Genomic DNA, 51,213 nt, shown 5'->3' on the forward strand with positions numbered 1-51,213 from the left:
GCTGTGCCGGTTGACAATTCCCTGCTGCCAGGCATACACGGCCACCTGGGTGCGGTCTGCCAGGTGTAATTTGCTGAGGATATTGCTTACATGGCCCTTCACTGTATTTTCACTGATGACAAGCTTCTCGGCGATCTGGCTGTTGGTAAGCCCGTTTGCGATCAGCTTTAATACATCAGTCTCACGGTCAGTCAACTCCGTAAAAAGCGGCTGCTCCTCGCTGTTCTCGTTGCGAATGTTTTGCAAAACACGAGCAGCCACTCGCGGATGCAGAGTCACTTCACCTTGTACGGCGCGGTGCAGCACATCCACCAGTTTTTCCATTTTCATATCTTTTAGAATATATGAAATTGCGCCTGCTTTCAGCGCGGGAAAAATATGTACATCCTCATGATAGGAGGTAAGCACCACCACCTGCGAACGCGGGCTGACTTGCTTTACACGGCGCGTGGTTTCGATGCCGTCCATGCCTGGCATGATCAAATCCAGCAAGACAATGTCTGGGATCAATTCAGCGACCAGGCTCAGAGTCTCCTCGCCTGATGATGCCTCCCCAACCACTTGAAAATCTGGGATCGTTTCGAGGTATGAACGTATCCCATTGCGAACTACTTCGTGATCATCTGCGATCAGTATGCTTGTACGATGATGCTTCATAATTTGATTCTCCTGCATTAACCTTTGAGGGGTATTTGTACGATCAAGCGCGTTCCCTGCCCGGGCGCGCTTTGTATTTGAACGGTTCCGCGAATACTGCTGATGCGCTCACGCATGGAGCGGAAGCCCATGCCTTTTGCTTTTTGATTTATGTCGAACCCGTGGCCGTCATCCGCGATCACGACCTGTAATGAATCAGTATTATAAGCCAGAGAGATGTCTACCCGTTTGGCCCGGCTGTGACGTGAGACATTGGCAAGCCCCTCTTGTATGAAACGATAAACAGCCTGCTCGATATCAAGCGGAAGTTTACGTTCTTTCTGGACCGTGAGGCTGACCGTTGCGTCGTTGCGATTTTCCCACTCGAAGATATATTCTCTCAGCGTGGTGGGCAGTCCTTTTTCCTGTAACGCAATTGGATATATCTCCTGGATCAGGAAGGTCAGCTCCTGTATAACTTCATATACGAGAGTCTCTGCTTCGGTGAGATGTGGTTTCACCTCTTCTGGTTTGGTTGAGATGATGCCGTTGGCTGTTCCCAACTGTGCCAGCGCCGCAAAAGCCTTTTGTTTGGCACTATCATGCAGGTCACGGGCGAGGCGGTTGCGTTCCTCCATCACGGCCAGATCCTTGGTCTGTTCAAAGAGTTCCATGTTTGCAATCGCCAGGGAAGCGCGGTTTACCAACGCGGTAAACAAGCGGATCGAATCTTCGTGGAGTGCATTGGGGCGGGTATAGGCCACATTGAAGATTGCAACTACTTTTCCATCCACCACAATCGGAAAGTGAGCATAAGATTGGATGCCTTCGTTGCGCATGACGGTTTGCAGGTCGCCGCGCAGAGTACCTAATTTTAAGTCAGAAATGATGACAGGTTCACCAGTTTTCATGGCGATGCCCACCATCCCCTCGCCATCCTCAAAATTAAGCGCATACAAAGTATCCTGCCGAAAGCCCTGGCTGACTCGCGGTAATATTTTTTTCTTTTCCTCATTCCATACAAAGACCACGCTTCGGTCCGCTTTGAGCATGGAGACGGAAACGTCCACCAGTGTTTGAAAGACCTGGATCAAGGTCACATTTCGTATGATCTGTTCATCTGCCTGATACAAGGCTTCGATATCGCGCGTGCGTTTTTCAAGGTCTGATGTGCGTCTTTGCACGAGATTTTCAAGCTGACGGTTACGGTGTTCAATACTTTTGACTCGCCAGCGATACCCAGCCGCGATGGCACTGCCAAGCAGGAATATCGAGAGCCCGCGGAACCACCAGGTTTGCCAGAGCGGCGGGACGACATTGATCTTTATCGCATGGCCTTTTTCATTCCACACACCATCACTGTTTGAGCCACGTAATTTCAACGTATAAGTACCGCCAGGCAGATTGGTATAACGACTGTTGTGTTTTGTACCAATATTGTTCCAACTGCTGTCAAAGTTTTCCAGCATGTACGCATATTGATTCTTGTTGGGCTGGCTGTAGGAAAGCGCGGCAAACTCGAATTCAAACGAATTATTCGGCCATTGCAGTGTCAGCTCTTCCAGAGCTTCCACCCGCACCCTGGTCGGTATTGGGTCGCCGTTCTGTGTCAGCGAGGTTAACACGATGGGAGGAATGTAGGTATCGGTTGAAATGGTGAGCGGATCGAATAAATTTATTCCATTGATGCCGCCAAAATACATTTCACCATAAGGTGTAACGGCGTTAGCATTGGAGTTAAATTCGTTACTTTGCAGGCCGTCACTGACGGTGTAGTTGCGGAATTCGTTTGTAAAAGGATTGAAGCGTGACAATCCATAATTGGTACTCAGCCATAAATTATTCTCGTGGTCTTCGAGAATGCCGTTTATAACATTATTAGGCAGGCCATCCTTCTCGGTGAAAGATGTAAACGAGTCGGTCATAAAGTCGTAGCGGCTTAAACCGCCGCCAGCCGTGCCGATCCATAAGGTGCCGCTCTTGCTTTCATAGATGGAAAGAATCGAATCGTTGCTGATGCTTTTTAGGTCGCCGCGGCGGTTTTGGTAGCGGGTGAAATTTTCAGCCTCAACCTCCAGGCGATTCAAGCCGCCATCCATGGTGCCGATCCACAAATCACCTTGCAGGTCTTCTTCAATCGCAACAACATGTGAGTCACTTAGACTATCGGGATTTATGGAGCTGGACTGATAATTGGTAAAGGTTTCTGTGGTTGTGTCAAATTTATCGAGTCCGCCGCTCGTTCCAAGCCAGAGATTTCCTTTACGGTCTTCGTAAATGGTGTAAACGGGCAACCCAGACAGGCTGGCGTTCTCTTCATTTGGGAAAAAATGTTTTGCGATGCCTGTGTCGGGGTCGAATAAATTCAAAGCATTTTCGGTGCCAACCCAAAGATTCCCATGACGGTCTACAAGAATGGAATAGATCTGGTCGCTGCTCAAGCTTTGAGGGTCCGATGGATCATGGTGGTATTGTTTGAATTCACCGGAGGATGGGGTGAAGCGATTTAATCCGCTATCCAAAGTGCCGATCCATACGGTGCTGTTTGGCTCCACAAAAATGGCTGAGATCAAATTTCCGCTTAAGCTGGTTGGGTTGGATGGGTCGCCGCGATAGTACGCAAATTCATCCTGCCTGCGGTTGTATTTGTTCAAGCCGCCGCCGTTCGTGCCGATCCACATCACATTGCCGCGATCTTCAAATATGGAAAGGATAAGATTATTGCTGACACTATTCGGGTTGGCAGCTTCATGGCGGTAGTGGATGAATTGGTCAAGCTCCGCGTTGTAAATATCCAATCCATTATTGGTGGCGATCCATAAGACGCCATTGTGGTCAATAAACAAGTGCGTAAGGTTGTTGCTTGAAATAGTTGTGGGATCACTGGCGATTTGCTTATACCGCGCAAAGGTTTGAGTATTGGCCTTGAAGCGGTTCAATCCATTTTGGGTGGCGATCCACAGGCTTCCGTTCAGGTCTTCCTTGATGGCTGTAATGTTGTTGTCACTCAGGCTGTTTGGGTTTTTGCTTGTAACAAACGCCTTGACCGAGTTGGTAGTTTCATTGAACTGATATAAGCCATTATCGCTGATTCCGAACCAGAGCAGGCCAGTTGAATCCTGATAGATGGCGGTGACAGGATTTTTCAACCCATCTTCGTTCCCAAGAAAATGGATAAAGGTTTCATTGGCAGGGTTATAGCGGTCCAGGTCTGAGTCTGTGCCAACCCATAGTGTTTTTGAACTATCGACAAAGAGCGTGTTGACGCGGTTATCGCTCAGGGAAGTTTCGTCGGTGGAATCATGCTTGAAAACAGTGAACAGGCCCGAGCGCGGATCGAAGCGATTGAGTCCGCCTTGACGAGTCCCAATCCATATATATCCTTCCCGATCTTCCACGATGGATGTGATCCAGCGGTTGCTGAGGCTGTTGTCGTTTTCCGCTTCAGGCTTGTAGACTTTGAAACTGTATCCGTCATATCGGTTTAATCCATCCTCTGTGCCGATCCATAGAAACCCTTTGCTGTCTTGAAAAATAACATTTACCACACTCTGCGAGAGACCCTGTTCGAGGCTGATATGTTCAAAGCGAATGGAGCGGTTGAAGTTGGGGGTGGAGACGGGTGCAATGGTGTCACTGGGCGCGGGAATTACAGGCGCGGCAGGCGTGTTTGGAGGTGTGCTGCCAGCACAAGCAGCGAGAAAATATGCTAACAGAATTAGGATTAAATTTCGAAACTGACGGTTCATGCCCGTTAAGTATAGTGCAAGTTAGCCAGGCTTTGCCAAATCTGTGCGAAAAATTTCCCCCTCTGCGGAGGGGTTTTTTATTCAAAAGAGGACGGTTGATTTTTGAGTTAATGGATGGCTGAGAACCATTCAATTAGATGGAGAAAGACAGCTTTGCAGACGCATGACACTTTTGCTTATGGTCTGTATGATGGTGCTACGAACATGCGGAATGAATTTCTCCTCCCAAGAATTAAGCCGCGTTTGTATGCTGAGGCGGAATGTCGGTCTCTTATGAACTGACTTTCCGCCTCCCCCTTTATCAATATCAATAATGGATCGCAAGGAGGTGCTTGATTATCAATGCCCAAATACGCTTCTTGATTTTATTTGATTTCAAAAGGAGATAAGAGAATGAAACAAAATAAACTTTACGCTGTACTAAGCCTGCTGGTCGTGCTGGGCATGATCTTGGCGGCTTGTGCGCCCGCCACGCCTGCGGCCACAGAAGAGCCTGCCCAGACCGAAGCCCCATCGGCCACTGAAGCTCCGGGGGCAACGGAAGAACCTGCTGCTTCCACTGAGCGCCACGGCGGCTGGCTGGATGAGATCGATGTCTCTGTCGTCGCCGCTGACTCTGCAATCTCGCAACTACAAGCTGGCACGATTGATTTCTTTTCGTTTAACCTGGCTTCGGATGTGTACCCCACCATCAAGGAATCAGGCCTTTCAAGCACCCAGTCTCTTGGTGGTTATTATGGCATCAGCCTCAACCCTGCCGTCTTCACGGATACGAGCGTTTTGAATCCGTTTTCGAACCGCAAGATTCGTGAAGCATTGAATTGGTTGATTGACCGCAACTATATTAATCAGGAGATTTTTGCAGGCGGCTCGCTGCCTAAACTGCTGCCTGTCACCACCCAACTGGTTGAGTATACCAACCTGATAGATACCGCCCGCGCGTTGGAATCCAAATATGCCTATGATCTCGAAAAGGCGAAGGAAGTCATCGATGCGGAAATGCCAGGCATGGGCGCAGAACTTGGCGCAGATGGCAAGTGGCAATTTAACGGCGCCCCCGTTTCCTTAACCTTCCTGATCCGCTCTGACGGTGATGGTACACGTCAGCCAATTGGCGACTATGTATCCAACCAATTGGAAAGCATTGGCTTCACGGTTGACCGTCAGTATAAGACCTCCTCTGAAGCCTTCCCGATCTGGTTGGGAACCACCGCCGCTGATGGGCAGTGGCATATGTACACTGCTGGATATATTTCTTCCGGTCTTGGTTCGTTGCGTGATGAGAGCGGAAATATTCAGCAAAGTTATTTGAACACAAGTATTCAAGCCGGTGAACCTTACATCTCGAATGTATCGGACCCTGAGTTCCAACAACTTGGCGATGACCTGGCGCAGGGGAATTACTCCTCCAGGGAAGAGCGCGATGCGATGATGGCAAGAGCGCTTGAACTTTCGCTCGAAGATTCTCTCTTTGTGTGGGTGATCGATCAGCAGGTGTACGCTCCGTACAACAATAATGTTCAGGTATCTTACGATCTTGCGACTGGGCCTGAATCCACGAATGTGGGCCCATATAACCTGCGCTTTGTGGGGCAGGAGGGCGGCACCATGAAGGTCGGCACGAACGATCTCTTCACCCAGCCGTGGAATAGCATTGGCGGAAGCAACTGGGTCTGGGACGCGGGAGTGATGCGCGCCACAACCATGGGCACTTCCAATCGCGGCGGTGGCGGCGGCTTGATGGCTGACCCGTATACAGGGCTGGCCTACCCCCAGCGTATTGCGAGCGCTGAATTAACTTATAAAGAAGGCTTGCCCATCGTTCAGAATCTGGATTGGCTGACCGTAAACGCAGTGCCGCAAATTGATGTCCCTGAAGATGCATGGGTTGATTGGGATGCAACGGAACAACGCTTCGTCACCGCTGCGGAAAAATACCCGGATGGTCTGACCGCTAATGTCAAGAGTGTTGTGATCTATCCCTCTGACTTGTACGAGACCGTTAAATGGCATGATGGCAGCCCCATATCGGCTGGTGATTTCGTCATGACCATGATTCAGGGCTTTGACCCCGGCAAACCAGAGAGCCCCATTTATGATGAATCTCTGGCCTTGAGCATCGACGCCGGCCTGGTAGCTTTCAAAGGGTACCGAATCACCTCCACCGATCCGCTGACCATTGAAGCCTATACAGATGCCTACGTTTCAGATGCAGAACTAAACATTACACCCTTATGGCCGCAATCTCCCTTCGGCCTCTCTGGTGAGAATGGTTGGCCGATCCTCGCGATTTCCAATTTAGCCGAAGCGGCTGGCGAACTCGCTTACACACAAGATAAGGCTGATAACGCTGAGATCGAAAACACCAGTTGGGTTGGCGGACCAAGCCTCGAGATCCTTGTTAAATATTTGGATCAAGCCGCGAGCGAATCTTATATCCCCTATGAGCCGACACTTGGTGAATTCATCACCCAGGAAGAAGTAGACCTGCGCTATGCTAACTTAAAGCAATGGTATGAAGATCATGGTCATTTCTGGGTGGGGACTGGGCCTTACTATCTCGATCAAGTTTTCACCACCGAGAAATCCCTGGTGCTGAAGAATAACGAGGACTTCGTTGACCTTGCTGACCGTTGGGCCGAATTCAGCGAACCAAAGATTGCGACCACAGTTCTCGATGGGCCCGGGCAGGTAAAGGCGGGTGATGAAGCGGTCTTTGATGTGACTGTATCCTTCAAGGATGAGCCTTATCTGCAATCCGATGTTCGAGCGGTGAAATACATCCTGTACGATGCCACAGGCGCTGTTGTAACTGTTGGTGACGCCACAACCATCGCCGATGGACAGTATGAGGTAACTCTCGACCCCAGCGTAACCTCAAAATTGCCAACAGGCTCGGCCAGAATTGAAGTTGCAGTTGTGCCTATCCCCGTGGCTATTCCATCGTTCACATCACTGGATTTCGTAGCCGTTCCATAAAGTAAGCTCGAGTAATAACAAGGCAGGGGTGGGTTTCTACTTCCTACCCCTGCCTCCAGAGTGTCTCCCTGAGCGGAGCGAAGGGTCTCTGCGACCGAAGTAGAGACTCTTCGCTCCCTCAGAGCGACACGGTATTTTAGATAACCGTAGATTGTGAGGAAGTCATGGCAGTAGTTACCAACACACTGACAGAGAATGTAGTTGTGAAAAAATCAATACACAACAGCACCTTTATGCGCGTATCGCGCTATGCTACCGTGCGGTTATTTACTTTATTTGTCACAGTTGTGATCGGTATTTATTTAACCATCATGATAGCCAACATGGGCGGGTTCGTAGACCAGATCATAAAAGGTGAGATCAGAGACCACGTTACACAATCTTTTATGGCGGATGCAGCCTACAGACAAATGGACCCTGAAGTGCGTAAAAATTTGATGCAGGAACAGATTGCCCAGGAAGAGGAACGGCGCGGCCTGAATACACCGATTGCCATCCGTAATTTCAAATATCTATCCAACGCGTTGACTTTGAATTTAGGCCGCGCGATCAACCTCACAAGCGATAGCGGCTCCAAACAGGTGCGCCTCATCATCCTTGAAAGGCTGCCCGCCACTTTGTTATTAATGGGCACGTCGCAGTTATTCCTTTTCTTTTCAAGCATATTCATTGCGCTTTCGCTTTCACGTTCCTATGGAAGTTTTTGGGATAAGCTGGTGATTGCGCTTTCCCCCACATCGGCTGTACCGCCCTGGTTCTATGGCATCTTCCTCATCCTGATCTTTGCGGCAGCATTAAAGATACTTCCCTTCGGTGGCATGGTGGATTCCCCTCCCCCCGCAAATACATTTGATTACGCGGTCAGCGTATTGACTCATTTGATCTTGCCGGGCGTTTCGCTTGTGCTGAGTTCATTTTTCATCAGCGTTTACAACTATCGCACTTTTTTCCTGATCTACTCGAGCGAAGATTATGTGGATATGGCCAAGGCAAAGGGCCTGCCGGCCAGCAGTATCGAGCGGACATACATTCTGCGCCCCACCCTGCCGAATATCATTACAAATTTTTCCCTGCTCATCATTGGCTTGTGGACAGGCGCTCTATTCACAGAAACAGTTTTTCTATGGCCCGGGCTGGGCAGAACGCTTTTCCAAGCCATCGGCCAATATGACATCCCCATCATCGTTGGCTCGACCATCATTTACGCATACCTGCTGGCCCTCACCGTCTTCCTGCTTGATTTTGTTTACGTGCTGGTTGACCCGAGAGTAAAAATAGGCAACTAAATCCATGAATACTTCGCGGAATTCATTTCAGAAACTACTTCAATATCCCTCGGCAATTGCGGGTTTGTTTGTGGTGCTTGTGCTGGTGACTGTTGCCGCATATACGATGATCACCATTCCCTATGCCGAAGCCATACGACTGTGGCGTGGTGGGGAGGATGTGTGGTATCAGAACCCCAGATTTGCCTCGCCCGCCTGGGTCAATTATTTTTCCAGCAAAAAGTACTCCGAATCTTTTGCAGTGAGCACGGTCGATGGAAAGATCGTAAAAAAAGTGACACCAGGCAACGGTGGCACTTCTACGGTTGAAATGACCTATCCATTTGATTTTTCCTATGATGAATATCCACAGGAGATGCTTTTTTATTTCACATCCACCTTTGATGAAAAGCAGCCCTTTGTTTCGATCGAGTTATTGACACCGGATGATAGAAAGATCAGGATTGCCAATTTTGCCATTGGAAAAGAATTCACGTACCGCTTCTCTCAGGACGAGAAACTGCGTGCCAAACTACGGGCAGAGGATGTCATCCCGGCCTTGTTCACCCTGCCCGATAGTAATGCTCCGTTAAAAGGTATCTATCAAATCTTAATCACCGGCGCCACCTTCGAACCCGATTCAGATATCAATATGGAATTTGTCCTTCATGGGCAGGTCTTTGGCCTGGCTGGCACAGATCATTCGCGCCGTGACCTGACACTGCCTTTATTATGGGGTGTACCCATAGCCCTGGCCTTTGGTTTAATCGCTTCCGTAGGCACATCCATCCTTACCATGATCATCGCTGCAATTGGAGCATGGTACGCAGGCTGGGTGGATGAATTGATTCAGCGTATTACAGAGATCAATCTCGTCCTGCCCTTCCTTGCCATCTTGATCATGATTGGCACGTTTTACTCCCGCAGCATCTGGGTGATTCTCGGTGCAACGATTCTGTTGAATATATTTACCGGGGCCATCAAAGGATATCGCGCTATTTTTATGCAGGTGAAAGAATCCATGTATATTGAGGCCGCGCGGGCCTACGGTGCAAGTAGTCCGCGCATTATCTTCCTTTACCTGATCCCACGCATGATCCCATTACTAATTCCAAGCCTGGTTCAGTCGATTCCAGCCTTCGTTTTCCTCGAGGCCTCGCTGGCTGTGATCGGTTTGGGTGACCCCGTCCTGCCCACCTGGGGCAAGATCATTCAGGATGCCAACTCCAACGGCGCGCTTTATAAAGGCTATTACTACTGGGTATTGGAACCCGCTGTCTTATTGATGATCACCGGGCTGGGCTTTGCAGTCCTTGGGTTTGCATTGGATCGCATCTTTAATCCGAGATTGAGGAACGTATGACGATACTATCGGAGAAACTGCTTAATATCGAAAATCTGGTTCTGCATTTCAAGACATCCAACGGCTCAGTGCAGGCAGTGGATGGCGTGGACTTTGAATTGGGAACAAACCGCGCTGTGGTGATTCTGGGCGAATCGGGTTGTGGAAAAACATCACTTTCAAAAGCCTTGCTGCGCCTGCTCCCACGCAACGTGGATAAATACTCAGGTAAGGTATTTCTGCAAGGCCGGGATGTGATGACTCTCAACGACGAGGAATATCGCCAGAATGTGCGCTGGGTTGGGATGTCGCTTGTACCGCAGGCTGCCATGAATGCTCTCAACCCCGTTCTCAAGGTAGGTGACCAGGTTGCCGAGCCTGCTATGATCCATTTGGGGTTGAGCAAAGTACAGGCCTTTGGCTTGGTCTATAAAATGTTCCAGCATGTGGGCGTCCCTGCTGATTTTGTGGAACGCTATCCGTTTGAGTTGAGCGGCGGGATGCGTCAACGTGTGGCGTTGGCAATGGCCCTCGTGACCTCGCCCAGCCTCATCGTCCTGGATGAACCGACCTCAGCTTTGGATCTGCTGACGCAGGCGAACATCATGAACGTGCTCAAACGCATCAAGCATGAACTGGGCACATCTTTCATCTTGATCACGCACGATATTGCCACCTCCAGCGAATTGGCGGACGAAGTTGCCATCATGTATGCGGGTCAAATCGTGGAGACGGGCGATGCAAAAGATTTCTTTCCCGCGCCTCTGCATCCGTATTCGCAAATGCTCATGTCAAGCGTGCCACGCCTGCGGAGCGAATCAGACCCGATGTTCATTACGGGCCAGCCGCCAAGTTTAATGAACCCGCCAAAAGGATGTCGTTTTGCGGCGCGTTGTCCCTTCCGTTTTGAGAAGTGCAGCGAAGAACCACCTGTATTCCAAAAAGGCAAACGCAAAGTCAAATGCTGGCTGCATCAATAAAAACACAAAAGGAATCACCATGCCCTCTGAAGCTCTCTACGATGTACTTTACCTTTTCAAGGATATTCACAAAGTTGTTCTCGAGTTTGCCGAGGGTCTTGATGAAGACCAACTGCACTGGAGGCCGCGAGGCTACAGCACCTCGATTGGATTTCATCTCTGGCACTTGGCGCGCGAATCTGATTTTCTAAAAGCTGTTATTTTGGAACGCACGCCTCAACTTGGTGAGGAGTTCGGTGAGCCGCAAGAGATTTGGGTGATGGAGGCCCTGGCGAAAAAGTGGGGCTTTCCCACCGAATTGAACGTTACGGTTGGCACAGGTTTGAGTGATGAAGTGGCTGCGACCCTACCCATTCCGCCGAAACACGAATTGATTAATTATCTGAAACGTTCTTATCTGGCACTGGAGACTTTTATCGAACTATTGGATGAGCGCTATTCCACCTATGCGGGGGTGGATGAAGATCTGGTAAAGAAGCTGCAGAATATTCGCCTGAACCTGCTTGTCTTTCTTTCACATGATTGCCGCCACCTCGGCATGATGGAATGTTTGAAGGGCCTGCAAACAGGCTTTGGCTCTGCAACCGAGCAAAGAAAGAATGGATGATTATGAACACAGATATGATCACAGAACTCAGAAAGGTAAATAACATGGCAGTTGAAATCGATGAACCCCGGGAGACCCTGCTGTCCATTCGTGATCTGCATGTGTGGTATGAGCTGCGCCGATTCGGTTTTGGGCACGCGGGGTATGTCAAAGCGGTGGATGGAATCAGCTTTGACTTAACAGAGGGGGAAACGGTGGCGGTTGTCGGTGAGAGTGGATGCGGCAAATCGAGCCTGATGAAAACCATTCTTGGGCTCAACATCCCGACCAGTGGTGATGTTGTCTTTGATGGGAAAAATCTTAAACATTTAAAACGTCATGAGTTGCGTGATTATCGTTTTGAAGTGGGGTACGTTCAACAAGACCCCTATGGCGCTTTGCCGCCGTTCATGACGATACAGCAGGTTCTGGAAGAACCGCTCATCATCAGTGGTGTGAAAAATAAGATTGAGCGGCTCGAACGGATCCGCAAAGCGATGGATGAAGTAAAGCTTCACCCTGCTGATGATTTCCTGCAAAAATTCCCGCACATGTTGAGCGGCGGCCAGCAGCAACGTGTGGTGATCGCGCGCGCCATGATCCTTGAACCAAAATTAATTGTTGCCGATGAGCCAGTTTCCATGCTGGATGCTTCTGTACGAGTTGAAATTCTTAAACTCCTGAAGGCGCTGCAGGAAAAACATCACCTTTCGGTGATCTATATTACGCACGATCTTTCCACAGTTAAATATTTTTCCGCTCGCATTTTCGTGATGTATGCAGGCAATCTGATCGAAAAGGCGGCAACCCGCAGGCTGCTTGAGAATCCATTGCACCCTTACACCCTTGCTTTGCTTTCTGCCACATCAGACCCCGATGCGCGTAACGCCGATACTTTCAAGGAAGTGCCGCCTGGCGAGCCGCCGAGTTTGGCGAACCCTCCAAAAGGATGTCGTTTTCATCCGCGATGCGCGAGGGCTATTGCTGGTTTGTGCGATGAAAAATTTCCGCCAGACTTTGAACCTGAGCCTGAACATTTCGTTGCCTGCTGGCTTTATCAACCAAAATGAAATCTCCACGCCTCCTCCTCACCCTTGGCCTGCTCATGATGCTGACAGGCATTGTCCTCCCCTTTTTAATGGTGATTAAAATTCTTGAATCCACGTTCTTCATGAACTTTTTTGCGTGGGGACTTTCCTCGCTGGGATTGGCGCTAGGAATGGTCGGCTTTGCGTTAACAAGATGGACGGGTAAATAAATAACAGCCTCAAATGCGAAGCTGTTATTTGTTTTGTAGGTCAGGCTTGCAGCCTGACTCTCTCTGGGCAGAAATTGGCAGGTTACAAACCTGCCCTATTAACACATATGCAAAATTTACTTCGCATCCAGCGCTCGGAAGCGGTGGATAAAATATAACGCCAACCCAAACAGGACGATGGCATTAGCCTGGTGGATCAATGCGATTGTGATGTTGACGTAAGATAGAATGGTCAACACGCCAAGTGTGATCTGCAGGGCAACTATGCCGATCAGCCATTTGAGTCCGTTTTGGATATCAGCGGGGTAGTTTTGCTTTTTGACAATGTAATACACCACAGGGACGAGAATGATCCCAAGCCAGCCAAACCAGCGGTGAATGAATACGATAGTCTGCGGAGATTTAAAGATGTTGACCCATGAAGCGAACAGGTTGGGAGGAATTAACTTTCCTAGCATCAGCGGCCATGTATCTGAAACGTGACCAGCTTTGAGACCCGCGGTGAAACCACCATAAGAGATTTGGATGATGAGAATAATGAATGCAGCAACAGATAGTTTGGAGGGCAGAGACCATTTTGCTTTTTTGGCTGGGTCGGGAAAGCCATATTTATGACCAAAGGCAACCCATAACGCCAGCCCAAACAGTGTGAGAGCCAGGAGCAAATGGATGGTCAGGTTGAAATGACTCACAGACGGGCGGTCTTCAAGGCCGCTGGCTACCATGATCCAGCCTGCGAAAGCCTGGGAGATAAACAGCATTCCCATCACAAAATAGATGCCGAACTCTCTGAACGGGATCGTTTTCTTGAATAGGAAATAGAACACAGGAATGGCGTAGAGCAGACCTGCAAGGCGGGCAACGATGCGATGGATCCATTCCATGTAGAAGATGAATTGATATTCTCCAAGCGTCATACCCGTGTTGATCTTAATGTATTCAGGTGTTTCCTGATATTTGGCAAATTCATCCTGCCAGGCTTGCTGACCAATAGGGGGCATCACACCGCTGATCGGATTCCATTCAACAATGGAAAGACCCGAGCGGGTCAGGCGGACAAATCCCCCGAAGATAACCAGGAAGGCTACTACAAAACTAAAAACGTATAACCATTTCATGACAGCATTGCTTTGGGTTCTTGGCACTTTGTTTCTCCAATATTGAAATCTCAACAAGCTCGGCTTGCAAATCGCTGAGATTATAGCACGCAGGATTTGTGCACCGTTAAAACTTTTGTCATAAGAATGGGTGGTAATTTGTCGTGAAGAAAATGCTATTCGGAACGGAATCAATTCCCAGATTAAGCGCGAAGCGTGGGAAATAAAATGCCCATCGTTGTGATGGGCATCCTGTTTTGTTTTTACATATCTCGCATTTGTTTGAGCAGTTGTCGGTAATCCTCTGCATTCGGAGGGTTCATCAATACGATCTGGTTGATCACATCCATGGCGCCCTGCTTGTCACCGCTTTGCATGAGGGTTTCGCCAAGCACATCGAGCAGGGTGATCGCTTCGTCCATGCGGCCTGAGCGGTGGAGTTGCGCGGCAAGCGTGCGCTTCAGCAGGGGCTGGTCGTCATGTTCTTTGACAAGTTCTTGTAGGAAGGTAATTGCCAATTCGTTCTTGTGCTGGCTCTCTAAGTGGTTGATGTAGTTTTCAAGCTCGCTCAGGGCTTTATCCGGTTGTGCCATGCGCAGGTTAAGTTCGATCAACTGCTTACGCGTCGAATCGTCGTCAGGGTCGAGGGTGCGGATTTGTTCATAGACGCGCAGGGCTTGTTTCCAATCCAGGCGCTGCAGGTCAATATCTGCCATGCGTCGCAAAATGTGTGTATTCCAATCGCGGCTGGCGTTGCCTTGTTGCACCATGCGCAATGCGGCAGTGTAAGTCTTGCGCGCCATATCCAATTCGGCCAGGCGATAGTAGATAGCGCCCAGTTCGAGGTATTCATGGATGGCATCATCTGTTTGCCCGCGCGCCACCAGTTGATCGATGAGCCGGGTGCGGGAGTTGAGATCCATGGGCGAGAGTTGGATGACTCGGCGCAATAATTTTGTGGCTTGTAACACTTCGCCGCGCGCGCTATAGGATTGTGCGACCACGCTGAATTTTGAGATCGCATCGGCGGTGCGGCCTTCCTGAGCAAGCAAATCGCCCATCAGTGTGTGGAGCGGCAGGTATGTTGGCGCGTGTTGTACAGCATCGTAGGCTTCGTCCATTGCGGAACGTAGACTTCCCATACGCGCCAGTTGATTGATGCGATTCATTGATTCGAGAACTGAACTGGATTGAGCCTGGAGGATGACATCTGCCAACGGGGCAAGCATGTTGCCATCCTGTTTCGGCATCTGATCGCGCGTCTTGTGGAGTTGTTCACGCCAGTCCGGGCGCATGAGCAGACCGTTGATGTTTTCACATACTTTACGCAATTCTGTTTCATCGTCCTTGCTTTGATATGCCTCGATCAACGGTTCATATTGCTGGCGGATATCATCGGATGATTCAGCGGGGACAGTTAATGAATCGGCAACTTTTAGTGCTTCGAGATACTCCAATGTGGCATCGTGGAAGTTGGATTTTTTCACCAGCAGTTGGCCCAGTAATAAGCGGGTTCCAAGTGCATAGTCGTTATGTTTGACAGCGTTTTGTAAAAAGCGTTGTGCGCTTTCCAACCGTTCGCCTTTGAAGCGTAAAAGGCCAAGGTTGAAATATAAAGATGGATGTTTGAAGCCCGCTTCCAGCGCGCCTTCCATTTCCTCCGCGGCCTGAGTTTCCTTTCCTTTGCTTTGCGCATCGATGGCCTGCCCAAGATGCAGGATCACCTTGGTCTGCTCGGATTGCTGCATGGAAAGGTTGCCTGTGCCCTTCATGATCGCAGAAAGTCCCTTTCGCTCTTGCGCGGTGGGGCTTTCGTCGGAGTATTCGAAGAGTAACTCTGCCAGTTGAGTCAAAGCTTTTTGGCGCGCTTCAGATATCGGGTCCAGGCCTGAGGCGGTTTTTTGCGGTTCCTGTAATTGTTTTACCTGCGCCATGCGGATCGGCCCCGTCCCGCCTTTGCCGCGCATCGGTCTGGGGAGAAGTTGTCCTGTTTTGAGCAGAGTCTGTGCTTGTTTCACAGCCGGGTTGTCTGGCATAAGCGCCTGGGCTTTTTCCACCATCTCTTTTGATTTTTCGGCGTTGCCTGCGCGTTGGATGATGCTCGCAATTGCCAGGTATTCGGTGACGGCTTGTTGGGTATGCCCCAGCCGTTCATGCACTTGCGCCAGGCGTGAATGTGCAATGGCATGTTCGGGATTCAAATTTGTAACGCGCACCCAATTCTCAAGCGCCTTATCAGGATCACGCTGCTTTAAAAATAGATCACCCGCATGAAGTGCGGCATCGATTGCATTCTTTAGATTGCCAAGTCTTTCAGAAAGCTGCGCAACTTTTTCCACCGGCACCGGGTCATCGGGTGAGATCTTTGCCACGTTCATATAGATCTGCAAAGATTCTTCGACATTGCCAAGCTGATAAAGCGCAAGGCCAAGGCTGTTGAGCGCTTTGGGATGGTCGGGGAATTCCTGCAAGGCGCGTCGATAGGCACTGACAGCCTTGTCCCATTCCTGGTCCCAGGCGGCGGAGTGGCCTTCGTTCATTGCTTTTTGAAAGATGTCTTCTCGTCCGGGCATAATTGATATTCTACTTTCGCATTGGCGAGGATTTTAGATCGATAATGGAATTATAACCTTGTCCGCGAGAGAGACCCTAAGAAATTGTCTGAAAAGTAGGGACACAGCGAGTCAATTCAAGATTTTGGCCGTAAATCGTTTCGCTGTGCCCCTACAAATCCATATCTAAAGTTGAGATTTCAGACAGTCTCTAAAGGTTTTTCCCTGAATTCAGGGATGAAAATTTTCAAGGAAACCTTTAGGGTCTGCTTATTTTAAAACCGACATCTCGCCCCAGTTCGCGCCCGCTCTTGCTTCTGTTTCGAGGGGGATGCTCATCGGGTAGGCATTTGCCATGGTTTCCTGAACGACCTGCGCGGTCTTTTGCATTTCACTTTTGGGGCATTCCAGCACAAGTTCATCATGCACTTGTAGCAGCATCTTGCCTTTCAAGCCAGCCGCTTTCAACGCGGGTGGAATCTTGATCATGGCGATCTTCATGATATCTGCGGCAGTGCCTTGAATGGGCGCGTTGATGGCTTCGCGTTCTTCACGGTTCTTTATCTGCACATTGACCTTGCCCTGCAATGCGGGGAAGTAACGCCTGCGTCCCAGTAATGTTTCCACGTAACCGACTTCGGCTGCCTGTCTTCTCATACCGTCCAGATATTTTTTTACGCCAGGGAATTTTTTGAAATAAGCCTTGACGAAATCCTCTGCCTCGGCCAATGTCAGATCGGTGGAGCGGGTGAGACCAAATGCCGACATGCCGTAAATTAGTCCGAAGTTAATCGCCTTGGAATGTCGTCGCATCTCTTTTGTTACCTGATTAAGTTCAATATTGTAGATGGCGGCGGCAGTGGTGGCATGAATATCTTCTCCTGCGCGGAATGCGGCCAGCATCGCCTCGTCACCTGCCATGTGTGCAACGATGCGTAATTCAATTTGTGAGTAATCCACCGAAAGCAATACATTGCCTTTATCCGCAATAAATCCGTTACGCACACGACGCCCGGTATCCGTTCGGATCGGGATGTTCTGCAAATTTGGATTATTGGAGGAAAGACGTCCCGTCACTGCGCCGATCTGGCTGTAGGAAGTATGCACACGGCCGGTATTCTTATCCACCGCGGTGGGTAGTGCATCCACATAAGTGGATTTGAGCTTGGAGAGTTCGCGCTGCTCGAGGATCCAATCCAAAATGGCGTGCTTGCCTCGCAGAGCATCGAGCACATCGGCTGAGGTGGAATAGAAACCCGTAGTTGTTTTGCGCCCTTTATCGGGTGGTTCGAGGCGCAAATGGTTGAATAGAATATCCGAGAGTTGTTGCGGCGAGTTGATGTTGAAGGTCTTGCCCGCCAACTCAAATACTTGTTTTTCGATCTCTGCCAAACGCTTTGCCAGATCCTTCGACATTTCACCGAAAAATTTTGTGTCGATCAACGCCCCGGTCATTTCCATTTCTGCCAACACAGCGGTGAGGGGCATATCGATCTCATCGAGAATTTTCGTGCCGTTTACGCGTTCCAATTCTTTTTGCATGATGGGCGCCAGACGCAGCGTGGTCTCGGCGTCAGCGGCGGCATAGTTCGCGACGATTTCAATCGCTACATCTGCCATGCTGATCTGCTTTTTGCCCTTGCCGATCAGATCTTCAATGTGAGTCATTTCCTCGCCGAGGCGAAGTGCGGAAAGATTTTTCAACCCAAGGTTGCGCGAAGAAGGGTCAACGATGAATTCAGCCAGCATGGTATCGAAAGTGAGCGGCGAGGTGATGAGACCATAGCGCGCAAGGAGGATGTAATCATATTTGGCGTTGTGCGCGATTTTTCCAATCTTTGCATTCGTCATCGAAGGCGTAAGCGCAGAGATCACCTTTTCAATTGGAAGATTATTTCCTAAAGTATGACCGACGGGAATGTAATACCCCTGCCCTTCCTTGATAGCGAGCGAGATGCCAACCAACTCTGCTTTCATTTCTTCGGTATCTGTGGTCTCTGTATCAAATGAAATTGATTTTGCTTTTGCCAATTCTTTGACAAGCTCTTGCAATTTTTCGTCAGAGTCAACGATGATGACCTCGATATTCGATGGCTTTGGAATTGAAACGATCTGCGGCTCATTTACGAACATGGTCATCTGTCCGCTTTTGGTTTTTGCAGTTCGAGGTGATGTTTCTGTGGGTTCTGCGGTACCGCCGTTGATGGCCTGGATTTTGGTTAAGAGGGTGCGGAATTCCAACTCCTTGAAGATGGTTTCAAGCTTAGCCGCATCAAATGGCTTCACTTCTGCATGTTCGAGGTCCAAATTGATTTTAAGATTGACTTCGATCCGCGCGAGGTCACGGCTCATGAAAGCCGCCTCTTTATTCGCTTCGAGTTTTCCCTTCCAGCGATTCTCGACCTGATCGAGATTTTCATAAATGGCATCCAGTGTGCCGAATTTTTCAAGCAGGGAAATTGCGGTCTTTTCGCCAACCCCTTTTACGCCGGGGATATTATCGGATGTGTCCCCGACCAGGGCCTTGTAATCCACCACCTGGCCTGGCCGTACACCTAATTTTTTGATGACGTCTTCATCTGTGATGTAAGTCTGGTCATCGCCTGCAAGATAAACTGACGTTCGCTCATTGACCAACTGAAGCAGGTCTCTGTCACCTGTGATGATCTTTACGCCCAAGCCTTGTTCCGCTGCCACCTTCGCAATGGAACCAAGCACGTCATCTGCTTCGTAGCCTTCCATTTCGAGGCGCGGAATGTTGAAGGCATCCACCATTTCACGGATGCGTGTGAGCTGTACACGCAGATCGTCGGGCATTTTTTCGCGAGTGGCTTTATATTCGGGGAAGATCTTGTCTCGGAAGGTTTTACCTACATCAAATGCTACTGCGAGATATTCGGGTTTTTCCTGTTCCAATACACGCATCAATTCACGCGCAAAGCCGTAAACCCCGGCGGTAGGCTCGCCTTTGGATGTCTGCCAGCGTTGGCTGCTTCCGCCGGCGGTGAGGGCAAAATACATACGATATGCAAGAGCATGTCCATCAATTAGGTAAAGTGTAGGGGGCATGGGTTTTCCATAAAAACTTCGGAAGTCTCAACGGTTCGCCCAATTCTGCGAGTCGGAAAGAAGACTTCCGAAGTTTGAGCGAAAATAAGAAGCGCAGAGTTGATTATACTCTGCGCTTCTTATTTTTTTTTTACTGACGCCCACGCGGTGGGAGAGGTGTGGAGTCCTGTCCCTGCCGTTGGCGGGTTTGGCGGATGTAATCTCGTACCAGTTGTGGCGGATGAGGCTGTGTGCCTCCCATGATCAAATAACCTGGCGCCCAGAAATCACCTGATGGGTTCTCTTTTTTCAAGCGATTGAAATCGGTGAAAATCTTCTCTGAAGTTTGCTGACGCATAATACGCATCAGATAACCCGGTGATGTGTTAGGTTGCACATTGACCACCCATTGCAGGTATTCAGGGCGCACGGCTAAAAATTCCAGCCGCCATCCAAAGGCTATGCAAATATTCGGAAGCCATTCCCCAAGATGATCTGCAAGATCACCTGTAATGTAGTGGGCTGAAAACCTTGGCACGAGCAAACAGGCATAAGTGAGATGATACAGCCCTGCTGAAGTTGGTTCTACAACCAGCTTGCGCGCCGCTTCAGTGGATGGACTTTCACGGGTAACATCCGCTTCGCCGGGCGCGGGTTTGGCAATTGGCGTCTCTGGTCTTTGTTTACGTGATGGCGCAGTGACTTCCACTTCATCAAAAGATGTTTGGGCTTGTGCCTGAGGCTGGTCTGTCATAACCAGTTTGTTCAATTGTACAGAGGGAGATGCCTCGCGGTTGAAGACAGAAGCATTTGAAAGTTGTTCAGAAACACGTGTCTGATTAGGATCAAATTTTTCTTTTTGGCGAGGCGGGCTAAAGTCATGAGTGGAGGCGGGTTCGGGGTTTGGTGTAGGGATGTTGGTGAGGATATTCGAGATCGGCGCAATTTCCAGCGAGTCACCTTCGTCCAAGTCGCCTGAAAAATCATAATCGGGTTGTGGCGCAGGCTTGGCAGGTTTTCGCGGTTCTGAGCGTTCACTGCCAAAGTCATTGACGAGTTGGCTTGCCTGGGCGCGGATGGTGCTGAAGGGAGTCTCTGCATCGAACACGAAAGCCAGGACGGTTTCGGCAGTGAGACGTGTAGCATAGAGCATATGCTCTGCTTTTGTGCTTTCAAGGCGGATGAACCTTAGGAGGTCTGAACCTTTTTGTCCATCCCAATTGCGGGTGACGGTTTGGGCTACTTCTTTTGCGGCGCTCTGAGAGAGGCCGCCTGCATATGCCCATAAATCGTTTCTAAGTGTAATTAGAGCGGCTTGCGCGGATGATTCCAAAGTTAGGCGCGTGAGGTGCTGCGCGGCTTTCGTCGCATCGCTCAACCAGGGGAGGCTGGGTGATGCGCTAACTTGCGGAGTGGATACGGGTTGAGGTTGACTTATAGCGGTCATAAAATCTGACATTCTAAATGGCTTGCGGACGAGGATCCATGGGCGCAAATTATTAAAGGGAGGAGGGTCAGTGTTCTCATCAAAAAGCAGGATGAGATTAATGCCCGGACGAACTGTGCGTAAAGCATTGCCGATTTCGGATACCCAGTCCTCGCCGAGGGCGAAATCAAGCATGGCAAGCGGAGCGCCGATCTCATCTGCCCGCACAACAGCAGACGCCTTGTTGTTGACAACATGGATTCGGTAAAGTTTGGTTTCATCCAGCACGCGACGGACTGTTTCTCCAAGGCTGGAAGAGGGGGTCACGATGAGTAAATCCGCTGGCATTTGTATGAAGTTTATCACTTATAAGAGGCGGAATCAAGGACACTGGAGAACTATTTCGGCGTTTTGCAATCGGTTTGCAGGTCTTTGATGCCCAGCAGGGCCATTAGAACCTCTGGATGAATGTCTGTTTCGGGCAGGTCTGTCTTGTAAAGCTGTTCATTTTCGGCCCGTTCGCGCAGGTTTTTCCACAGAATTTCTCGTTCCTCATTTTGAACAACCAGGTCGTTCAGTAATTTCGCATTGCTTAAATACTCACCAGTGGAGTAAAGGAATGTCAGCCTTTTCCATTTGTCTGCGCTGATGGGTTCCTTTAATTTCTCCAGGGCACCGATTTGGATCTTGTAATATTCCTCACGTGCGCGTGGATGGTCCGTTTCATCCTTGAGCAGTTCGGCGCGGGTGGTGAGTTCATGTCCGCGGACGGGAGCGATGAATTCAATTTGCCCACCGCGATCACCAAAGGCCGAGGGTTGGTAAAAAGCCAGATAGTCTACGGCGACAATTTTAGGCGCGGTGCGAAGCGGGATGCGATACCATCCCAATAGACGCGCGATTTCCAAATCCCTTGGTGTGGGAAGTAGGCAAACGAGAACGAGGGAAGTTGGATTTAGCATGGATAATCATATGCTGTAGGGGGGAGCATTGCTCCGCCCCTACAGTCTAATTTAATCCCACTTCCTTGTTAAACTCAACGATCAATTCATCAATTTCATCGGCCTGCTTTTGGACGCTGGTCCAGTAATCAGGTTGATACCATTGCTGTTGAATTTCTTCATAAGTTTTGCCTTGTTGCTCGACCCATGTATAGTATTTCAAGTTATGGACTCGGCGTCGTTCGGGATAGGTGAGCTCAAGCATATTGTCAGTGGATTCGCCGTGCAGATAACGGGCAAAATCTGCGGCGGCATCGCGCTCGCTGTATTCACCGAATTCCTGATGCATTTCATGCAGGCGTGAGCGATAGAGTTCCATCGAGTCGGTCAGGACGGTGAGCATGATGTCGTTCTCGTCCATTTCATAATACTTGGCGGTTTTGATACAAGAGAGAACGTTTGAGATGCCAGAGAAGCCTAGCAAATCGAGATTGGAGATTAGAGTTTCGGGGACACCTTTCTCTGCAAGGTAGGCTCGTCCATTTTCTTCGTTGAAGAGGCGAGAGATGTTGACGACGGCGTTATCATCAATTGCGGTAACAACGTCTGTGTTCTTGGTGTTGTGCACCCACGGTACATGCTTATCGCCGATGCCTTCGATGCGATGCGCGCCGAATCCGTTTTCCAAAAGTGTAGGACATTGCAATGCCTCACTTGCGACGATCTTGCTATCAGGGAAGAGCTGCTTCATGTAATCGCCGCTTGCAATCGTGCCTGCGGAACCCGTCGCGGATGCCAGGCCGCGATAGCGTCCATTTTTGCCAGCCGCTTGTTTGAATACTTCTTCCATGGCGTGGCCCGTCACTTCATAATGCCAGAGATAATTTCCGAATTCTTCAAATTGATTGAAGATCATCAAGTCTTGCCCTGAATTCGCCAGCTCCTTGCATTTGTCAAAAATTTCTTTTACGTTTGATTCAGAGCCAGGGGTTTTGATGGTTTCGCCCGCGACCTTCGCCAGCCATTCAAATCTTTCCTTCGACATACCTTCTGGAAGAATAGCAATCGACTCACACCCAAGCAAAGCGGAGTCATATGCGCCGCCGCGACAATAATTTCCAGTGGAGGGCCACACAGCTTTCTGAGTCGTCGGGTCAAACTGACCTGTGACCAGCCTCGGCACGAGACAGCTAAACGCCGCCCCGACTTTATGCGCACCAGTTGGAAACCATTTACCAACGATGGCAATGATGCGCGCCTTGACCCCTGTCAGCGAAGAGGGAAGCTCGAGATAGTTGACCCCGCCAAAAGTCCCGCCTGAAGCGGTGGGTTGATTATGCCAGTTGATTCGAAAAAGGTTACGCGGATGAATATCCCAGAGTCCAATATTCTTTAATTCATCTTTGACTTTTGCAGGAATTTTTGAAGGGTCTTTCATTTGGGCATAGGTGGGGATGATGATATTGCGTTCTTTCGCGCGTTGAATGGCGCGGGCGCGGTGGTCTTTATGAAGGGTGAGATCGATAGTGGTCATGGAAAGCTCCTGGGTTAATTGTCAGACAACTTTATTATAGCGCACAAGTTTTATCAGTACAAAGGGGTGATGATGTTTGTCATGTGGCTGGCTATAATCATGTTTATTTTATAGGAGTGATGAAGATGAGCCGAGCAAAAACGACTGCATTCTCAGGATGTTTGATCTGGTTTCTATTGATAACATTCATCAGTATTTGCATCATGCCATTTGCAATTGCCGCGGGAAGCATCTCTTCTTCCAGTGACTTGGCGATACAGACCATGGGCGGCTTTATGTGCCCGGAGAACTCAACCCCTGAAAGCTATTCTTATGCATCAACGATCACAGATGAATTCGGCAATTCACATCCTGCAACCGCTTACGAATTACATTGCGTTGATGCCAGCGGAGAAGTGGTGAAAGAGGATCCAATTGTTTACGCCTTTGGCTGGATCGGGATCTCAGCGCTGATAGGATTGATCATTTCTGCCATATTATCTTTTGTGTTTGCCGTGCCGGGCGGGATGTTGGTGACGCGTCTTTTAGAAAAAATGAGAGTGAAAAAGCCAGCAACAAATGAATGACACAGTTTGTCTTTAGAACAAGAAAGAGGACAGCCATCAAAACGCTCTTTCCTCTTTCTTTTTTTACAGTCCCAACATCTTACTTACCACTGAAAGCAAAATGCCGCCTGCAATCACGCTCCCCAGTTGACCTGCGGTATTTGCGCCCATTGCGTGCATCAGGATGAAATTATTTGGGTCCTCATCGTTGGCAGTCTTTGCGGCTAAACGCCCTGCCATTGGGAAAGCGGAAATTCCAGCCGCTCCGATGAGTGGATTGACCTTACCGCCTGAGATAACACACATCAACTTCCCAAATAACAACCCCGCAACCGTATCCAGCACAAATGCGAATAAACCTAATACCAGGATCTTGCCTGTATCAAGATTCAGGAAAGCTGCCGCGCTCATTGTGGAGCCGATGGCAAGACCCAGGAACAACGTAGCGATATTGATAATTTCATTCTGCGCGGCATTGCTTAATCTATCCACTACCCCTGAGGCCTTGAGTAGATTTCCCAGCATGAGCATGGAAATCAACGGCGTTGCTTCAGGAACTAGCAGGCCGACCACCAGAGTCAGAACTACGGGGAAGAGGATCAACGTCATTTTTGAAATTGGTTTTGGCGCATACTCCATTTGGATTAAGCGTTCTTTTTTTGTAGTAAGCAATCTCATCAACGGCGGCTGGATAATGGGAATCAGACTCATATATGAATACGCGGCCACTGCAATAGGTGCGAGCAACTCAGGTGCGAGTTTGGTCGCAACGAAAACGGAAGTCGGCCCATCGATTGCACCGATGACTCCGATGGAGGCGGCTTGATTCAATGGAAAACCCAATAAGATTGCGAGTATGAGTGTGCCGAAGATCCCGAATTGTCCTGCCGCGCCGAGCAGGACCATGCGCGGTTGTGCGAGCAACGGAGAGAAATCTATCATCGCGCCCACACCGATAAAGATCAATAACGGAAATAATTCTGTTTTGATGCCTGCTTTATAGATAACGGCCATCACCCCCTCAATTGCAGTCATGCCTGCCAGCGGAATATTCGCCAGTAAACATCCAAACCCAATCGGTAAAAGCAAAACAGGTTCGATCTCTTTGAACACTGCGAGATAAATTAATATCAATGCGGCAAAGATCATCACTGCGTTGCCTAAGGTGAAATGTGTGAAGCCTTTTAGTAATTCGGGTAATAGAGAAGTTAAATCCATACGAGTCCTTACGCATTACGTATTATGTAATACGTAATGCGTGATGCGTAAAATTAAATCCAGGACGCCTCGCCCAGGTCTGCGAATTTCATCAACGCCTGTTTGTGCGCCACGCTTTGCCCCGCGCTCACGAGCACTTCACTTACCGTCCCGCTATACACTGAGCGAATGCTATTCTTCATCTTCATCGCTTCGATGATCACAACCACCTGGCCTGCTTCCACTCTTTCGCCAGCTTTTACAAACACCTCGATCACCGTCCCGGGCAGGGGCGCAGTTAAAGCATTTCCGCTTAGTGCAGGATTGGGAGAGAATGAGGCGGTTGAGGAAGGATGAGGATCAAAGGATTTTTTCTCTGCCTTATTTTTTATCTCACTCGCATCTTTCCTAGCCTCGGCCTGATCCCCATTCTCAGGCAGTACCTCAAACCGATCACCATCCACGTATGCAATGATGGGTCGCGAATTGATATTCTCAATTTCAACTTCGTATGTTTTGTTGCTGACTGTGATTTTATATTTCATGAGCTTTCCCTTTGGAGTGCGGGAGCTTGCTCCCGCATTTGTGACGGCTCGCCGTCACACTCTAGAATTAATGTCTTCTAAAGTTTCCTTTTTGAGTGCGTTGACTTGTCCTCATGCCCAACTGCCAGGCGGAGACAATGGCAGTTGGTGGCTCAGGCAGTGGATGTACAGTGGATTGTTCTTGTTCTGCAAGGGCAACCGCCACGGCAAGCACAACAGCTTGAAGTTTGAATTCCGTTTCAGAAACAGAGGCAGGCACGGGTGAGTTAGATGCGGATATCTCATCCACTGAAGTAGCTTTATCCGCAGTGAAAATAGTCAGTAGAACCATCATCAGCCAAAGCAGGAGAATTGCACCAAAGACAAGTCCCATGCCGAGGGCGGTGATTTGTAATGAGAGTAGAAAGTCAGTCATAATGTTTCTCGTTTATGTCGTTGCGAGGGCGTTCTTGTTCTTCGCCCGAAGCAATCTCCTACAAAGTTGGAGATTGCTTCGTCGGGGAGAGCACCCTCCTCGCAATGACATGGTATTACACAGGAATATTCCCATGCTTTCTTGGCGGAGCAGGCGCATATTTATCGCGAAGCGCAGAGAGTGACGCGATGATCTTCGGCCTTGATTCGCGCGGCTCAATGATGTCATCCACATAGCCTGTGGACGCGGCGTAATATGGATTATTGAATTTTTCGCGATATTCTGCGGCAAGTTTTTTTCGTTCCGCGGAAGGATCTTTTGCCATTTCAATTTGTTTCTTGAACAAAATGTTCGCCGCCCCTTCCGCGCCGAGCACGGCGATCTCAGCGGACGGCCACGCATACGTGACATCGGTTCCAAGATACTTGCTGGACATGACCACATATGCGCCGCCGTAAGCCTTGCGAGTGATGATGCAAATTTTTGGAACGGTGGCTTCAGAATACGCATACAAAAGTTTTGCGCCGTGACGAATGATGCCGCCATGCTCCTGTGCAATACCGGGCAGAAAGCCAGGCGAGTCAACAAAGGTGACCAGCGGAATGTTGAAACAATCACACATCCGTACGAAGCGTGTCATTTTATCGGCGGCGTCAATGTCAATTACGCCCGCCATGATGGCAGGTTCCTGACCAACGATGCCAACACTGTGTCCGCCAATACGTGCGAGACCGACAATTGCATTACGTGCCCAATCGGGTTGTATCTCAAGAAAGGAACCCTCATCAATAATTTTTTCGATGACCTGATGCATGATGTAAGGTTCTGTCGCTTCAAGCGGAATAATGCTGTTAAGCGATTCATCCATGCGTGAAAGCAGATCGCTCGGCTGCACATAAGGCGGATTCTCAATATTGTTGGAAGGCAGATATGAAAGGAAATGTCTCGCCATTTCAAGTGCAGCCTTTTCACTCGCCACGGTTAAATGCGCCACGCCGCTGACTGATGTATGCACATTTGCGCCGCCCAGTGATTCTGAGTCGATCACTTCACCCGTCACAGCTTTGATTACATCAGGGCCCGTGAGAAACATGAAGGATGATTTCTCCACCATGATGACCAGATCAGTCAGAGCGGGGGAGTATGCAGCGCCGCCTGCGCATGGCCCAAGCATCACGCTCACTTGCGGCACCACACCCGAGTACTGCGCATTGCGTCTGAATATCTCTGCATAACCGCCCATCGAACGTACGCCTTCTTGAATACGCGCGCCGCCTGAGTCGATCAGCGAAATGAAGGGCACACCGTTGCGGACTGCCAAATCCATCACGCGGCAAATTTTATGGGATTGCATTTCGCTGAGTGTGCCGCCATAAATTGTGAAATCTTGCGAATACAGATAAACTGTCCGCCCGTTGATCTGTCCGTAGCCCGTGATAACGCCATCACCGTAAAACTTTTCTTTTAGCAGACCCAGTTCATCGCCTTGGTGTGTAATGAACGGCTCGATCTCATTAAATGTGCCAGGGTCAAGTAAAGCATCTATGCGCTCACGCGCTGTCATCTTGCCTTTTGCTTTTTGTTTTGCAATCCGCTCTTCGCCGCCGCCTTCCAACGCTTTTGCGCGGATCTTGCGCAATTCCAAAATTCTGGGATCTTCGTTTGTCATGTTACTTCCTTTAGGTGATAAATTTCACAATTAGAAGTATAACATTCGATGACAGATCATCCAGTGATGGAGGTCATGCAGGAAATAGGATAATCCGCCTCCTCTTTTACTGATAGTTGGTACTGCGTTTTGGACTTTTACTTCCTTGGGAGTTAATCCTCCTTATTCAAAGGCGATAGTCTATCGTCCATGGTCAAGTCTTTTGCGCGGATCTTTGACAAGGAAGACAAGAATTCCGATCATCATAAGGGATAGCACGGTTGAAATAGTGAATGTTGGAATGAAGCCTGCTGCATCCACGATAAAGCCTCCAAGAGCAGGGGCTAGGATGGTTGCGGGAGCAGTGAGAGTTTGTGAAAGACCAATATACATAGGGCGTTCGGCTTCAATTCCGAAATCTACTGTCATCGCCATGCCAATAGTCCAAATGGAGACATTGGCGAGACCTGCCAGGAAGAAGATCGGATAGAACCAGATGATGGAGGCTGCATTCCATGCCAGAATGGAACTGAACAAGGCCGCGAATGCACCCAGGATAAGCATGTAACGATGACCAATTCGATCACCGATCCAGCCCATGCCAATATTGGCGACGGTTTGTGAGATGGTAAGTGTGGCTGTGAGATAGCCTGCAATGACCGAGGTCATGTCAAAGCGGCGCAGGGCATAAATGATATAGAACGAGAATCCCATGGTGGCAAATTGAGATAGGAAACGCGCAGTGAGAAACCAGTTGAAGTTTGTATCTTTGCGCAATATCTTTTTGGAATCATCCCAAAAATGAGTCTTTTCTTCAGGGATGATCTTTTCGGTATCCTCTGGTTCGCGCGTCAGCGCGAGCGCAACCCAGGATAAGGCGAAGAAAATACTTGCGAGGAAGAAGCAGGCTGCAAAGTCCCAGGGAGAAGCAAGGTAGTCGAGTAGGTATCCAGCGCCAATGGCGGCTCCGCTGATGAAGAGGTTAGCCAGCCCGGCTTGCAATCCAAAAAATGTGCCACGTGTTTCGGGTGGAATGATCTTCGAGATCATGGAGGTCCACGAGTTTGCGGTGAATCCGCCGCCAAGCCCCTGCCAGGTTAACAGAATAAAAGTGATGACGAGGCCCGCTTGCAAGCCGAGGAGGGGGAGCAGCAGCGCGACAATGGCGAAACCTAAAAACGGCACGCGCTCATGAATGGTGGTCATGATAACTGTGCGTTTGTATTGACGCAGGCGCGAAACATGACTCGCTGTGAACAACTGCGGCAATTGCCAGCCGACAGCATGAATGGCGGGGACAAGCCCGATCAGTAGGGCTGAGTCTGTCATGGATGCGACGAAGAGCGGGAGAATGGTACTGAAGGAAGCAAAGCCAAGTGCCGCGCCGAATAAGCTACCATCCCCAAGGTTGACGGTTAGGTTGTATTTCAGATTCTTTCGGATGTCTTTTTCTAAAGTTGTGAGCATGAGAGGATTGTACCTACAAAAAGTTACTTTTGTAATCGTTTAAAAATTACACTCGAATATTGACCTTTATGATAAAAAAAACGTAAAATGTAGTTAACAAAAACGAACAATCGTTCATTTTCTGTAGGAGCCCGTTATGTCCAACCTTAGACTTGGAATTGATATAGGTTCCACTACTGCCAAGGCTGTGATATTAGACGAAAATCGGGGTTTGTTGTTCTCTTCGTACTGCCGTCATAATGCCGAGACATTGCAAACTCTGCAAATGATTTTGGCAAATGCAAAAGAAAAACTTGGCGACATAGAAGTGGATGTTCTAATCACCGGTTCGGCAGGAATGGGGGTATGTGAGAGGTTTGGCCTGCCCTTTATTCAGGAAGTGATCGCTTCGGCTGAAGTGGTGCGGCAGCTATATCCACAGGTAAAGACATTAATTGACATTGGCGGCGAAGATGCGAAGATGATCTTCTTCAAAGATGAAGGTATGCCAGACATCCGCATGAATGGTTCCTGTGCGGGCGGAACGGGCGCGTTCATCGACGAGATGGCAGGCCTGTTGAATGTGCCCATCGTTGATCTCGATACACTTGCCAGCAAACATACGACGATCTATCCGATGGCTTCGCGCTGCGGCGTTTTTGCAAAGACGGATTTGCAAAATTTATTAAGCCGCGATATTCCACGTGAGGATGTGTCCGCTTCGGTTTTTCATGCGGTGGTGCTGCAAACGCTGGCGACTCTGGCGCGCGGATACACTCCTAAACCGTTGATCCTTTTCTGCGGCGGACCGCTTACATTTTTGCCTGCTTTGAAAAAATCTTTTATGGAAGTCCTGCGCCTCACACCTGCCAATGTGCTGGATGTAGACAACGCGCAATTGCTCCCCGCAATCGGCGCGGCTCTCGCTAAATCATCCATAAGTGAGTTATTTACACTCACATCATTAATAGAAAGACTTAATACTGAACAGCAACATGCAACTGCCAATCAAAACCGATTGCCAGCGTTGTTCAAAGACTACGTTGATTATCAGGCATGGGAAGCGGGGCGGATGCGCCACAGAATCGGGCGCGTGAATATTGCTCAACTCAATGGGGATAAGTTATTCCTGGGTGTTGACTCGGGTTCGACCACAACAAAGATTGTTTTGATCGACGAGAAAGGCAGGGTGGCGTTTGAGTATTACGTCAATAACAGGGGAGATGCAATCCATGCTGTTCAACAGGGGTTAAGTGAAATCCATCAACGTTTCGCGGAACAAGGCAAGACTCCGCGCATCGCCCGCAGTATGGTCACAGGTTATGGCGAAGACCTGATCCGCGCGGCGTTTGGTTTGGATGGCGGCATGGTCGAAACGCTGGCACATTTCCGCGCGGCTAGGGCGTTTGATAAGGATGTCAGCTTCATCATGGACATCGGCGGGCAGGATATGAAAGCCATTTTTGTCAAAGATGGTTTCATTCAGGATATAAAAATCAACGAAGCATGTTCTTCAGGCTGCGGCTCATTTATTGAGTCGTTTGCGCGCAATATGGGATTCTCTGCCGCGGAATTTGCAAAGGAAGCTACCAAAGCTCAATCGCCTTGCGATCTCGGCACGCGCTGCACCGTGTTCATGAATTCAAAGGTCAAACAGTCATTGCGTGAGGACGCTTCGATCAGTGATATTTCTGCCGGGCTGGCATATTCAGTCATCAAGAATGCCCTGCATAAAGTTTTGAAGGTTACCAATACTGACTTGCTTGGCGAACATATCGTTGTGCAGGGCGGCACATTCCGCAACCCCGCTGTGCAAAAGGCGCTCGAACATCTTTTGGGACGCGAGGTCACTTGCCCGGATATGGCAGAGTTGATGGGCGCTTACGGCGCAGCGCTGACTGCGCTTGATCAATACAGTAGTAAAGACTTCAGTCGTTCTGCAACGGCAACGACTGACCCACAGGGCTTAGTTGTTACTACGAATGTAGTAGGCAATTATGCAAAGAAAACCATCTATTGCCATGGCTGCGAAAACAAATGTGCGGTCACGAAGATGACCTTCCCGAATGGAAATATTTTTTATTCGGGCAATCGCTGTGAAAAGATTTATTCGAATGGAGGCAAGGCAGAGAGATGCGGAATTAACCTGCCTGCACTGAAATATGATTTACTCTTTGACAGAAAAACCGCGTCAGACTCAACCCCGAGGCTGGTCGTTGGTATCCCCAGAGTTTTGAATCAGTTTGAGAATTTTCCCTTCTGGAACACGTTGTTGGTGGAAAGTGGAATCAAAGTGCAGCTTTCTGCGCCTTCAAGTAATGTGGTCTATCAAAAAGGGGCGGGGCACATTATGTCCGATAATTTATGCTTTCCTGGGAAACTAGTCAGCGGGCATATTATGAATTTGATCGAGACGGGAGTGGATCGAATCTTCTTCCCGATGGTCTTCTACGAGGAGAGCGGTTTTAGCGATGCAGCGAATAGTTTTAACTGTCCCATTGTTTCTGGGTATGCGGATGTGGTGCGGAATGTGATTAATCCACTGGGGAAATATAAAATCCAATTGGATATGCCCGCGATCAACTTTAATGATAAGAAATTACTCAGGCAGGCCTGTCTCGAATACCTTGCGAGTCTCGGTGTGCCGCATGGGATTTCTGTTCGAGCGTTTGACAAGGCTTTAGAATCGCAAAAGCAGTTCAAAGGTCAAATAAGAAGCGTGGCGGCTGAAATTCTGAAAAATGCAAAAGAGGAAGGTCGTCCTGTTATTCTATTGATGGGACGTCCGTATCACATTGATCCGCTGATCAACCATAAGATTCCAGACATCCTGATAAATTTTGGATTGGATGTTATTACTGAAGATTCTGTCCCGCTTGAAGATGGGCAGGCGTTGAACAATCGGCACGTGATGACTCAATGGGAATACCTCAACCGATATTTTCATGCGGCGCGCTGGGCGGGCAAGCAAGATAATGTGGAAGTGGTGCAATTGAATTCTTTTGGCTGCGGCCCTGACCCGTTCATTCTTGATGAGGTGAGCGCGATCCTGGGTGAGTATGGAAAAGGCCCAACTGTCATCCGCATCGATGAGATCGAGAGTGTGGGTTCTACGAAGTTAAGATTACGCTCCATGCTGGAGTCCATGCGGCAGTCGAAACCAATGGGATGGGTTCATAAAGCGCGCAAGATGACGCGCACATATGAACGGGAAGATCGAAGCAGGACTTTGATCGTGCCCGATTTTTCACCGTTCTGTTCGCCGCCCATTGTCCGCCCTTTCGTTGATATGGGTTACAACATTGTATGGCTTCCACCCGCCAACCGCAGTTCTGTGGATGTGGGACTCAAATACACCAATAACGAAATTTGTTATCCTGGCATTATCACGGTAGGCGATCTGGTCAAGGCGCTGCAAAGTGGGAAGTATGATCTTTCCAAGACCGCGGTTGGATTCTCGCAAACAGGCGGGCAGTGCCGTGCCTCAAGTTATGCCTCGTTAGTAAAGAAGGCGATCATCGCGGCGGGCTTTGAGGATGTGCCTGTGGTTACGATTTCGACAAGTTTTCAAATCTTGAATGAGCAGCCAGGTTTTGAATTTAACATACGGGAATATATTGTTAAAGCCATCTTCAGCATGGCGTTCACCGATGCACTCTCGGATATGTATTACTCGACTGTGATCCGTGAAATCCATAAGGGTGATGCGCAACGAGTAGCGGATCGATATTTGTATGAGTTTATGGATGGCAAAATTTCTGCTGAGAGAAAATCGTTGTTGCGCGCACTGGAACGGGCTGTTGCAGATTTCAACGCAATTGAAGTGAATGATAAACATTATCCAAAAACGGGGATTGTGGGTGAGATTTATGTCAAACACAATGCGTTTTCCAATAACAATTCCGCACAATGGCTGATGGATCAGGGCCTGGAAGTGGTTATGCCTGCCTTCCTGGAATTTTTCGCAGGTGGTTTGATCCATTTCGATCACAAGGTCAAGACCCATCTTGCGCGGCGCGATACGACATGGTTGCTGTCCCTGATCGGGAAGAGCATATTGCGTAATTACTTGAATGAAGTCCATGCTGTGATGAAGGAATATCGGCGCTTTTATCGTCATACCGATATTGAAGACATCGCAATGAACGCACAGGAGATCCTCAGCTTGAATCATCAATATGGCGAGGGCTGGCTGCTGGCAGGTGAGGTGGCATCCTTTGTAAAAAATGGGATTCCCAATGTGTTGTGTCTTCAGCCATTTGGGTGCATCGCCAATCACATCATCGCCAAAGGCGCCGAGAAGAAGATGAAGGAAATGTACCCGCAGTTAAATTTGCTTTTCCTGGATGCAGATGCGGGGATCAGCGAAGTGAATTTCTTCAATCGGATGCACTTCTTCGTGGATCATGCAAAAGAGGGGAGCGGGCTTTTAGCTTGAAGGAATTCCACAAATTAGGTGAAATTTCACTCTTGACAAAATTCAGGTTTTCCGTAAAATAAAAACGAACGTTCGTTCATTTCTGGAGATGGCATGAAAAAAGAGAAACCGAAGAAAGGCGAAGTAACAAGGCTGGCAGTTGAAGATGCCGCGCTGGAGTTGTTCATGGAGCAGGGCTACCATGCCACCTCCATGAGACAGATTGCGGAGCGCTCCGGGCTGGCGCTGGGAGGAATCTACAATCACTTTTCAGGCAAGGAAGATATCTTTGCGGCGATCATTATTGACAAGCATCCCTACAAGCAAGTGTTGCCGATTGTGCTGGCTGCCAAGGGTGATACGGCTGAAGAGTTGATCCGCAATGCTGCCCGTGCACTGGTCACCGAGTTGGGTAATCGACCCGAATTGCTAAAATTGATTTTCATCGAGCTTGTAGAATTTAATGGAAAGCATTTAACGAAGTTGATTGGAGAGATCGTGCCCAAAATCTTGCCTATGTTTGAGCAGTTGGTGCGCGTCCGTAAGCATTTGCGCAAACTCCCTCCGCCAATCCTGGTGCGTTCATTTCTGGGTATGTTCTTTTCCTTCTACATCACTGAACTGTTTATTAAAAATTCAATCGCCGCTAAATTAATGCCCAAGGACAGTTTTGACCTTTTCGTAGATATTTATTTGCACGGCGTTATCAAGGAGACCGCATGAACTCACGCTTAATGTCCATTGTCCGCAAGGAATTCATACAGATCTTTCGTGACCCGCGCACACTGGCGCTGATCCTGGTCATGCCGATCATCCAGCTATTTTTGCTGGGCTATGCGGCAACCACCGATGTGCGGAATGTGCCGGTTGCCGTGTGGGATCAGAGCCGCTCACCCGAATCGCGTGCCCTGCTGGATGCCTTCCGCGCCGCGGATTATTTCAACATTGCATACGATGTCCACTCCCAGGAAGAGATTCAGATCTTAATTGAGCAGGGAGATGTACGCGGAGCGTTGGTTATCCCGCCAGATTATTCGCGCAAACTTCTGGAAGGGGATGCACAGGTCTCGATGATTCTCGATGGTTCTGATGCAACTGTCGGGGCGACTGCTCTCTCCACTGCCAGATTGATCGGTCAGTCGCATTCCATCAAGGTACTCACCGAACAAGCTGCCAGTCAGGGACGTGCTGGCGCAGTCCAGCCGCCGCTCGAAGTCCGCACACAAGTCTGGTACAACCCCGATCTTCGCTCCGCATACTTCATGATCCCCGGTGTGATCGGTATGGTTTTGTATGCCATCATGGCAATGTTGACAGCCACAGCTGTTGTACGTGAACGCGAACGGGGGACCATCGAGCAACTGATTGTTACACCCATCCGTTCGTGGGAATTGATCGTGGGCAAAGTCACACCTTATGTCATTCTGGGCTTTTTCGATTTGGCTGAAGTGCTACTCATCGGTCATTATTGGTTCGGCGTCCCTGTGCGCAGTAATCTCTTTCTCGTTGTCGGCACAGCAGGTCTGCTCCTGCTTTCGAGCCTCGGCATTGGTTTATTCGCATCTACCATTGCCAACACACAACAGGAGGCTTTATTAACGGTCTTTGTCACCATTCTGCCCGGCGTATTCATCTCTGGTTTTCTGTTTCCTCTTGAAGCCATGCCGAAATTTTTACAGATAGTTTCCTATGCCATTCCGCTACGTTACTATCTTGTGATCGTACGTTCGCTTTTGCTCAAGGGTGTTGGCTTTGCGGCACTCCAGACCGAAATTATTTCGCTGGCACTTTTCGGCATCATTATCATGGGAGCAGCTGCACTGCGCTTCCGTAAACGTTTAGATTAGGAGTTCAACATGAATCGTAATTTACCCCCTCTCCCTGTTCGTATCGTTATCGCGTTGATCGTTCTTTCAACCATCGGATATTTTGTCTTTCGTTCGCTAAACAATAACGAAAGCGACCAACTCAAAGCATCTGGCACCATCGAAGCTGTGACCGTGAACATCTCACCTGAGATGGCTGGCAAAGTGGCCGATGTTTTGGTTGAAGAAGGACAATCCATCAAAACCGGTGATCCGCTTCTTTCTCTGGACGGCAGCCTGCTGACTGCCCAACGGGCCGTTGCCTCCGCCGCAGTTGACTCTGCCAACGCCGCACTCGCCAGCGCGCAACTCAAATATGATCAAACCCTTCAGGTTGCAATTTCAGCCCAGGATACACAACGTGCCAAGGACTTGAAAACATCTGCGCCGAGTGAATTCAATCAGCCTAACTGGTACTTCAATCAAACCGAACAACTTGCACCTGCCCAGCTTGAATTGGACAACGCATTAATAGCGCTGGATGATGCAAATGCAAACCTGCAACAGGTTGTTAGTGATCTACATGACTCCGATTACCTTGAGGCAGAACAGCGTCTTGCCGAAGCACGCGCAGCTTTCCTAACAGCTCAAACAGTAAAGGACCAGGCAGACAGTGCTCCAGATAACGGTGGCTTCCTCGATGCCGCAAACGATTATCTCGAACTTGCCCAGACTGAACTCGACGATGCCCAGGAAGAATATGATGATCTCCTCGATACAGATGCTGCAGAAGATATCGAATACGCACGCGGACAGGTTCTCGTGGCGCAACAGAGATATTATGCAGCCTACACCCGCGTACTCTCTCTGCAAACTGGCGTAGATTCTCCTGCTGTGGTTGCAGCCTTCCAAGCGCTAGAGCAGGCAAAGTCTGCGCAGGCACAGGCAGAAGCCAACCTCACCTTGCTTGATACACAGATGGAAAAATTGACTATCTACGCTCCCATCGATGGCGTTGTCCTCACACGCAATGTTGAACCTGGTGAGTTTGTCCAGCCCGGGGCCGTAGCCCTTACCATGGGCGATCTCAGCAATTTGACCATTACAGTCTACGTGCCGGAGACGCTGGTGAACGAAATCCAACTTGGTCAGCAAGCCACTGTCACAATTGACGTTGCCTCCGGTGAAAGCCCAACCTTCAATGCCGAAATCATTCACATCGCAGATCAGGCCGAATTCACTCCGCGCAACGTTCAAACTGTTGAAGGGCGTAGCAGTACAGTCTTTGCCATCAAGTTAAAGGTGACAGACACAGAAGGCAAATTGAAGATCGGCATGCCTGCGGATGTCGTCTTCGAGTAAATAAAAATCAGAGTGCATTCGGAGTCTATTGAGACCATATACTGTATGAAAGGAGAGTGCCATGAAACCAGTCACATTTGATTGGATAAAGATGAAGAACGTCCAGAAGATTCATCGCCTGCTCTATGCAATCGGGCTGGGACCTCTCATTGGTAGGATCATTCTCCTTTTGGAAACAACAGGCCGAAGGTCAGGAAAGAAGCGAGTGACTCCACTTCAATATGAAATGATCGGTGACGATTATTATGTCGGTGCGGCGCGTGGAACAAAAGCAGATTGGGTGCGTAACATCCAGTTATGCCCACAAGTTGAAGTTCGCGTGGGTGCAAAACAATTCCACGGGATGGCCGAAGTTGTGACCGACCCATCGAAGTTTGCCGATTTTGTGGAAGTCCGCCTTCAACGACATCCGCTCATGGTTGGCTTGATCATGGAAAAGGCACATGGATTTCCCAGGCATCCGAGCCGCGAACAATTGGAAGAATTGGGAAGAACAGAGGCTTTTGTGATCCTGCACCCAATAAAATTTAGCGAGAATTAGCAATGACAAATTATCTCGTTCAGGCAACTGATCTACATAAACATTTTGGTAAAAATCATGCCGTTGATGGCGTTTCACTGCATGTGAAATCTGGCGAGATTTATGGACTCGTCGGCTCAGACGGCGCGGGAAAGACAACCACCATGCGCTTGCTGGTTGGCGCGCTCAAAACGGATTCGGGCGAAGTCAACATTTGCGGATACGACATCGATAAACAAACCGAGAATGCCCGCTCGCAGTTTGGTTACCTCTCGCAACGATTTTCAATGTATGAAGACCTGACCGTGCTTGAGAATATTCGCTTCTTTGCCGAGGTACGCGGATTGAGATCCGATGAATGGCTTCCACGCTGTAATGAAATCCTTGAATTCGTGGGCCTCGAAAAATTTACTGAGCGACGCGCAGGTCAACTCTCTGGTGGCATGAAGCAGAAACTTGGCCTGGCTTCTGCGCTAGTGACACGGCCAAAAGTATTATTGCTTGATGAACCAACAACAGGTGTTGATCCGGTCACTCGTCAGGATTTTTGGCAGCTTGTGATTCGGTTAACCACTCAGGGCGAAGGTGTTTCGGTAATTATCTCCACGCCGTACATGGATGAAGCCTCACGCTGTCATCGTGTGGGATTCATGAAAGCAGGTCGCATCATCACCGAAGACACACCATCCAATTTGCGCGCGCGACTCAATGGCCGCATCCTTGAATTGCGCGGCAAGCCTTTGCATGTTCTTCGTCATACCGCACATGCTGATAAGGATGTCGAAGATGTACAGGCCTTCGGAGATCGTCTGCATATCCGCGTCGGCGAGGGGAAGGCCAAAGATGTTCTACGCAGGCTCCCGTCTGAGATCAGAAGCGTGGGCGGTGAGATCGATGACTTGCGCTCCATCCCGCCCATCCTGGAAGATGTCTTTATCGCCTTATCTGAAGAAAAAGGATTCTCACCCGAGTTATAGAAATAACTTTTAAGGAGCATTGACATGATTAATCTCGACTTTAGTGCATTGATTGACCGCCCTGTGAAAGATGTCTTCACATTTGTTGCTAATCCCAATAACATGTCGCAATGGAACTCTGCGGTTGTCAGCATTGAACAGGTTACGCCCGGCGCTGTGGGCGTTGGAACAAAATTCAAGACCGTTGGTGAAATGATGGGCCGCCGTATCGAGGGCGAGATGCAGGTCATCGCGTACGAGCCAGATACGAAATGCGTTTATCAAATGAATGCCGGGCCGATGCAAGTCAGCCTTACGCTGGGGTTTAAGACTGTTGGCACGGGCACAAAAATCAGCCTCAATGCTCAAGGCAACCCAGGTGGCGTATTCAAACTCGCTGAAGGTGTCATGGCGGGTCAGATAAAAAAGATGATGGAAGGCAATCTCAATACACTGAAATCGGTGCTGGAAAAGGGAGCTTAGTCATCCATGCCTTTACCTGTCATCTACGTTGAGAATCTAACGCGCCGCTTTGGCGATTTCGTCGCGGTGGATCACATCAACTTTGAAGTGAACGCTGGCGAAGTGGTTGGTTATCTCGGCCCGAACGGTTCTGGGAAGACCACCACCATTCGCATGTTGCTGGGTCTGCTTGAACCAACCGAGGGCGAAGCAACCGTGCTGGGTTTCGACGCTTTCAGACAAAGCGAAGAGGTGCGCAAGCGCGTTGGGTATATGTCGCAGAAGTTTGCGATCTATGATGACCTGACCGTGCTGGAAAATATGACATTTTATGGCGGCGTGTATGGGATTACCGACAAAGCCCGCATCAAGCGGACCCTTGAACTGGTCGGCCTCACAGGGCATGACTCCACGCTGACAAGCCTGCTCTCCGCAGGTTGGCGTCAACGATTGGCGTTGGGTATTGCACTAGTGCATGAGCCGAAATTATTATTTCTCGATGAACCCACTTCAGGTGTTGACCCCACTGCCCGCCGCGCCTTTTGGGACTTGATCTACGAACTCGCCGAGACTGGCGTGACAATTCTGGTTACAACGCACTACATGGATGAAGCCGAATACTGCGAACGAGTGGGTATCATGCGCGATGGAAAACTTCTCGCGATGGATACTCCAACCAACCTCAAGAAATCGATTATCACTGGTGACGTATGGGAAGTGTATGCTCAACCCCTGGAACACGGATTAGAGCTTCTTTCTGAAATGGATGGAGTCGAACGCGTTGGCTTGGCGGGAGATCATTTACGAGTGATCAGTTCCAGGGTCAAGAAAGAAGCGATGCAAAAATTATTAACGAGTAAAAAGATTCAGGTGGAGAAAATCGAAAAAGGTGAACCAACTTTGGAGGATGTCTTCCTCGCACTGGCTCGTTGAAAACACGTTAAAAAGTTGGTAGGTTTGAACGTTTCAACGTTGTTCAAACCTACCAACTCGTTAATTACTGCATGATCGTTTCTTCTGGTGTCACGATTGCCATGATCAAATACACGATCAGCATGGCGCCATTGAAGGTGAAGAAACCAAGCACAAATAACAGGCGTATGACGGTGGGATCAAGGTTGAGATAATCTGCGAGGCCTGCGCACACACCTGCGACCATACGGTTCGATTTGCTGCGGGTGAGGGTTTTATAGTCGCTCATTTTTGCTCCTTTCGTTTTACTCTGGAGTCGGACAACGAACTGTCCGACATGTTCCAAGCGTTTTTGTCTATTTGCTTTACGCGACAAAACGAAAAGAGTTGCAGCTATAAATCTCCCAGCGGTATTTTGTAAGGAAGCATGAATTCTTCAGGCAGGATTTCTGCCGTGCATTGCAGGTTTTGAAAATTAACTTGTTTCAGTTTGTTCAAAATAAATAAAGTTGCCTTTGTCGTATCGTCCACAACGCGGGCCATTGTATTTTCATTCAAGTAGGGATATTTCCGATCCTCGAACCAGTAGGAGTCATATTCGCCATAGAATTTGCGAATGTAATCATATTGCTGGTGCAGAGCTGCTTCCCGAACGAAAGGCAAATATGACGGTGGGTTCGGAGTTTTATGAATGACCTGCCAGAACAAACCTTCTGGATGAGCGTGGTTATAAACCTGGTCGATGCCGTACCAATCTTTTTTGAACGAATTCCATGCTTTTTGAGGATCCTCGGCGATCAATTCGTGAAATGCTGTTTTCGTCGTGGAGTCGAGATATTTAAACCACAGCATGTCGCAAATGAGATGTGTAAAATAACCGAACCGAAAGCTATATTTTTGAATGTCGTCCTGTGGGTTGATATCAGCAAGGTATTCGCGGTAATACATGAGATCGCGGATTTGATCTTCGCCCTCGCCTTTTTGCAGGAAGTGGGTCACCTCCTTGGGCGGGTTGAACTCTGTCCACGTTTCGTTGGGGATGCCCGAATCAGGCGCCAGGTTGCCGAATGTAAATAAGGTTTTATCCAACTCAGGGAAATGAGGAAGAAGTTTTTCAGCGATGCGGAGATGACAGATCCATGTGCCCATAGTTAAATGTCGTACTCGTACTGGTCTTTTAATACATTCAAAGATTGCTTGTATTTTTCATGACTATTCATTGGTTGTGCTTTTCCTGATTTCTCCATAAATTGTTTTTCATGAGCTAGTCCAGGGAATTGGTAGTGCAGGTCATCTTTTCCCAATATAGTTAATTCAATACCATCGAGCTTAATATCTTTGAGTTTATCTATTAATTCCTCGACATGTTCCAAACAAGAAAATATTAATTTCAATGCATTGATCTCTTTAGCGAAATTTATGCTCTCTTTTATTATATTTTCCGTAAATTCTCTGCCTGAAATCTTGCATTCGCCAATAGTTAAGTGACCCTCAACTGTGAAAACAATATCAATCTCATTAGGGCGGTTATTTTTAATGAAATTAACTCCATAATATGCGCTATAAACATTTTTCTTGTAAAAATTTGCATTTGCCTGGTCAATAATATAATAACCTGTCAGCAGGTGAATCAATAATCCCTGATCTATTTCAGAAGATACAAGAGTGTTTATCTCGTATTCCCAGTCAATTTTGTCGATTCCAAAAGGATTTTTTATTTCATTTGTGCAACCGCTACAAATGAGTTTAGATTTAAAGTCGTTTACAGGTATCCAGTTTTCAGTAGAACATAAATTGCATTTTATAGTCTTTCCTTGTCGAAGAATATCTTTATCAAGTAGCCATTCGATAATGGCTACACTAGACCTGTCGTCTAACTTCTCACCATTAAATTCCATTTTCAACTTCGCTTTTATTGCAGAGTAAAGCAAGTTGTTTCTAGCTAAGCTTTTTCGCGGCAAGGAATTGATTATTTGATTTTTGACATCCTCATTTTTTACATTATCCCTTACTAATTTCCTTATATTATTAACTTTATTCACATTACTCATTTCGAGCAATAAATTAAGGACGGCTGGGTGCGACATAAGCCAAATATATTTTTCTCCGTTTATTAGCTTAACTAATTCGTTTCCAATGCGGCCTTTATCAGAAAGCTCAGTGCGATAACCAGCAACATCTGCGAAAGTTGAAATGACTTCCCAAGGATTTGGAATTGTTAACTTTATGATTTCATCTTTATTCCAACGTATGATGCGAGTAAGTCCAGATTTTGTAACCCAATAGTTATTGAAAAATAAGTTGTCGAAAGAGAAATCTCTAACTCTTGGCAGAACTATTTCAGGTATTTGTATATCAAGCATTGAATATTGCTGTTGATTATGGGACGAATTTAAAAACTTTAGTGAGTCAGGCGAATCGAATTTGTATTCCGTCTTATTGTCAACAAAATTAACAGGTATGTCCATGGTATCGCCAATGTAATAGTGATCATTGTAAAATTCTTGAAAATTATCTCTCTGAAAGAACCACCCCTCGCTAAGAGCTGGTAACTCTTCCTCTGAAACACTTTTACTAAGAACATAAATATTTTTTCTATTAACAAAAAGATTTTGAAGCAAATCAAGCTTGGATGTAAAAACCTGCTGGCTTATCCATATTGGCCCCTTTGAATAATTATCGTGTGGATTGTATCGTTGTCCTCTTATCGCCCAGAACCAGCAAAACTCTTCTGCGTTTTCCTCTTTAGAAACAATAACAATATGGCTTGTTTCTGATTTTGGTTGGTCTTCTAAAAATCTGTCAATATATATCTGTGCGAGGTGGCTGATTGTGTAATCAAGGATGCTAATAAATTCATTGTTGTTGTCTTTGTGGCGATTTTGATGAAGATATGACAAAATATCTTGTTCAAATGAGAAGGGAGCATTCTCGATTATCTCATTTGGGTGATTTTTTCTATGCTGCGGGTTAATATAGATATGTTGCCACCTAAGCCATTCGTTATTATCAATCACTCCAAACCTTGCTTTGAAATATAAATCAATGTTCGAATCTGTGGAGATATAGGATAAATGTGCCTTGCCTTTGTCAAGATCATAAAAATTGTCTAACAAGAAAAAATTAATGATAGGTTGTCCGAAAAATTCAGGAATATGTTTTTCGCTGTACAGATGTTCGATTCTTATTTCTGTGTGTTTTGTTATTTTATGAATTGCGAACTTACTCCTCCATAATCTTTCCTCAGTTGTATCTGAGAGTTGGTGAAAGGTATTTATAGAGTCTGGATTGTACTTCTTGATTACATCAAACCACTCTTCGTTGATTGTGCCTTCTTCGGAGCATGGAATAGCAAGAAAGTAGCGACCGCCCCAACTCAAACTCGCAATGCTGATAAATTTTTCTACATCTGCTAAAGTTTTAATTACAAACGCAATTCTTGGCGGGCGAACTGTTCTTTTAATAAATTTTGAACCATTTAATTTTTGTTCCATAGTTTTCCCATTCTACTGTGTCAAGTTTCCGATCTTTTAACGTAGTTGTAAGCAAAATGTACTATTTGTGCTTCCTGCCCTCAAAATAATTTGCCCCTGCCGCATAAAGCAGGAACACACCGAGCATGATAAATACAACTGCCTGCAAGCCCAGCCATTTCAATTGCCAAAGCCCAAAGCCTGCAAACACCGCGCCAACCAGGCCATAGAAGACAGCATTACGTATATACCCTGATGCCACACGTTTGGATTGAAACAGGTTGCGTGCAGCAAGTTGTTCTATTTGATGGACTTCATCCTCATGGCGATTTTGGCAGGCAAGTACATCGTCTATGACAGCGGCGCACTCGGTGCATAATCCGCGCTGACAGTATTTGCAAATTCCAATGGCAGGGACGGTGGGGTGGTTGAAGCAATTCATGGTTTCCTCGGTTTTTACGTTTGAACGTTATAACGTTCAAACGTTGATAACTGGATGTCTCAACACGGTCTTCATTTTATCAGGTGCAGCCTTGCGAGGATCGCTGAGATAGATCTCATGATGCATACCGTTCGGGCCGACATTATCCTGTAATCCATTCTCTTTCATGAATTCTTTCATGCGTTCAATTGTTGCTGGTTCAGTGGCGTATGGCCCGATGTGCATGGTTTGCACGCATAAGCCTTCTTCAAAATTAGCCAGCCTCGCTTTGGATAGCATTTCGCTATCCCCTTTCTTCTTGCGGACTTGCTCACGCGCTTCCTCGAACAACTCTTTTGTGATGACATCAGGCTGCATGATCATCAGCGTATAAAACCAATTGTCCTTTACGGTGATGTCAAAGAAGCCATCTTCCACCCCCCATAAACCCTCTAGTGCCATCACGGGGTAATCAATGGCGTTCGTCTTACGCTTCTTGAGCATGAACTTGAGTGTGTATGAAAGCCCATACACGGCTTGTGTTGCTTCTTGAAAGCCAGGTGATGTGCCAGGGGCTTGTCCCTTCTCGATTGCGCCGTCGATCATCACAAATTGCAAGTTGGGCACCTGCACGGCTTCAATCTTTTTTGCAGAAGGTTGATAAAGATATTTGAATTGTTTTTTCAGGTCGAGGGTCTTCATGATTTCTCCTATGTCGAATGCTCCTTCGGGGGCTTAGCCCCCGAAGGAGCATAAAGATCATCCTTTATGAATCACATCTTTCCCATATTTTTCCTGCAATGCATCCATGGCTTCTTGTAGTTTGCGGGACTTCTCGCTTCCTACATCCCATAAACTGAGTTGACGCACCGGAGCGCCGATTCCGCTGACGCCGACCCCGATCAGCCTGACAGGCTGATTCGGCTTGCGGACGGTTTTCATTAACTTGATGGCTGTGCGTGAAATCTCCTCTTCGCTGTCTGTGGATGTGGGAAGCGTAATTTGCCTTGTAATGGTGGTGAAATCGCTCCATCGAATTTTCAGTTTGACGGTTTTTCCAACAAGGTCATTCTTTCGCAATTGCTTTGCCACATCTTTGGCTTGCTCGCGCAGAGTCTTTTCCAGCGTTTTCTCATCGCGCACGTCTACGTTGAAAGTGGTTTCCTGGCTGACAGATTTCGTTTCATATTCTGTCACGATGGGGCGGTTATCTATGCCTTGCGCGTGTTGCCAGAGGTCACGTCCATTTTCACCGAAGAGGTTGACCAATTCTCTTTCGGGCCATTGTGCAATGTCCCCGATGGTATGGATGCCAAGCTCGGATAACCTTTTGGATGTTTTTGGCCCGACACCCCATAACATGTCCGCGGGTAGAAAGGAAAGGAATTTGGCTTCGTCACCTGTTGGGACGATGGTTAATCCATAAGGTGGCTCGTTGCTTTTCTTATTTGATTTCTTCCCAACCTCGGTTGCGATCTTAGCAACGAGCTTGTTGGATGCGATCCCAATCGAGCTGGGCAAATGCAATTCGTTTTTTATCTCAGTTTGCAGGTCCAGGGCGATGCGGGCGGGGGGCTGGTCAATTTCTGAGATGTCGAGAAAGGCTTCGTCGATGGAGATCTGTTCCACTAAAGGAGTCAAAGCCCGCAGTTTGTTCATCACCTTATCGGAATATTCACCATATAGTTTATGCCGCCCGGGCACGATGATCAAATTCCTGCACAAGCGAATCGCCTGCGACATGGGCATGGCGCTGCGCACGCCCACGGCACGCGCGGCATAAGAACAGGATGCAACTACTCCGCGTTCGTTTGGTTTGCCTCCCACTGCAAAAGGTTTGCCTATTAATTCGGGGTTTTGCGTTTCTTCCACCGAGCAGTAGAAGGCATCGAGATCGAGGTGCAGGATGGTTCGAGGCATGTCTGTAATTATAGTGCAACGATTTCAAGGGCGGGTTTCCAGTGTAATAGGAAAAAAAGGCCATAAAATCTCGCTTTGAATATATTGAACATTCCTTTAAGAAAAGATATACTAGAGATGGCGTATAGTCAAAAGGAACCTTTTAGCATTTTTTGGCGTTATTGTTATGGACGAATTGGATATAAGTTTCTCAAATCGCCGAAATATAGTTTCGTAAGATCATTTTCTACAAACTACTTAGCATTGAATTGGATGGAGGAAGAAATGAAATTTGTATCACGACTTGCAACAATATTGCTCCTGCTGGCATTGATGTTGACCCTGATGCCTGGAGCAACATCCAGCGCGAACGCATCCACTTGTTATTGGGCGCAGTTCATCGCGGATGTGACCATTCCAGATGGTACGAACTTTGCGCCTGGCACTGCGTTTAAGAAGACTTGGCGCTTGAAGAACATCGGCACCTGCGCTTGGAATAGCAGTGATGTTTCTTTGATCTTCGATAGCGGCGAAAGGATGGGTGCGCCCGCCTCGGCTGCCCTGCCGACAACTGTCAACCCCGGCCAGACAGTGGATATCAGCCTGGATATGACCGCGCCAAGTGCAGCTGGTCATTACTTTGGCTATTACAAATTCAAGAGCACATCCGGCGGAGTGTTTGGCATTGGTTCAACCGCGAATAAAACCTTCTGGGTTGAGATCAATGTATCCACCTCCTCAGGCACAGGCTATGACTTTACCGCAAACGCCGCCACTGCCGCCTGGTCCAGCGGCGCGGGAGCCTTGAGCTTCCCCGGCACGGATGGAAGTGCAAACGGTTTTGCGTTGAAATTAGATACTCCGAAACTTGAAAGCGGTGTTACTTCGGCGCAGCCTGGCTTGTTGTTTGTCCCAAATAACGTCACCAATGGATATATCCAGGCCAGCTACCCTGCGTTCAAAGTGCAGACCGGTGATCGCTTCCAGGCGACGATTGGCTGTGAATTCGGCTCGACCACTTGTTATACAGCCTATCGCCTTGATTATCAGATCGGCACTGGCGCTGTGAAAACCTTCTGGACCTTCCGCGAAAAATATGAAGGCTGGACTTATAACGTCAACTTGAGCCTGAACTCACTTGCAGGCCAGGATGTTAAGTTCATCCTTGTTATCTCTGCATACGGCTCTCCCGCTGGTGACCGAGCTTTGTGGGTCAACCCCATCATCTCACGTCCGGGTGGCGGCACGCCTCCGACAGTCCCGCCGACTGTTACTGGAACGCCTCCCACTCCAACCTCAACTCCGCCTGTTACACCCATACCGGCAGCATGTGACCGCGCACAGTTCATCGCAGATGTCACTGTACCGGATGGCACCAGCTTTGCTCCAGGCTTTACCTTCAGCAAAACATGGCGCTTGAAGAATGTTGGCACGTGTACATGGTCAAACTACAGCCTGATCTTTGACTCCGGTGAAAAGATGGGCGGGCCAGATTCCGCGCTCATCCCAACTTCTGTGGCGCCCGGCCAAACAGTGGATATCACCATTCAGTTGACCTCACCCACCACAGCCGGCACATATCGTGGTTACTGGAAACTCAAGAACAATACCGGTATTCCATTTGGCATTGGCTCTGCTGGAACAAAATCTTTCTGGGTAGAGATCAAGGTTTCAGGCACGGGTACTGTTCCGGGGACTGCCACAAAGACAAACACTCCCGGTACCCCAAGCACGCCTGTTACACCTGCAACCCCGGGTGCAGGCACAAACTATGACTTCGTTGCGAATGTGTGTGCTGCCAAATGGTACAGCGGAGCGGGCGAATTACCCTGCCCCGGTACAGATGGCGATGCAAAAGGCTTTGTGCTGATCACCACTCCATCCAAATTGGAGAATGGCACAACCGACAGCCGCACAGGTTTAGTCACCTTCCCGCAGAATATCAACAATGGATATATTCAGGGCATTTACCCACTCTATAATGTTAAGGCTGGTGATAGGTTCCGCACCATTGTTAACTGTGAGAATGGCGCAACCTCCTGCTACGTTGTATTCAGGCTGGATTATTCACTGGAGGGCAGTTCGTCGATCCAAACTTTCTGGGCCTTTGTTGAAAAATACGAAGGCGGCATCTACTCAGCCGACATCGATCTTGGCGCTCTGGTAGGCAAGAATGTGAAGTTCGTCCTTACTGCGCTTTCCACTGGTTCACCTGCGGGTGATCGCGCGCTTTGGGTTGCGCCCATCATTTACAATGCGTCCTCTGTTGTGCCAACGATAACCAACACGGTGCCGGCAGCGACAATTTCAACGACACCAACTTTTTCGCCGACCCCCACTGCCACCTCAACTCCAACTGCAACGGCGACCCCATAATTTGCCCAACATAAAAAGTTCCCGTTGTTGAAAAGCAACGGGAACTTTTGCATTAGGCAATCGTCCTCTTTGGATAAGGAGACATTATGAAACGGCTACTGATTCTGCTTTTGACATTACTTACAGCCTGCATACCCCTCGCCTCTGAAACACCCGACTCCTTCTTTAATCTGACACCTGCTTCTGCCGACCTCAGCCTTGATTCTACGCCCGAGGAGATTCAGCGCGCCATGTGGGAAAGCGCCGCAAAGTGGACGACCCTCCAAATGGAAGGCAGCATCACCTGGTACCTGGCAGACGAAACAATACAAGAATTTCAGGAGAAAGTCTGGCTTGACCCGCTTAATAACCGTTACAAAGTTGAATTGAACGGGGTCACAAATAGCACCGATAAATTTTTAAAAATTAGCGATGGTTCGAATATTTACAATATTAACTTAAATTCGGGGCAGGTTGAAAATTTTGCCTATCCAGATTTTGCACGTGTGGGGCAATATATTCCTCCTCTGGTTGAAGGTGAAGCCTACCCGAATCCCATTTGGGCGCAAATAGGCACGCCGCTTTCTCAACTTGCTTTTGCCTCAGACTATGCCCAAAATGAAGGAATATTCAAATCAGTTGGTATGGATACGGTTGCCGGGCGAGATGCCCTGATCGTTGAATGGTATTTCAACGAAAACAGTGCTCCCTCCTGGAAGATGTGGCTGGATACGCAAACCGCCGTCATATTGAAATTGCAGGATTTTGGAAAAGATGGGAGCGGCCGACTGGAAGGGGAACGTGTTGTGGTTAACATTGCTTTTCATCAGGCAATGGACCCCTCTGTTTTTACCGTTCCAGATGAGCTGTCGCAGGTTGTGAATCCGATTCAGACTGGGCAAATTCCTGTTGTAACTGAATCAAGCACAACGTCCAAAGTGGAAGCGGGGGAGTTGTATTTCTTCATGCAGCCGAGGAAGGCTGGCCAATCCATTCAGTTGGTCAAGGTGTCAGCTTTATGTATATTCGATAGCGGCAAATGCCCGGCGGTAGAAAAAATCGAAGTCCCGTTTGCTTTTAACTTCAACCTCAGTCCATTAAGCTGGTCGCCCGATGGAAAATATGCTGCGTTCTCGTATTCCGATAACTCAAGCGGAACCCCCACGAAATTATGGCTGTTCGACGCGAATGCAAAAACATGGACTTCGCTGACGCAGTTCCCATACATCGACCCACCATTTTGGTCACCTGATGGTGCGTGGATTGCGTTCCGCACGCAGGATGGCGTGGGCGGTGAGGACGTATATGTGGTGCACCCGGATGGTTCAGAGTTAAAGAGTGTTTCTGGAGCCCTGCCTGCGGAAGGACGGCCTTATATTATGGATGGCTGGTACACGGAAAATATCATTATGCGTTCGGCTTTGCCTGGCAGTGCAGGCAATATTTATCTAGTCCGCGCCGCAAATGGACAGGCGCGCCCCATGTTTGAGACGATATTGACGAAGGCTCAGTTCGTGGCCTCACCGGATGCAGGCTTTCTTGCATATGATGATTATGATAGCAACACACAAAACCATGCGCTGAAAGTGATGGAACCAGACGGTGCAAACTCGATGACAGTTGCCAATTTTTCTGGCGGTTCCATTTACCCGCTGATTTGGTCACCAGATAGCACCTTAATCGCCTTCAATTATTACAGCAGTTTTTCAAGCGGGGAGCCCAGTGCAGAAGTATATGTGGTGAGTCGTACTGGGAAAAATCTAACCCTTGTATATAAGGGCACAACAGTTGGCCGCTTGATCTTTTCGCCAAGCGGAAGATATTTATTGGTTGAAGAGACTACTTCGGTCTCAGGTGGCCATTTGTTTTTGGTTGACCTTCAAACGCTGAGTCAGAAAATCCTGGCTGCGCCGGGGCTGTCTACTGAATATGATTGGTATGCGCCTTCGTGGAGACCGTAGTAAAAAGATGACTTACCTCGAAGTTAATCTTTCGTGGGTAAGTTTGTTTTAAGAGAAAAAAGGAACGCGGATTCTTTGAATCCACGTTCGTCAGCGTCCTGTATTGTATTTGGGGTTAATTATTTTTTCTTCACATCCAACACAACAATTTTGGTTGAATGATTGAACGGGTTTGGGTCGGTGATGGGTGTGCCAACAGGGTTGTAGCCTGTAAAATCTTCGGGCACGGAGATTAATTCTTTGATCTTCAAATATCCATCTTTGCAAAGTTCTTCGAGCGTTTGCATGTATTCCTGCCCGCTGACGTAAAGCGCGTTGTTGATGGCGATCAGAGTCCCGCCATCATTAATGAGCGGACGAACTTTGTTTATCAGCCGCGCACTCTCTTTTTCCTGATCAACTTTGCCTTTTGAGGTGGTCGAAAAAAATGGCGGGTCGATGATGACGCAGTCAAAGTATTTTTTGTCGCGTTTCATGTTGCCAACTTGCTCGAAGAAATCTCTGGAGATGAAATCTCCCTTTTGAATGGGGAAGCCATTAAGTGTATATGAATCTTTGGCGAGGTTGAGGAATTCACGGTTTAAGTCTATTTGCACCACGCGGCTGGCTCCGCCTTTGAGCGCGGCAACTCCGAAACTGCCCGTGTAGGCAAAGGTGTTCAGGATGGATTTGCCTTTTGAGTTTTCGATAAGCCACTGGCGCAGGTTGCGCGTATCGAGATAGAGACTCGCGTCCCGATTTAGGGTGAGGTTGATCGCGTACCAGACTTCATGTTCCTTGACTTTGCGGTCCAACCCTGTTCCAAATAAGAGTTTGCCACGTTTGTCTTCGGGTGTTGTGCCATTCCGTGTTTTGACAATTCCTGCACGAAGCCAATTTAGGGATGTGGTTAGGAATTGCTGGGCTTCCTGAACAAATAATTCACCCTGCTTAACATCATCGGCATAGTTGTGAATGACAACAGTTGAGGCATATAGATCAATGGCGAGATCAGGGAAGCCCTCGGTAAATCCATTGAAGAGGCGGAAGGCTGATTCATGGCGCGAGTCCATCAGGGGCATACGGGAAGCAAGAGCTTTTTCGAGCAACTGAGTCAGGGACGGTGTTGTCATATTATTTTTTGTATATTCTTTGGGTTGAACACTGAGATCTGTTTTATTCCTAAAATTGCCTGAGCCTCGGCACTTAACTCCACCCAGTAGAAACTGCGGTGCTCTGAGTACGGATCAATTTTGAAGACGGTGCCTTCATGCCAGCCTTCGTTTTCACCAAACTTGGAGTCTAGATAAATTTTTACTTTGTCGCTAATATGGATGGATTCGGTCATGATGTTTGTGGAATTCTTCAAAAAACTCTCTGCCAATTTCTTGACAGAGAGTTGGATGAAAACGCTTCAGTTTCTGACTTAGAAATTGTCTGAAAAGTAGGGACACAGCGAGTCAATTCAAGATTTTGGCCGTAAATCGTTTCGCTGTGTCCCT

The 51,213-nt window shown here is 48.3% G+C and carries 38 protein-coding genes; 17 read left to right on the forward strand and 21 right to left on the reverse strand.

Annotated features, from left to right (window positions below; genetic code table 11):
* A partial coding sequence (locus AC14M5_RS10590; protein WP_484029631.1) for a response regulator occupies positions 1 to 657 on the reverse strand: 657 nt, incomplete at its 3' end.
* Positions 658 to 674: 17 nt separating this feature from the next.
* Positions 675 to 4,385, reverse strand: coding sequence for a sensor histidine kinase (locus AC14M5_RS10595; RefSeq protein ID WP_484029632.1), 3,711 nt, complete (start codon positions 4,383 to 4,385; stop codon positions 675 to 677).
* Between the two features lie 393 nt (positions 4,386 to 4,778).
* On the opposite strand from AC14M5_RS10595, the gene AC14M5_RS10600 reads away from it, so the two are divergent.
* The 6 genes from AC14M5_RS10600 (at position 4,779) to AC14M5_RS10625 (ending at position 12,607) form a co-directional block, all read left to right on the forward strand.
* Positions 4,779 to 7,364 (forward strand): ABC transporter substrate-binding protein, encoded by a 2,586-nt coding sequence (locus AC14M5_RS10600; RefSeq protein ID WP_484029633.1) that lies wholly within the window; start codon positions 4,779 to 4,781, stop codon positions 7,362 to 7,364.
* A 164-nt stretch (positions 7,365 to 7,528) separates the two neighbouring features.
* Positions 7,529 to 8,650, forward strand: a complete 1,122-nt coding sequence (locus AC14M5_RS10605) for an ABC transporter permease (RefSeq protein ID WP_484029634.1) — start codon at positions 7,529 to 7,531, stop codon at positions 8,648 to 8,650.
* A gap of 4 nt (positions 8,651 to 8,654) precedes the next feature.
* Complete coding sequence (locus AC14M5_RS10610; protein WP_484029635.1) at positions 8,655 to 9,992, forward strand: ABC transporter permease; 1,338 nt, start codon at positions 8,655 to 8,657, stop codon at positions 9,990 to 9,992.
* On the forward strand, positions 9,989 to 10,951 hold the full coding sequence (locus AC14M5_RS10615; protein ID WP_484029636.1) for an ABC transporter ATP-binding protein: 963 nt from the start codon (positions 9,989 to 9,991) through the stop codon (positions 10,949 to 10,951). The genes AC14M5_RS10610 and AC14M5_RS10615 overlap by 4 nt, the downstream gene beginning before the upstream one ends.
* 19 nt (positions 10,952 to 10,970) lie before the next feature.
* On the forward strand, positions 10,971 to 11,558 hold the full coding sequence (locus tag AC14M5_RS10620; RefSeq protein WP_484029637.1) for a DinB family protein: 588 nt from the start codon (positions 10,971 to 10,973) through the stop codon (positions 11,556 to 11,558).
* Between the two features lie 44 nt (positions 11,559 to 11,602).
* Entirely contained in the window at positions 11,603 to 12,607 is a 1,005-nt protein-coding gene (locus AC14M5_RS10625) for an ABC transporter ATP-binding protein (RefSeq protein WP_484029638.1), read from the forward strand.
* Positions 12,608 to 12,911: 304 nt separating this feature from the next.
* Here AC14M5_RS10625 and AC14M5_RS10630 read toward each other — a convergent pair whose 3' ends face one another.
* From AC14M5_RS10630 to AC14M5_RS10655, 6 genes are all read right to left on the reverse strand, one after another.
* A complete protein-coding gene (locus AC14M5_RS10630; protein WP_484029639.1) occupies positions 12,912 to 13,940 on the reverse strand; it encodes a COX15/CtaA family protein in 1,029 nt (342 codons plus the stop codon).
* Between the two features lie 215 nt (positions 13,941 to 14,155).
* Positions 14,156 to 16,465, reverse strand: coding sequence for a tetratricopeptide repeat protein (locus AC14M5_RS10635; protein ID WP_484029640.1), 2,310 nt, complete (start codon positions 16,463 to 16,465; stop codon positions 14,156 to 14,158).
* A gap of 249 nt (positions 16,466 to 16,714) precedes the next feature.
* A complete protein-coding gene (polA, locus tag AC14M5_RS10640) occupies positions 16,715 to 19,513 on the reverse strand; it encodes a DNA polymerase I (protein WP_484029641.1) in 2,799 nt (932 codons plus the stop codon).
* Positions 19,514 to 19,643: 130 nt separating this feature from the next.
* A complete protein-coding gene (locus AC14M5_RS10645) occupies positions 19,644 to 21,266 on the reverse strand; it encodes a transposase (protein WP_484029642.1) in 1,623 nt (540 codons plus the stop codon).
* 50 nt (positions 21,267 to 21,316) lie between these two features.
* Positions 21,317 to 21,880 carry a hypothetical protein gene (locus AC14M5_RS10650; RefSeq protein WP_484029643.1) on the reverse strand — a complete coding sequence of 188 codons (564 nt, stop codon included), beginning with the start codon at positions 21,878 to 21,880 and terminating at the stop codon, positions 21,317 to 21,319.
* A gap of 46 nt (positions 21,881 to 21,926) precedes the next feature.
* On the reverse strand, positions 21,927 to 23,393 hold the full coding sequence (locus tag AC14M5_RS10655) for a pyridoxal-phosphate dependent enzyme (protein WP_484029644.1): 1,467 nt from the start codon (positions 23,391 to 23,393) through the stop codon (positions 21,927 to 21,929).
* A 125-nt stretch (positions 23,394 to 23,518) separates the two neighbouring features.
* Here AC14M5_RS10655 and AC14M5_RS10660 point away from each other — a divergent pair, with 125 nt between their 5' ends.
* Complete coding sequence (locus AC14M5_RS10660; RefSeq protein WP_484029645.1) at positions 23,519 to 23,959, forward strand: hypothetical protein; 441 nt, start codon at positions 23,519 to 23,521, stop codon at positions 23,957 to 23,959.
* 63 nt (positions 23,960 to 24,022) lie between these two features.
* Here AC14M5_RS10660 and AC14M5_RS10665 read toward each other — a convergent pair whose 3' ends face one another.
* The 5 genes from AC14M5_RS10665 to AC14M5_RS10685 all read right to left on the reverse strand — a co-directional run bounded on the left by AC14M5_RS10665 (position 24,023) and on the right by AC14M5_RS10685 (position 29,210).
* Positions 24,023 to 25,156, reverse strand: coding sequence for a sodium ion-translocating decarboxylase subunit beta (locus tag AC14M5_RS10665; protein ID WP_484029646.1), 1,134 nt, complete (start codon positions 25,154 to 25,156; stop codon positions 24,023 to 24,025).
* Between the two features lie 53 nt (positions 25,157 to 25,209).
* On the reverse strand, positions 25,210 to 25,680 hold the full coding sequence (locus AC14M5_RS10670; protein ID WP_484029647.1) for an acyl-CoA carboxylase biotin carboxyl carrier protein subunit: 471 nt from the start codon (positions 25,678 to 25,680) through the stop codon (positions 25,210 to 25,212).
* Positions 25,681 to 25,747: 67 nt separating this feature from the next.
* On the reverse strand, positions 25,748 to 26,095 hold the full coding sequence (locus AC14M5_RS10675) for an OadG family transporter subunit (RefSeq protein ID WP_484029648.1): 348 nt from the start codon (positions 26,093 to 26,095) through the stop codon (positions 25,748 to 25,750).
* A gap of 115 nt (positions 26,096 to 26,210) precedes the next feature.
* A complete protein-coding gene (locus tag AC14M5_RS10680) occupies positions 26,211 to 27,764 on the reverse strand; it encodes an acyl-CoA carboxylase subunit beta (protein WP_484029649.1) in 1,554 nt (517 codons plus the stop codon).
* A 180-nt stretch (positions 27,765 to 27,944) separates the two neighbouring features.
* Positions 27,945 to 29,210 (reverse strand): MFS transporter, encoded by a 1,266-nt coding sequence (locus AC14M5_RS10685; protein WP_484029650.1) that lies wholly within the window; start codon positions 29,208 to 29,210, stop codon positions 27,945 to 27,947.
* 136 nt (positions 29,211 to 29,346) lie between these two features.
* Between AC14M5_RS10685 and AC14M5_RS10690 the strand changes: the two genes are divergently transcribed.
* From AC14M5_RS10690 to AC14M5_RS10725, 8 genes are all read left to right on the forward strand, one after another.
* The gene (locus tag AC14M5_RS10690; protein ID WP_484029651.1) at positions 29,347 to 33,627 is read left to right on the forward strand and encodes an acyl-CoA dehydratase activase; all 4,281 of its coding nucleotides are present in this window, start codon (positions 29,347 to 29,349) and stop codon (positions 33,625 to 33,627) included.
* Between the two features lie 93 nt (positions 33,628 to 33,720).
* Positions 33,721 to 34,329, forward strand: coding sequence for a TetR/AcrR family transcriptional regulator (locus AC14M5_RS10695; protein WP_484029652.1), 609 nt, complete (start codon positions 33,721 to 33,723; stop codon positions 34,327 to 34,329).
* Complete coding sequence (locus AC14M5_RS10700; RefSeq protein ID WP_484029653.1) at positions 34,326 to 35,453, forward strand: ABC transporter permease; 1,128 nt, start codon at positions 34,326 to 34,328, stop codon at positions 35,451 to 35,453. Before AC14M5_RS10695 ends, AC14M5_RS10700 begins: the two co-directional genes overlap by 4 nt.
* Positions 35,454 to 35,462: 9 nt before the next feature.
* Positions 35,463 to 36,773: an HlyD family secretion protein gene (locus tag AC14M5_RS10705; RefSeq protein WP_484029654.1), complete on the forward strand. Its 1,311-nt coding sequence runs from the start codon at positions 35,463 to 35,465 to the stop codon at positions 36,771 to 36,773.
* Between the two features lie 61 nt (positions 36,774 to 36,834).
* Positions 36,835 to 37,314 carry a nitroreductase/quinone reductase family protein gene (locus AC14M5_RS10710; protein WP_484029655.1) on the forward strand — a complete coding sequence of 160 codons (480 nt, stop codon included), beginning with the start codon at positions 36,835 to 36,837 and terminating at the stop codon, positions 37,312 to 37,314.
* Between the two features lie 2 nt (positions 37,315 to 37,316).
* Positions 37,317 to 38,270 carry an ABC transporter ATP-binding protein gene (locus AC14M5_RS10715; RefSeq protein WP_484029656.1) on the forward strand — a complete coding sequence of 318 codons (954 nt, stop codon included), beginning with the start codon at positions 37,317 to 37,319 and terminating at the stop codon, positions 38,268 to 38,270.
* Between the two features lie 24 nt (positions 38,271 to 38,294).
* Positions 38,295 to 38,732: an SRPBCC family protein gene (locus AC14M5_RS10720; protein WP_484029657.1), complete on the forward strand. Its 438-nt coding sequence runs from the start codon at positions 38,295 to 38,297 to the stop codon at positions 38,730 to 38,732.
* Between the two features lie 6 nt (positions 38,733 to 38,738).
* Positions 38,739 to 39,644 carry an ABC transporter ATP-binding protein gene (locus tag AC14M5_RS10725; RefSeq protein ID WP_484029658.1) on the forward strand — a complete coding sequence of 302 codons (906 nt, stop codon included), beginning with the start codon at positions 38,739 to 38,741 and terminating at the stop codon, positions 39,642 to 39,644.
* A gap of 64 nt (positions 39,645 to 39,708) precedes the next feature.
* Here AC14M5_RS10725 and AC14M5_RS10730 read toward each other — a convergent pair whose 3' ends face one another.
* The 6 genes from AC14M5_RS10730 to dinB form a co-directional block, all read right to left on the reverse strand.
* The gene (locus AC14M5_RS10730; protein ID WP_484029659.1) at positions 39,709 to 39,912 is read right to left on the reverse strand and encodes a PspC domain-containing protein; all 204 of its coding nucleotides are present in this window, start codon (positions 39,910 to 39,912) and stop codon (positions 39,709 to 39,711) included.
* A gap of 104 nt (positions 39,913 to 40,016) precedes the next feature.
* On the reverse strand, positions 40,017 to 40,772 hold the full coding sequence (locus tag AC14M5_RS10735) for a zinc dependent phospholipase C family protein (protein WP_484029660.1): 756 nt from the start codon (positions 40,770 to 40,772) through the stop codon (positions 40,017 to 40,019).
* 2 nt (positions 40,773 to 40,774) lie between these two features.
* On the reverse strand, positions 40,775 to 43,117 hold the full coding sequence (locus AC14M5_RS10740; protein ID WP_484029661.1) for a hypothetical protein: 2,343 nt from the start codon (positions 43,115 to 43,117) through the stop codon (positions 40,775 to 40,777).
* 61 nt (positions 43,118 to 43,178) lie between these two features.
* Positions 43,179 to 43,538, reverse strand: a complete 360-nt coding sequence (locus AC14M5_RS10745; RefSeq protein ID WP_484029662.1) for a hypothetical protein — start codon at positions 43,536 to 43,538, stop codon at positions 43,179 to 43,181.
* 36 nt (positions 43,539 to 43,574) lie between these two features.
* Positions 43,575 to 44,219, reverse strand: coding sequence for a GyrI-like domain-containing protein (locus tag AC14M5_RS10750; RefSeq protein WP_484029663.1), 645 nt, complete (start codon positions 44,217 to 44,219; stop codon positions 43,575 to 43,577).
* Between the two features lie 57 nt (positions 44,220 to 44,276).
* Positions 44,277 to 45,437 (reverse strand): DNA polymerase IV, encoded by a 1,161-nt coding sequence (gene dinB, locus AC14M5_RS10755; RefSeq protein WP_484029664.1) that lies wholly within the window; start codon positions 45,435 to 45,437, stop codon positions 44,277 to 44,279.
* A 264-nt stretch (positions 45,438 to 45,701) separates the two neighbouring features.
* Between dinB and AC14M5_RS10760 the strand changes: the two genes are divergently transcribed.
* Both AC14M5_RS10760 and AC14M5_RS10765 read left to right on the forward strand, forming a co-directional pair.
* Positions 45,702 to 47,792: an NBR1-Ig-like domain-containing protein gene (locus AC14M5_RS10760; RefSeq protein WP_484029665.1), complete on the forward strand. Its 2,091-nt coding sequence runs from the start codon at positions 45,702 to 45,704 to the stop codon at positions 47,790 to 47,792.
* Between the two features lie 86 nt (positions 47,793 to 47,878).
* Positions 47,879 to 49,732 carry a TolB family protein gene (locus AC14M5_RS10765; protein WP_484029666.1) on the forward strand — a complete coding sequence of 618 codons (1,854 nt, stop codon included), beginning with the start codon at positions 47,879 to 47,881 and terminating at the stop codon, positions 49,730 to 49,732.
* 119 nt (positions 49,733 to 49,851) lie between these two features.
* On the opposite strand, the gene AC14M5_RS10770 is transcribed toward AC14M5_RS10765, so the two are convergent.
* On the reverse strand, positions 49,852 to 50,844 hold the full coding sequence (locus AC14M5_RS10770; RefSeq protein WP_484029667.1) for a class I SAM-dependent methyltransferase: 993 nt from the start codon (positions 50,842 to 50,844) through the stop codon (positions 49,852 to 49,854).
* A complete protein-coding gene (locus AC14M5_RS10775; RefSeq protein WP_484029668.1) occupies positions 50,841 to 51,059 on the reverse strand; it encodes a hypothetical protein in 219 nt (72 codons plus the stop codon). Before AC14M5_RS10775 ends, AC14M5_RS10770 begins: the two co-directional genes overlap by 4 nt.
* Positions 51,060 to 51,213: the final 154 nt, after the last annotated feature.

Source organism: Candidatus Villigracilis sp. (assembly GCF_057083605.1).

Excerpts from the sequence above, each read along its gene's own strand:
- AC14M5_RS10615 (WP_484029636.1), top strand. The coding sequence starts at position 9,989 with ATGACGATACTATCGGAGAAACTGCTTAATATCGAAAATCTGGTTCTG.
- AC14M5_RS10750 (WP_484029663.1), bottom strand. The coding sequence starts at position 44,219 with ATGAAGACCCTCGACCTGAAAAAACAATTCAAATATCTTTATCAACCT.
- AC14M5_RS10710 (WP_484029655.1), top strand. The coding sequence starts at position 36,835 with ATGAAACCAGTCACATTTGATTGGATAAAGATGAAGAACGTCCAGAAG.
- polA (WP_484029641.1), bottom strand. The coding sequence starts at position 19,513 with ATGCCCCCTACACTTTACCTAATTGATGGACATGCTCTTGCATATCGT.
- AC14M5_RS10685 (WP_484029650.1), bottom strand. The coding sequence starts at position 29,210 with ATGCTCACAACTTTAGAAAAAGACATCCGAAAGAATCTGAAATACAAC.
- AC14M5_RS10715 (WP_484029656.1), top strand. The coding sequence starts at position 37,317 with ATGACAAATTATCTCGTTCAGGCAACTGATCTACATAAACATTTTGGT.
- AC14M5_RS10680 (WP_484029649.1), bottom strand. The coding sequence starts at position 27,764 with ATGACAAACGAAGATCCCAGAATTTTGGAATTGCGCAAGATCCGCGCA.
- AC14M5_RS10670 (WP_484029647.1), bottom strand. The coding sequence starts at position 25,680 with ATGAAATATAAAATCACAGTCAGCAACAAAACATACGAAGTTGAAATT.
- AC14M5_RS10610 (WP_484029635.1), top strand. The coding sequence starts at position 8,655 with ATGAATACTTCGCGGAATTCATTTCAGAAACTACTTCAATATCCCTCG.
- AC14M5_RS10655 (WP_484029644.1), bottom strand. The coding sequence starts at position 23,393 with ATGACCACTATCGATCTCACCCTTCATAAAGACCACCGCGCCCGCGCC.
- AC14M5_RS10760 (WP_484029665.1), top strand. The coding sequence starts at position 45,702 with ATGAAATTTGTATCACGACTTGCAACAATATTGCTCCTGCTGGCATTG.
- AC14M5_RS10765 (WP_484029666.1), top strand. The coding sequence starts at position 47,879 with ATGAAACGGCTACTGATTCTGCTTTTGACATTACTTACAGCCTGCATA.
- AC14M5_RS10605 (WP_484029634.1), top strand. The coding sequence starts at position 7,529 with ATGGCAGTAGTTACCAACACACTGACAGAGAATGTAGTTGTGAAAAAA.
- AC14M5_RS10720 (WP_484029657.1), top strand. The coding sequence starts at position 38,295 with ATGATTAATCTCGACTTTAGTGCATTGATTGACCGCCCTGTGAAAGAT.
- AC14M5_RS10735 (WP_484029660.1), bottom strand. The coding sequence starts at position 40,772 with ATGGGCACATGGATCTGTCATCTCCGCATCGCTGAAAAACTTCTTCCT.
- AC14M5_RS10725 (WP_484029658.1), top strand. The coding sequence starts at position 38,739 with ATGCCTTTACCTGTCATCTACGTTGAGAATCTAACGCGCCGCTTTGGC.
- AC14M5_RS10600 (WP_484029633.1), top strand. The coding sequence starts at position 4,779 with ATGAAACAAAATAAACTTTACGCTGTACTAAGCCTGCTGGTCGTGCTG.
- AC14M5_RS10770 (WP_484029667.1), bottom strand. The coding sequence starts at position 50,844 with ATGACAACACCGTCCCTGACTCAGTTGCTCGAAAAAGCTCTTGCTTCC.
- AC14M5_RS10700 (WP_484029653.1), top strand. The coding sequence starts at position 34,326 with ATGAACTCACGCTTAATGTCCATTGTCCGCAAGGAATTCATACAGATC.
- AC14M5_RS10625 (WP_484029638.1), top strand. The coding sequence starts at position 11,603 with ATGGCAGTTGAAATCGATGAACCCCGGGAGACCCTGCTGTCCATTCGT.
- AC14M5_RS10650 (WP_484029643.1), bottom strand. The coding sequence starts at position 21,880 with ATGCTAAATCCAACTTCCCTCGTTCTCGTTTGCCTACTTCCCACACCA.
- AC14M5_RS10705 (WP_484029654.1), top strand. The coding sequence starts at position 35,463 with ATGAATCGTAATTTACCCCCTCTCCCTGTTCGTATCGTTATCGCGTTG.
- AC14M5_RS10730 (WP_484029659.1), bottom strand. The coding sequence starts at position 39,912 with ATGAGCGACTATAAAACCCTCACCCGCAGCAAATCGAACCGTATGGTC.
- AC14M5_RS10595 (WP_484029632.1), bottom strand. The coding sequence starts at position 4,385 with ATGAACCGTCAGTTTCGAAATTTAATCCTAATTCTGTTAGCATATTTT.
- AC14M5_RS10740 (WP_484029661.1), bottom strand. The coding sequence starts at position 43,117 with ATGGAACAAAAATTAAATGGTTCAAAATTTATTAAAAGAACAGTTCGC.
- AC14M5_RS10620 (WP_484029637.1), top strand. The coding sequence starts at position 10,971 with ATGCCCTCTGAAGCTCTCTACGATGTACTTTACCTTTTCAAGGATATT.
- AC14M5_RS10635 (WP_484029640.1), bottom strand. The coding sequence starts at position 16,465 with ATGCCCGGACGAGAAGACATCTTTCAAAAAGCAATGAACGAAGGCCAC.
- AC14M5_RS10665 (WP_484029646.1), bottom strand. The coding sequence starts at position 25,156 with ATGGATTTAACTTCTCTATTACCCGAATTACTAAAAGGCTTCACACAT.
- AC14M5_RS10675 (WP_484029648.1), bottom strand. The coding sequence starts at position 26,095 with ATGACTGACTTTCTACTCTCATTACAAATCACCGCCCTCGGCATGGGA.
- AC14M5_RS10645 (WP_484029642.1), bottom strand. The coding sequence starts at position 21,266 with ATGCCAGCGGATTTACTCATCGTGACCCCCTCTTCCAGCCTTGGAGAA.
- dinB (WP_484029664.1), bottom strand. The coding sequence starts at position 45,437 with ATGCCTCGAACCATCCTGCACCTCGATCTCGATGCCTTCTACTGCTCG.
- AC14M5_RS10690 (WP_484029651.1), top strand. The coding sequence starts at position 29,347 with ATGTCCAACCTTAGACTTGGAATTGATATAGGTTCCACTACTGCCAAG.
- AC14M5_RS10660 (WP_484029645.1), top strand. The coding sequence starts at position 23,519 with ATGAGCCGAGCAAAAACGACTGCATTCTCAGGATGTTTGATCTGGTTT.
- AC14M5_RS10775 (WP_484029668.1), bottom strand. The coding sequence starts at position 51,059 with ATGACCGAATCCATCCATATTAGCGACAAAGTAAAAATTTATCTAGAC.
- AC14M5_RS10695 (WP_484029652.1), top strand. The coding sequence starts at position 33,721 with ATGAAAAAAGAGAAACCGAAGAAAGGCGAAGTAACAAGGCTGGCAGTT.
- AC14M5_RS10745 (WP_484029662.1), bottom strand. The coding sequence starts at position 43,538 with ATGAATTGCTTCAACCACCCCACCGTCCCTGCCATTGGAATTTGCAAA.